The sequence below is a fragment of the Citrobacter sp. GW821-FHT07H02 genome, from assembly GCF_059418505.1.
Genome location: NZ_JBWKPZ010000007.1, coordinates 115,344 through 156,030, shown reverse-complemented (window position 1 = coordinate 156,030; position 40,687 = coordinate 115,344). Strand labels below are relative to the sequence as shown.

General features: G+C 52.2%; 37 protein-coding genes (1 of these 37 running past the window's edge). 31 read left to right on the top strand and 6 right to left on the bottom strand.

Annotation, left to right across the window (positions count from 1 at the left end; genetic code table 11):
* Positions 1-754 precede the first annotated feature (754 nt).
* Positions 755-1,024: a DUF1471 family periplasmic protein YahO gene (gene yahO, locus AC07NP_RS10535; RefSeq protein ID WP_192613689.1), complete on the bottom strand. Its 270-nt coding sequence runs from the start codon at positions 1,022-1,024 to the stop codon at positions 755-757.
* 640 nt (positions 1,025-1,664) lie between these two features.
* Between yahO and AC07NP_RS10530 the strand changes: the two genes are divergently transcribed.
* The 4 genes from AC07NP_RS10530 to AC07NP_RS10515 all read left to right on the top strand — a co-directional run bounded on the left by AC07NP_RS10530 (position 1,665) and on the right by AC07NP_RS10515 (position 5,171).
* Positions 1,665-2,039, top strand: coding sequence for a helix-turn-helix transcriptional regulator (locus AC07NP_RS10530; RefSeq protein WP_203359215.1), 375 nt, complete (start codon positions 1,665-1,667; stop codon positions 2,037-2,039).
* A 630-nt stretch (positions 2,040-2,669) separates the two neighbouring features.
* Positions 2,670-3,014, top strand: coding sequence for a DUF3302 domain-containing protein (locus AC07NP_RS10525; RefSeq protein ID WP_203359216.1), 345 nt, complete (start codon positions 2,670-2,672; stop codon positions 3,012-3,014).
* A gap of 2 nt (positions 3,015-3,016) precedes the next feature.
* Positions 3,017-4,153: an HlyD family secretion protein gene (locus AC07NP_RS10520; RefSeq protein WP_203359217.1), complete on the top strand. Its 1,137-nt coding sequence runs from the start codon at positions 3,017-3,019 to the stop codon at positions 4,151-4,153.
* 94 nt (positions 4,154-4,247) lie between these two features.
* The gene (locus tag AC07NP_RS10515; protein ID WP_494660436.1) at positions 4,248-5,171 is read left to right on the top strand and encodes a LysR family transcriptional regulator; all 924 of its coding nucleotides are present in this window, start codon (positions 4,248-4,250) and stop codon (positions 5,169-5,171) included.
* Positions 5,172-5,237: 66 nt separating this feature from the next.
* Here the strand turns inward: AC07NP_RS10515 and AC07NP_RS10510 are convergent, their stop codons facing one another.
* The gene (locus AC07NP_RS10510) at positions 5,238-5,546 is read right to left on the bottom strand and encodes a LysR family transcriptional regulator (RefSeq protein WP_203359219.1); all 309 of its coding nucleotides are present in this window, start codon (positions 5,544-5,546) and stop codon (positions 5,238-5,240) included.
* A 660-nt stretch (positions 5,547-6,206) separates the two neighbouring features.
* Here AC07NP_RS10510 and hemP point away from each other — a divergent pair.
* The 17 genes from hemP (at position 6,207) to pmrB (ending at position 27,819) form a co-directional block, all read left to right on the top strand.
* The gene (hemP, locus tag AC07NP_RS10505) at positions 6,207-6,389 is read left to right on the top strand and encodes a hemin uptake protein HemP (RefSeq protein WP_238929175.1); all 183 of its coding nucleotides are present in this window, start codon (positions 6,207-6,209) and stop codon (positions 6,387-6,389) included.
* A 74-nt stretch (positions 6,390-6,463) separates the two neighbouring features.
* Positions 6,464-8,449, top strand: a complete 1,986-nt coding sequence (locus AC07NP_RS10500) for a TonB-dependent hemoglobin/transferrin/lactoferrin family receptor (protein WP_494660435.1) — start codon at positions 6,464-6,466, stop codon at positions 8,447-8,449.
* Positions 8,450-8,496: 47 nt separating this feature from the next.
* Positions 8,497-9,525 carry a hematinate-forming heme oxygenase ChuS gene (gene chuS / locus AC07NP_RS10495; RefSeq protein ID WP_494660434.1) on the top strand — a complete coding sequence of 343 codons (1,029 nt, stop codon included), beginning with the start codon at positions 8,497-8,499 and terminating at the stop codon, positions 9,523-9,525.
* Positions 9,522-10,343, top strand: a complete 822-nt coding sequence (locus AC07NP_RS10490) for a heme/hemin ABC transporter substrate-binding protein (protein WP_494660433.1) — start codon at positions 9,522-9,524, stop codon at positions 10,341-10,343. The genes chuS and AC07NP_RS10490 overlap by 4 nt, the downstream gene beginning before the upstream one ends.
* The gene (locus tag AC07NP_RS10485) at positions 10,343-11,335 is read left to right on the top strand and encodes a FecCD family ABC transporter permease (RefSeq protein WP_276293090.1); all 993 of its coding nucleotides are present in this window, start codon (positions 10,343-10,345) and stop codon (positions 11,333-11,335) included. Before AC07NP_RS10490 ends, AC07NP_RS10485 begins: the two co-directional genes overlap by 1 nt.
* On the top strand, positions 11,328-12,107 hold the full coding sequence (locus AC07NP_RS10480; protein ID WP_494660432.1) for a heme ABC transporter ATP-binding protein: 780 nt from the start codon (positions 11,328-11,330) through the stop codon (positions 12,105-12,107). Before AC07NP_RS10485 ends, AC07NP_RS10480 begins: the two co-directional genes overlap by 8 nt.
* A gap of 152 nt (positions 12,108-12,259) precedes the next feature.
* On the top strand, positions 12,260-13,891 hold the full coding sequence (locus AC07NP_RS10475) for a sensor histidine kinase (RefSeq protein WP_494660431.1): 1,632 nt from the start codon (positions 12,260-12,262) through the stop codon (positions 13,889-13,891).
* Positions 13,888-14,607: a two-component system response regulator DcuR gene (gene dcuR / locus AC07NP_RS10470; RefSeq protein WP_494660430.1), complete on the top strand. Its 720-nt coding sequence runs from the start codon at positions 13,888-13,890 to the stop codon at positions 14,605-14,607. Before AC07NP_RS10475 ends, dcuR begins: the two co-directional genes overlap by 4 nt.
* Positions 14,608-15,352: 745 nt before the next feature.
* Positions 15,353-16,693 carry an anaerobic C4-dicarboxylate transporter DcuB gene (gene dcuB / locus AC07NP_RS10465; protein WP_203359228.1) on the top strand — a complete coding sequence of 447 codons (1,341 nt, stop codon included), beginning with the start codon at positions 15,353-15,355 and terminating at the stop codon, positions 16,691-16,693.
* A 95-nt stretch (positions 16,694-16,788) separates the two neighbouring features.
* Positions 16,789-18,435: a class I fumarate hydratase FumA gene (gene fumA / locus AC07NP_RS10460; protein ID WP_494660429.1), complete on the top strand. Its 1,647-nt coding sequence runs from the start codon at positions 16,789-16,791 to the stop codon at positions 18,433-18,435.
* 110 nt (positions 18,436-18,545) lie between these two features.
* Positions 18,546-19,178, top strand: a complete 633-nt coding sequence (locus AC07NP_RS10455; protein WP_494660428.1) for a DUF2238 domain-containing protein — start codon at positions 18,546-18,548, stop codon at positions 19,176-19,178.
* Between the two features lie 297 nt (positions 19,179-19,475).
* Positions 19,476-21,743, top strand: a complete 2,268-nt coding sequence (gene adiA, locus AC07NP_RS10450; protein ID WP_494660444.1) for an arginine decarboxylase — start codon at positions 19,476-19,478, stop codon at positions 21,741-21,743.
* Positions 21,744-22,058: 315 nt separating this feature from the next.
* Positions 22,059-22,820 (top strand): AraC family transcriptional regulator, encoded by a 762-nt coding sequence (locus AC07NP_RS10445; protein ID WP_494660443.1) that lies wholly within the window; start codon positions 22,059-22,061, stop codon positions 22,818-22,820.
* A 136-nt stretch (positions 22,821-22,956) separates the two neighbouring features.
* Positions 22,957-24,294 carry an arginine/agmatine antiporter gene (gene adiC, locus AC07NP_RS10440; RefSeq protein ID WP_490468920.1) on the top strand — a complete coding sequence of 446 codons (1,338 nt, stop codon included), beginning with the start codon at positions 22,957-22,959 and terminating at the stop codon, positions 24,292-24,294.
* Positions 24,295-24,427: 133 nt separating this feature from the next.
* Entirely contained in the window at positions 24,428-26,068 is a 1,641-nt protein-coding gene (gene eptA, locus AC07NP_RS10435; protein WP_494660427.1) for a phosphoethanolamine transferase EptA, read from the top strand.
* Positions 26,068-26,736 carry a two-component system response regulator PmrA gene (pmrA, locus tag AC07NP_RS10430; protein ID WP_494660426.1) on the top strand — a complete coding sequence of 223 codons (669 nt, stop codon included), beginning with the start codon at positions 26,068-26,070 and terminating at the stop codon, positions 26,734-26,736. Before eptA ends, pmrA begins: the two co-directional genes overlap by 1 nt.
* On the top strand, positions 26,737-27,819 hold the full coding sequence (gene pmrB, locus AC07NP_RS10425) for a two-component system sensor histidine kinase PmrB (protein ID WP_494660425.1): 1,083 nt from the start codon (positions 26,737-26,739) through the stop codon (positions 27,817-27,819). It abuts the gene before it with no gap.
* Here pmrB and pmrR read toward each other — a convergent pair.
* Positions 27,813-27,902, bottom strand: coding sequence for an LpxT activity modulator PmrR (gene pmrR / locus AC07NP_RS10420; RefSeq protein ID WP_203359234.1), 90 nt, complete (start codon positions 27,900-27,902; stop codon positions 27,813-27,815). The genes pmrB and pmrR overlap by 7 nt on opposite strands.
* Positions 27,903-27,973: 71 nt before the next feature.
* Entirely contained in the window at positions 27,974-29,476 is a 1,503-nt protein-coding gene (proP, locus tag AC07NP_RS10415) for a glycine betaine/L-proline transporter ProP (protein ID WP_203359235.1), read from the bottom strand.
* 691 nt (positions 29,477-30,167) lie between these two features.
* Between proP and kdgT the strand changes: the two genes are divergently transcribed.
* On the top strand, positions 30,168-31,163 hold the full coding sequence (kdgT, locus tag AC07NP_RS10410; RefSeq protein WP_494660424.1) for a 2-keto-3-deoxygluconate transporter: 996 nt from the start codon (positions 30,168-30,170) through the stop codon (positions 31,161-31,163).
* Here the strand turns inward: kdgT and AC07NP_RS10405 are convergent.
* On the bottom strand, positions 31,160-32,071 hold the full coding sequence (locus tag AC07NP_RS10405; RefSeq protein ID WP_494660423.1) for a diguanylate cyclase regulator RdcB family protein: 912 nt from the start codon (positions 32,069-32,071) through the stop codon (positions 31,160-31,162). The genes kdgT and AC07NP_RS10405 overlap by 4 nt on opposite strands.
* Positions 32,068-34,416: a clamp-binding protein CrfC gene (gene crfC / locus AC07NP_RS10400; protein ID WP_494660422.1), complete on the bottom strand. Its 2,349-nt coding sequence runs from the start codon at positions 34,414-34,416 to the stop codon at positions 32,068-32,070. The genes AC07NP_RS10405 and crfC overlap by 4 nt, the downstream gene beginning before the upstream one ends.
* Positions 34,417-34,977: 561 nt before the next feature.
* Between crfC and AC07NP_RS10395 the strand changes: the two genes are divergently transcribed.
* From AC07NP_RS10395 to AC07NP_RS10355, 9 genes are all read left to right on the top strand, one after another.
* Complete coding sequence (locus AC07NP_RS10395; protein WP_096758651.1) at positions 34,978-35,313, top strand: zinc ribbon domain-containing protein YjdM; 336 nt, start codon at positions 34,978-34,980, stop codon at positions 35,311-35,313.
* A gap of 120 nt (positions 35,314-35,433) precedes the next feature.
* Positions 35,434-35,880: a VOC family metalloprotein YjdN gene (gene yjdN / locus AC07NP_RS10390; RefSeq protein WP_494660421.1), complete on the top strand. Its 447-nt coding sequence runs from the start codon at positions 35,434-35,436 to the stop codon at positions 35,878-35,880.
* A gap of 132 nt (positions 35,881-36,012) precedes the next feature.
* Positions 36,013-36,801, top strand: coding sequence for a phosphonate ABC transporter ATP-binding protein (phnC, locus tag AC07NP_RS10385; protein ID WP_494660420.1), 789 nt, complete (start codon positions 36,013-36,015; stop codon positions 36,799-36,801).
* Between the two features lie 65 nt (positions 36,802-36,866).
* A complete protein-coding gene (gene phnD, locus AC07NP_RS10380; RefSeq protein ID WP_494660419.1) occupies positions 36,867-37,883 on the top strand; it encodes a phosphonate ABC transporter substrate-binding protein in 1,017 nt (338 codons plus the stop codon).
* A gap of 122 nt (positions 37,884-38,005) precedes the next feature.
* Positions 38,006-38,785 carry a phosphonate ABC transporter, permease protein PhnE gene (gene phnE, locus AC07NP_RS10375; RefSeq protein ID WP_494660418.1) on the top strand — a complete coding sequence of 260 codons (780 nt, stop codon included), beginning with the start codon at positions 38,006-38,008 and terminating at the stop codon, positions 38,783-38,785.
* Positions 38,786-38,805: 20 nt separating this feature from the next.
* The gene (gene phnF / locus AC07NP_RS10370) at positions 38,806-39,531 is read left to right on the top strand and encodes a phosphonate metabolism transcriptional regulator PhnF (protein ID WP_494660417.1); all 726 of its coding nucleotides are present in this window, start codon (positions 38,806-38,808) and stop codon (positions 39,529-39,531) included.
* Complete coding sequence (gene phnG / locus AC07NP_RS10365) at positions 39,532-39,984, top strand: phosphonate C-P lyase system protein PhnG (protein WP_494660416.1); 453 nt, start codon at positions 39,532-39,534, stop codon at positions 39,982-39,984.
* Entirely contained in the window at positions 39,981-40,577 is a 597-nt protein-coding gene (phnH, locus tag AC07NP_RS10360; protein WP_494660415.1) for a phosphonate C-P lyase system protein PhnH, read from the top strand. Before phnG ends, phnH begins: the two co-directional genes overlap by 4 nt.
* Positions 40,577-40,687, top strand: partial view of a carbon-phosphorus lyase complex subunit gene (locus tag AC07NP_RS10355; protein WP_494660414.1) — the 5' portion only. The gene runs 957 nt beyond the window's last position; only the first 111 of its 1,068 coding nucleotides appear in the window; it begins with the start codon at positions 40,577-40,579; its stop codon lies off the right edge, out of view. The genes phnH and AC07NP_RS10355 overlap by 1 nt, the downstream gene beginning before the upstream one ends.

Sequence of the window (40,687 nt, the reverse complement as noted above, 5' to 3'; positions counted from 1 at the left end):
TTCTCTTCAACCGAACCGGCTGTTTGTGTGAAGTGATTCACATCCGCCGTGTCGATGGAGGCGCATTATAGGGAGTTCTCTGGCGCCCGCAACCCTTAAATGACAGAAAAATGACTGACTGCTGCATTCCACAGCAAAATGCCGCCTTATACCCATTTACACACAGAGTTATCCACAATGATGCCGATATTTCCAGCCACAACGACTTACAGAGTCGTGTATCTATGCCGCGGGGACATGTCATTTATCTATACCTGACACACACTCTGCCTTTCCTGCATCCCTACATCTATATAGATGTTCATCACCGTAGCCCCTTTGGGAACAATCAGCTGTTCAACGACAGCAGCGTTAGCGCATCTCCAACACGACGGCTCTATTGAGCCCCCTTAATAGGCCGGTTCTTGCTTTTGGTGCAAATGGTCAATGATCTATTCCCATCACCAATCGTCCCCTGATTTTGCCGACGCGGCAGGAAGGTCGCAGTGAGTGGCAAAGGGTGACAAGAGGTGTGGTGAGAGACGGATATCGATTTGCGCTTGTCGCCCCAGGATGGGTCTCTTGATCCAACACATCTATATATAGAAGAGCCTGGTGCACTCTAAATGCAAAGAACCCGCCTACAGGGCGGGTTCTTTGCATTCATAGGTATAGGATCAGGTCGGTTTCCGGCCTCTCCCTCCCATTTATTCTGTTCCTGTCGCTGCCGGACATCGCCGGATGCGGTTTTCCCTCTGGTATGGGGCAGTCAGGCTCACCTTTTCCGATAAACGTTGGCCGTTCCGTGGATCTTGTTATTGGTGTTGCCCGAGGTCATCACGAAAATGTCTCCCCCTTTTTCATCTGCTTTTTTAGAAAGCTCAGCTTTCGCCTCAGCCGTACTGGTCGTACCTGATGTGGCGATCTCACCGACGTTGACATACTGATCGGCGACTTTCTCGAAGTCTTTTTGCAGCATCATTTCCGCAGCCTGCGCACTGAAAGAAAAAGCAGCGACTAGCGCTCCAGCAATTATCTTTTTCATATATCCCTCGTCATCACTGGCTATCACACTTAAGCACTTGTGTTTATTTTGAAGAATCAGATGGTCACTCAAAATATGTATGTCTGTTCTCTGTCATAAGTGGAAAGTCATTTACATTACATGTACCCCAAAAGACCTACATCACTCACCACACGCCAGACATCATAACTATATGAACAATTACCGTAATACTGTCAACAATAATAAAATCGCCACATCTGAAATGGATATAACGACTATGCAACTCTTGGGGATAAAAACAGAACAAACGACAACCACATTAATTATCGTTAATATAAAATCCTGCCTCATTGAGAAGAAAAAATTCTGATAAAAAGCAAAAAAGACGTCAGTACATAACGCAGAATCTCTTTCATTGCACATTTCGCCTTATATAACCCTGCACACTTTACTTAAAATAATATTAAGAATAACCCAGCTACACAAAAATATTTAATAGTTTAAAATATTTAAACACTTAACATTTCATCAAAACAGGGATGGTGAAAATATGCGAAATCCATCACAAAAAAAAGGCTGTGCCAATCTAGCTTTTCGGAAAATAAACGTTGTTATTGATATCGCATTATATGATTATTGAATACATCGACAGTGTACAGTCAGTAGGAACAGAGAATAGATGGCATGTTCAAAAAACAATTCATTTACAAAAGAAGTGTCCAACCAACTGATCGCATTGATTAATGAAAGACCAGAAGACAAGTTACAGATTGATGATCTTGTTACTATCTCTGGGTTTTCAAAGTTTTACCTGCAATCTTTTTTTAAAGCACACACGGGAATATCGCTTGGACGCTTTATAAAGGATATCTACCTTAATCATTCTGCACTTGAATTAATGAATTCACAGAATACTATTCTAAATATTGCCTTAAATGCAGGATACAGTTCACAGCAATCATTCTGTCGGGCATTCCGCAAAAAATATAAAATAACCCCAGGCGAACTCAGAAAGTCAGGCGTTAAAGCAGAAGATTTTATAACTGAAAACTAAACAGCATCATTGACTATTTTTCCAGTACGATACGCTTGTACTCTGGCCCCATCCGTTCCAATATTCTCCGCAATAATTCATGGTTCCCCTGCTCCTTGCGCAGAGAAATACCTCAAAAATAATGCATAAAAAAAGACCGCACGGGCGGCGGTCAAATGATGTGTTAAGAATAGTAATTGTTTATTTCTCTTTCAGGCACATTTACTCACATTTCATAAACATCATCAACTCAGAAAAAAGAATCCTTTCTCTTACTTGAAGCGCCTTATGAAATATTTACAAAATAGCGTTTAAAAACTCACCATGCAATTCAATTATAATTATTATATTCCATATAGTTAAATCGTTCCGTAATTCTAAACGATTAACTCTAGCGAGACATATTGAATAAGGTATCCTGCTTTCATTACCATTAAGCAAGACATTATCTAAACAAGTAAAATTAACAGAATATTCACGAAAACCGTACTGACTCAAAACAATATATCGGGATTTATCATCCCGTGAGACATAACCACGCTGTCCCCCTTAGTACTATTCCCCCTAAACCATAACTTAGGGGTGATACGTCAGCGAAAGAAGATGGGTCGAGCTTAGTTTTACCAACCCGACGGAGGGAGGAGGAATAGTATGTTCCTTAATTATTTTGCACTTGGCGTTTTAATCCTGGTGTTCCTGATAATTTTTTACGGTGTCATCATCATTCATGACATTCCTTACGAAATTGCCAAAAAACGTAACCACCCGCATGCCGATGCCATACATGTTGCCGGATGGGTAAGCCTGTTCACGTTACATGTCTTGTGGCCGTTCCTTTGGATTTGGGCCACGTTGTATCGCCCCGACCGTGGATGGGGAATGCAGACTGCACAGCAACCGCAGTATGAAAACCTGCAATTGCGTATTGCTGAGCTTGAACGGCTGGTGAAAAAGCAACAACAACACGCTGACTCTGATAACACTCAAGGCAATTAATTGTGGATTTATTAATTATTCTGACTTACGTGGCTCTGGCCTGGCTGGTCTTTAAAATATTCAAGATTCCTGTCAATAAATGGAGTATCCCAACAGCAGCTCTGGGTGGAATCTTTCTGGTTGGTGCCCTGATTCTATTAATGAACTATAACCACCCTTATACCTTTAAGGCGCAAAAAGCGGTGATATCCGTTCCGATTACGCCACAGGTGACGGGGATTGTTCGTAAGGTCACGGATAAGCCAAACGAACTGATCAAAAAAGGCGAAGTTCTTTTTGAACTGGATCCGACACGCTTCCAGGCCCGCGTTGCGAGACTGGAAGCCGATATTGTCACCGCAATTCATAATGCTGATTCGCTACAGGCGCAGATGGATGAAGCCGTCGCGAATACCGCGACAGCAGCTGCGCAACGCGATCGCTTGTACAAAGATTACCAACGCTATTTGCAAGGCAGTAAGGCGAAGGTGAATCCGTTTTCAGAAAGCGATATTGATCATGCCCGGCAAAGCTACCTCGCTCAGGATGCAGCAGTAAAGTCATCCGTTGCTGAGCAAGCGCAAATCAAAAGCCAGCTTGATAGTCTTCTCAACGGCGAACAATCGCAAGTTGCCAGCCTGCGCGCCCAGCTTGCTGAAGCTAAGTTTGATTTAGAGCAGACCGTTGTCCGTGCGCCGAGCGATGGCTACGCTACTCAGGTGTTGATCCGCCCAGGTACTTTTGCTGCGGCATTACCGCTGCGTCCGGTAATGGTGTTTATTCCCAAACAAAAACGACAGATCGTGGCGCAATTCCGCCAGAACTCATTGTTGCGTTTAAAAGCCGGTGATGAAGCCGAGATCGTGTTCAACTCTTTACCAGGCCAGGTATTCACAGGAAAACTGGCCGGCGTGCTTCCGGCGATTCCAGGCGGCTCGTATCAGGCTCAGGGGACATTGCAATCATTGACGGCCACGCCGGGTACTGAAGGTGTTCTCGCCCTCATTGATCTGAACCCAGATGAGAGTATTGATGCCTTACCGGATGGCATATACGCGCAAGTTGCCGTCTATTCAGATCATTTTTCTCATGTGGCCATTATGCGTAAAGTATTACTGCGTATGACCAGTTGGATGCATTACCTCTATCTGGACCATTAAGCAGTTCATTGTGCCTTGTTGATGTTGGGTAATTATTTCAGGTTGTAGATCATCTACACTGGAAACAAGGCACAATGTTTACAGAACAGACATAATGAAACAATTAAAAATCAGAGATTTAAAAATACTGCTGGATCTTGTTGAAACGAAAAGTTTCAGTCTGTCTGCGAAAAATGCGGGTCTGACCCAGGCCAGCATCAGTAAAAGCATTGCGGCAGTGGAAGAAACGTTAGGCATTAAAATAATTGATCGGGAGAGTCGCCCTGTCAGGCTAACCGCCTTCGGCGAAACGTTGTTACCCCGTATTAGAAAGCACATTATTGAAAATGATGAGCTCTTTGAACTGGTTGAGCATTACAAGAAAGCCCCTACTGGCGAAGTAAACATCTTTTCCCCTTCAGGTATGCAGGCTTATCTTGCAGAAAATATTCTGCCGCCCTTGTTTCAACGATTCCCTGATTTGAACGTAACAATAACAACATCCAATCACTATAAAGCCGACTACTTTAAAGGCGTAAGTTTTAATAATTCCTGCGATATGCTGATTTCGTATTCGCCACCACATAATCAGAATCTTATCGCCAGAAAAGTAAAACGCATACGGATGGATGTGTTTGCAACCCCAGAATTCCGTGAGCACCATCCCTTTACTACGCCAGAAGAGTTATCCCGGCATCCTTTCATTTTGTTAAGTTCAATGGCGAATAACAGTTATGAAAATATTTTTGAGTTTGCGAATGCAGAGACTGCAGAAGTAAAATCGGTCGCTGTTACGGGAAAGCTAAAGTTCGACAATGTTTACACCGCCATCAATTGCTGTCGGAATGGGATGGGGTACATGGTCACGTCCGATTTACTTCTGAAAGATACCAGCGGAATACAGGCCGTCCTGCCTCCAGAATGGGGCATTTATATTGATTGCTATGTCATTTATAGAAGCCGGAAGAACCTGCCGTTCCGTGTACAATCATCGTTAGATTATATTATTGAGCTAATGGCTCAGGAAAATAAGCCGTAACAGCAGCAGGTCGTAATGTCATTAGACACAGGTCTGCTGTGATGAGTGAAGAGTACACTGTCATACTCATGCAAACGCCTTTGCTTTGCGGGAGTCGTCATTCACCGCCAGAGCAAATTTCAAAAAGGTTTCCCCGATCATTTTATCCAGCTCTACCGCGTATTTAGTTGGACGCAGGCAACGCCCTTCTCTTTCAAAAAGCGGTACGGGAAAGTAGGAACAAAAGCGTTTGAGCATTATACTCACTGTGGGCGCTGAACAGTTCAACACCACACTGGCATTAAATATCGTCTTATAGCTCATAACCGCAGAAAAGTAGAGTGCAGAATTAAAGTCAATATTTTTCAGATACTCAAAGTCATGTTTTTCAAGCATATCATTATTCTCAATGTTCACTCAATTAGCCTCTCATATAACAACATAAAATATAAGTATTTTAAATGATTGAACAAACAATCATTAGCGCTATGAAGTTATAAAACAAAACTATATACAACCAGATATAGTTAAGTAACGTGGCGATTTATTGCGGAGTCAACATCGATAATAATGAATAACTCCAACACCACAGGTTAATTAAACTATTTTGTAAATTAAAATAGTTAGCGCGTTATTAAATACTGACTTGGAAAATTAATACAAATTCAACTCAGGAGTTGTCCTGATGAATGTTTAAGAGAGTACCAAAACCACAAAAAAGATAAACAATTAAAAGATGCAAAACAGTGAATACTATTATTCCAAAATTGTCATAGAGCCATCGACTTCATCACTCAGTTCCCGTTCCCTGAACCAGAAACAGAACACCAACAGCACCCCAGTGCACTCAAACGAGAGAAAACGTCATCTCCCTATGAAAAGGGGGCTTTTGACAATACGGCACCGTCCCCCCACACCGGCCCTACTTCAGGGAGTCCGACGCTCCTCCTCTGGCAAAATTGATCCAGACACAATTTTGCGAAATAACTCTTGATGCAAAACTTGATCTTTATGATAATCATTCTTGTTATCATTTTCATAACGGACGTGCCTGGTATGCTTAACACTACGGCAGCACAACACATTAAAGACACTACGCCGCTCTCCCCTTCTCGCGCGAAGCGCCAGATAGACAGCAAGATGCTGCTTGGCGAAGAGGGATGGGTGCTGATTGAACATAAAGGTCAACATTACCTGCTGCGCCAGACGCAATCCGGAAAACTGATCCTGACTAAATAAAACATTCTATTTCGCCAGCCACCCAGGTCATCCCAGGCAGCCAGCACTTTTCAATTTCCTCATGGAGAGTTGTTATGTTACGCCTGCAATCTGCCTCTTTGCGCCCATCGCTACTGGCAATCATCATCGCCAGCGCCTTGCCTGGGGCGGCTTACGCAACCACAGACGATATGACCGTCACCGCGACCGGTAATGCACGCAGCGCTTTCGAGGCGCCGATGATGGTCAGCGTTATCGATACGTCCGATCCCGAAAACCAGACCGCCAGCTCGGCCGCCGACCTGCTACGCAGTGTTCCCGGCATCACCCTGAACGGGACGGGGCGCACGAATGGTCAGGATGTTAACCTGCGTGGCTATGACCGCCGCGGTGTGTTGATTCTGGTTGACGGTGTACGTCAGGGAACCGACACCGGGCATCTCAACAGCACGTTCCTCGACCCTGCCTTGATTAAACGTATTGAAGTCGTGCGCGGGCCTTCAGCACTGCTGTACGGCAGCGGCGCGCTGGGTGGCGTCATCGCCTATGAGACGGCCGATGCCAAAGATCTACTCCAGGAAGGGCAAAACAGCGGATTCCGCGTCTTTGGCACAGGCGGCACCGGCGATCACAGTCTGGGAATGGGCGCCAGCGCCTTTGGCCGCACCGATAATCTGGACGGTCTGGTGGCATGGTCCAGCCGCGATCGCGGTGATTTGCGTCAGGGTGATGGTTCTACCGCGCCCAACGATGAGTCCATCAATAATATGCTGGCAAAAGGCGCCTGGCAGATTAACGATGCGCAGTCGCTGAGCGGCTCACTGCGCTATTACAATAATGCTGCGCAGGAACCGAAAAACCCGCAGACCATTGAAGCCTCAAGCGGCAGTAATCCGATGGTGGACCGTTCGACGATCCAGCGTGATATGCAGATGTCTTATAAACTCGCCCCACAAGGCAATGACTGGCTGAACGCCGATGTCAGCGCGTACTGGTCTGAAGCCCGTATTAACACGCAGAATATCGACAGCACGGGTGAATTCCGCAAACAGACGACCAAAGGTGGCAAAGTCGAAAACCGCAGCCGTCTTTTCAGCGACTCTTTTGCCTCTCACCTGCTGACATATGGCGGGGAATACTATCGTCAGGAACAACACCCCGGCGGTGCCACGACCGGTTTCCCGGAAGCGAAAATCGACTTCAGCTCTGGCTGGTTACAGGATGAAATCACCCTGCGCGACCTGCCCGTTACGCTGCTAGGCGGCACGCGTTATGACAACTACCGTGGCAGCAGCGACGGTTATGATGATGTCGACGCAGACAAATGGTCATCGCGTGCCGGAATGACCGTCAGCCCCACCGACTGGCTGATGCTGTTTGGTTCTTATGCTCAGGCATTCCGCGCGCCGACAATGGGTGAAATGTATAACGACTCCAAACACTTCTCTATCGGCAACTTCTACACTAACTACTGGATACCGAATCCGAATCTGCGCCCGGAAACGAACGAAACGCAGGAATATGGTTTTGGGCTGCGCTTTAACGACCTAATGTTGTCCAACGATGCTCTGGAGTTTAAGGCCAGCTACTTTGATACCAACGCGAAGGATTATATCTCCACATCCGTCGACTTCGCCGCAGCCACCACCATGTCTTATAACGTTCCGAACGCCAAAATCTGGGGCTGGGATGTGATGACAAAATACGCGACTGACCTGTTCAGCCTTGATGTCGCGTACAACCGCACGCGTGGCAAAGATACGGACACCGGCGAATATATCTCCAGCATTAACCCGGACACCGTCACCAGCAAGCTCAACGTACCGGTGGCGCAAAGCGGTTTCTCCGTCGGCTGGGTCGGCACCTTTGCCGATCGCTCAACGCATATCAGCAACGAATACAGTAAACAGCCGGGTTATGCCGTGAACGATTTTTACGTCAGCTACCAGGGACAACAAGCGCTGAAAGGCATGACCACCACGCTGGTGCTGGGCAACGCCTTCGATAAAGAGTACTGGTCGCCGCAGGGTATTCCGCAGGACGGTCGTAACGGCAAGATTTTCGTGAGCTATCAATGGTAATCATCGCACCCCGGTTCGCCGGGGCTATTATCTGGAAGGAAGAGACAATGAATCACTACACTCGCTGGCTTGAGCTAAAAGAACAGAACCCGGGGAAATACGCACGTGATATCGCGGGTCTGATGAATATCAGCGAAGCCGAACTGACGTTTGCCCGCGTCGGCCATGACGCCCGAAGACTGCACGGCGACATCCGCGAACTCCTCGCCGCGCTGGAAGCCGTTGGCGAAACAAAAAGTATTTGCCGCAACGAGTACGCAGTGCATGAACAGGTTGGCACCTTCACCAACCAGCATCTGAGCGGCCACGCCGGACTGGTGCTTAACCCGCGCGCGCTCGATCTGCGCCTGTTTCTGAATCAGTGGGCCTGGGTGTTCCATGTCAAGGAAACAAGCGCCCGTGGCGAGCGTCAAAGCATTCAATTCTTTGACTATCAGGGGGATGCCGTACTGAAAGTGTACGCGACCGACAACACGGAAATCCCGGCCTGGAATGACGTTCTGCAGCGTTTTATCACCGAAGAGAACCCGCCGCTGGCGTTGAAAGCGACCGACGCCCCCACCAGCGCGCTACAGACTGAGGCTGGCGCTATTGAAAAAGAGTGGCGCGCGATGACCGACGTTCACCAGTTCTTCACCCTGCTAAAACGCCATAACCTGACCCGTCAGCAGGCGTTTGAACAGGTTGCTGACGATCTGGCCTGTAAGGTGCCGAACAGCGCGCTGGCTGAAATCCTGAACGCTGCTCGCCAGGACGGCAACGAAATCATGGTCTTCGTCGGCAACAAAGGATGCGTGCAAATCTTCACTGGCGCCGTTGAAAAAGTGGTGCCGATGAAGGGCTGGCTGAACATATTTAATCCGACCTTTACGCTGCATCTGCTGGAAGAGAAGATTGCCGAAACCTGGGTAACGCGAAAACCGACCGCTGATGGCCACGTCACCAGCCTTGAGCTTTTTGCGCACGACGGCACGCAAATTGCCCAACTCTACGGTCAACGGAGTGAAGGCGAGCCGGAGCAATCGCAATGGCGCAAGCAGATCGATGCCCTTGCGCCTAAAGGACTGGCGGCATGAAAAAATGGCTCGCCCTGATTGTCGCACTGCCGCTGAGCGCGTTTGCTGCCACGGCAGATAAGATCGTCGCCCTCGGAGGGGATGTGACCGAGATCGTCTATGCGCTCGGGGCGCAGTCCTCGCTTGTCGCCCGCGACAGCACCAGCCAGTGGCCTCCGGAGGCCACTGCCCTGCCGAATGTGGGTTATCTGCGCCAGCTTAATGCCGAGGGACTGCTCGCTATGCGCCCCACGCTTGTGCTGGTCAGCAGCCAGGCGCAGCCTTCGCTGGTGCTCAAACAGCTTGAGCAAAGCAAGGTTCAGGTGATTACCCTACCAGGTCGCAACGATCTCAGCGTCATTGATGAGAAAGTCCAGATCATCGCGAAAGCCACCCACCGGGTTGCGCAAGGCGAGGCTCTGCGAAAAACGTTGCATCAGGAAATCACTGCCCTGCCAACGACACCGCTCAATAAACGCGTGCTGTTTATTCTGAATCACGGCGGGATGAGTGCGATGGCGGCCGGACAGCAAACGGGGGCTGACGCCGCCATTCGCGCGGCGGGATTACAGAACGCCATGCAGGGATTCTCTCGCTACCAGCCGCTTTCTCAGGAAGGGGTTATCGCCAGTCAGCCTGACCTTGTGGTGATACCCCAGGAAGGTCTGGCGGCCCTGGGTGGTGAAGAAAACTTGTGGAAACTGCCCGGACTGGCGCAAACGCCTGCGGGTCGCCATAAGCAGGTGCTGGCTGTCGATGATATGGCGCTGCTCGGCTTTAGCGTGCGTACTCCGCAGGCTATCCAGCAACTACGCAGCAAAGCGGAGTCATTGCCCTGATGCCACGGCATATCACGTTCTCCCTGTATACGCTGGCGCTGATACTGGCGCTGGCGACGGTTCTGGCGAGCGGCTTCGGCGCGCTGCGCCTGCCGGTGAACCTGCTCTGGCGTGAAGGCGATGATGCCTTACGCCAGATTTGGTTGACCATCCGTTTGCCCAGAGTGCTGCTCGCGCTGGTTATCGGCGGTTCGCTGGCGCTGGCAGGCTGCGTCATGCAGGGGCTTTTCCGCAATCCTCTTGCCGACCCCGGCCTGCTTGGGATCAGCAGCGGCGCGGCTCTCGCCGTTGCGCTGTGGGTGGTGCTGCCGTTCACCTTATCTCCGCTGTTGATGCTTTACGCCCCGATGCTGGCGGCGTTCGTTGGAGCATTAGTGGCGACGATCGTTATTTTTCTGCTCAGCCGACAGCATCATGGCTCGCTTTCGCGGCTCCTGCTCGTCGGCATCGCCATCAACGCCTTGTGCGGCGCGGCGGTAGGCGTTCTGTCATGGCTCAGTAACGATGCGCAACTCCGCCAGCTTTCGCTGTGGGGAATGGGGAGTCTCGGTCAGGCGCAGTGGTCAACACTGCTGGCAGTGACCTCTCTGATGCTCCCCACGGTAGTGATCATCTGGCGTCTTGCGGCCACGCTTAATCTCCTGCAACTGGGTGAAGAAGAGGCCCATTATCTGGGGGTCGATGTCCGCACTGTTCAGCGTATTTTACTGGTTTGCAGCGCGTTGCTGGTCGCAGCGGCGGTCGCCATCAGCGGGGTCATTGGGTTTATCGGTCTGGTCGTTCCGCATGTGATTCGCATGTGGTTAAGCGCGGACCACCGGGCGGTGATCCCAGGATCTGTGCTGGCCGGTGCGTTCTTGTTACTCGTTGCCGATACGCTCGCCCGCACGCTGGTTGCCCCGGCAGAAATGCCGGTCGGACTCCTGACCAGCATGTTGGGCGCGCCCTGGTTCCTGTGGCTTATTTTTCGCCGGGGAGGACAGCATGACTGAACGCCTCATTGCCGAAGGGATAAGCTACACAGTCGCCAACAGACCTGTGATTCGTGACGTGTCTCTTAGCCTTGCGCAGGGGGAATTACTGGCGCTTATTGGCCCCAACGGCGCGGGAAAATCAACGCTGCTACGGCTGCTCACAGGCTATATTCCTCCCGCGCGCGGTTGCTGTTTGTTAGCGGACAAACCGCTGGCGCAATGGTCAGCGCAAACCCTTGCGCGCTACCGCGCCGTAATGCTCCAGCAAACGCAGGTGGGTTTCGACTGGCCAGTCGAAACCGTGATTGGGATGGGGCGAATGCCCTGGACGCCACAGCCCGAACCGTCGGTGATTCATCAGGTGATGCAGTTGACCGAATGCCTGTCGCTGGCGGGAAGGCGTTATGCCGCGCTGTCCGGCGGCGAGCAACAGCGCGTACAGCTAGCGCGCGCGCTGGCGCAACTGTGGCGCGAAGGCTCACCACGCGGCTGGTTGTTTCTTGATGAACCGACCTCTGCGCTGGATCTGTTTCATCAGCAGCATTTGCTCCGGCTGCTTAAATCGCTCACCCAGCAGGGGCTGCTTCACGTTTGCGTGGTGTTGCACGATCTCAATCTGGCCGCACTGTGGGCGGATCGCATTCTATTGCTACATGAAGGCCGGATCGTTTCTGAAGGTACGCCCATCGACGTTCTGCAACGCGAAACGTTATCCCGCTGGTACGGTGCCGACGTTCAGGTTGGCCCACATCCCAGCGCCCCAACGCCCCATGTCTTCCTGACGCCTTAATATGCCCTCCGGGTTCAGGCGGTCGGCCAGCAAATCACGAGGTTTTACAGACCGTTAATTATGTTACTCCGGCGCCAGAAAAAACCTGGCGCCTTTGAATTACGCAGCCCATCAGGGATAATACCCTTACGATTCGTGAAATCAGGACTGCGATGAGACATTCCCTGCAACGCCTCGCTGTGCGTAAACGGCCAATGAAACTCGGTACGACGGTGATACTGATGGTCAGCGCCGTGCTGTTCTCCGTGCTGTTGGTTGTCCATCTGATTTACTTCTCACAAATCAGTCAGATGACCCGCGACGCGCTGGCGAATAAAGCGCTGGCGGTGGCGCGGACGTTAGCGGACTCCCCGGAAGTTCGCCACGGCCTCGAGAAAAAACCCGAAGAAAGCGGTCTTCAGGCGATTGCCGAAGCCGTCAGTAAGCGCAACGATTTGTTGTTTGTCGTGATCACCAATATGCAGAGCATCCGCTACTCGCACCCCGAAGCGCAACGCATCGGCAAACCGTTTAAAGGCGACGACATCCTTTTGGCCCTGCAGGGAAAAGAAAACGTTGCCATCAATCGCGGCTTTCTGGCGAAAGCGCTGCGGGTCTTCACCCCCATCTATGACGAAAACCATAAACAGATCGGCGTCGTCGCCATTGGCCTCGAACTCAGTCGGGTTACCGAGCAAATCAACAACAGCCGCTGGAGCATCATCTGGTCGATTCTGTTTGGCGCACTGGTCGGTCTGTTAGGTGCTTACGTGCTGGTCAGGGTGCTAAAACGCATTCTGTTTGGCCTGGAACCCTACGAAATCTCCACGCTTTTTGAACAGCGTCAGGCCATGTTGCAATCCATGAAAGAGGGGGTGATTGCCGTCGACGGCAATGGCGAAGTGACGCTGATTAACCATGCGGCGCAAGAACTGCTCGCTTACCGCAAATCCCAGGACGATGCGCAGCTCTCCACCCTCAGCCACGCCTGGTCGCAGGTCGTGGATCTCAGCGAAGTGCTTCGCGACGGTAAACCGCGCCGCGACGAAGAGATCACCATCAAAGACAGGTTGCTGTTAATCAACACCGTCCCGGTCCGCAGCAATGGAAAAATCATCGGCGCCATCTCAACCTTCAGGGATAAAACCGAAGTTCGCCAGCTCATGCAACGACTGGACGGTATGGTCAACTACGCGGATGCACTCCGTGAACGATCCCACGAATTTATGAACAAATTGCATGTGATTCTGGGATTATTGCATCTGAAGAGTTATAAGCAGCTGGAAGATTATATTCTTAAGACCGCGAATAACTATCAGGAAGAGATCGGCTCACTGCTTGGGAAAATAAAATCACCCGTCATCGCAGGTTTTTTACTCAGTAAGATGAATCGCACATCCGATTTAGGCCACAGTCTGGTGATCAGTAATGAAAGCCAGTTGCCGGAATGCAGCAATGAAGATCAAGTCACTGTGTTGATTACCGTTTTGGGTAATTTGATTGATAACGCGTTGGAGGCGTTCGATCAAACGCCCGGCGGCGAAATCAGCGTATCCTTACATTATCGGCATGGTTTTCTACACTGCGAAGTGAATGATGATGGCCCGGGCATCGAACCCGAGCGGATAGCACACATTTTTGAGAAAGGCGTCTCGTCAAAGGGAACCGAACGTGGTGTCGGTTTATCTTTAGTAAAACAACAGGTTGAAAGTATTGGCGGTCACATTTCCGTCGAGTCAGAACCTGGGATCTTTACACAATTTTATGTACAGTTACCCTGGGATGGGGAAAGGAACCGCGTATGATTAATGTCTTAATTGTCGATGACGACGCAATGGTAGCGGAGCTAAATCGTCGCTATGTTGCGCAAATCCCTGGCTTTCATTGTTGCGGAACCGCCTCTACGCTGGAGAAAGCAAAAGAGATCATCTTCGATGGTGAAGAACCTATTGACCTGATTTTGCTTGATATTTATATGCAAAAGGAAAATGGATTGGATCTGTTGCCGATCCTGCACAGCGCGGGCTACAAATGCGATGTCATTGTTATCTCCTCAGCAGCCGATGCCACGACCATCAAAGACTCCCTCCACTACGGCGTGGTCGATTATCTGATCAAACCGTTTCAGGCTTCCCGCTTTGAAGAGGCGCTGACAGGCTGGCGGCAAAGAAAAGCGGCAATGGAAAAGCATCAGTACTATGAACAGTCAGAACTCGACCAACTCATTCACGGCAGCGCCTCCAGTGAGCAGGATAGCCGACGCCTGCCGAAAGGTCTGACGCCGCAAACCCTGCGCACGCTGTGCCAGTGGATAGACGCCCACCAGGAAATGGAATTTTCCACTGATGAACTGGCAAACGAGGTTAATATATCTCGTGTTTCCTGCCGAAAGTACCTTATTTGGCTGGTCAACTGCCATATTTTGTTTACCAGCATTCATTATGGTGTCACCGGCAGACCGGTTTACCGTTATCGAATTCAGGCTGAGCATTACTCGTTGCTTAAGCAATATTGCCAGTAAAAATAAAAATCAGGCCTGGGATTATTCGTTATATAATCGTAAAAATTATTACAATAATGAAAAATTACCAGGTCTCAGATTTAATTGTCACAATACAAAGCTTGTGCCAGATCAAACCGGGCTGCAATACAGCTTTTAATTCAATATCTTATAATTGATTAACGCCATGTTGTTTTTAATTTCATAAGCGCTAACAAAAGTTATTTAAGTATTATCTAACTTACAGAGTGTGTATTTTTATTAAAAAAGGATTTACCTGAATTAGCTAAACACTTCAGGTAATTTAAAATAAGTAGCAATGGAGAACATGCTACATCTTATGAATACCGTATCGTTTTGTGAGCAGACGACTGATTCTACATTCCCGGATAATAACTCCATACCCCGGAGTGATTGCGATCACATAAATAAAATCCCTTTCTCTTTTAGCTGTGATTTACGTAATAGCGGAAGAGATAACGCGGATGATATGTTATTGAATAACTGGAATAACATACAAAAACGACAACACCAGTCACTGCTCGTCATTAAAAGCCCTGCGCCCCATCGCCAGAGAGTGCTCATCTCTGAAAAGAACTATAATAACTTAAACATTTTTAATAAGTTCCTAAAGGATCCGGCATTGCATTAATCGCAAATGCAGAGGTAACGAATATTTGTCAATTTTTGATATGTGTACAGGAAATCAAAAATTGTCAGTGAGCCATTTAACAAAATTGACTGGTTTTTTCGCGAGGGTAAATAAATGTTATTTAGTATACAACTTCTTATTATATTAGTGTGTCTGTTTTATGGCGCCAGAAAGGGCGGTATCGCGCTGGGTTTGTTAGGCGGTATCGGTCTTGTCATTCTGGTTTTTGTTTTCCATCTTCAGCCGGGTAAACCGCCGGTCGACGTAATGCTGGTTATCATCGCGGTGGTGGCGGCATCGGCGACCTTGCAGGCTTCCGGCGGTCTGGACGTCATGTTGCAGATTGCGGAGAAATTACTGCGCCGCAACCCGAAATATGTCTCCATCCTGGCTCCCTTTGTAACCTGTACGCTGACTATTCTCTGCGGTACGGGCCACGTGGTGTACACCATTCTGCCTATCATTTACGACGTTGCGATTAAGAACAATATTCGCCCGGAACGTCCAATGGCCGCGAGTTCCATCGGTGCGCAGATGGGGATCATTGCCAGCCCGGTTTCCGTTGCGGTGGTATCACTGGTGGCGATGCTGGGTAATGTGACCTTCGAAGGCAAGCATCTGGAATTCCTTGACCTGCTCTCTATCACTATCCCTTCAACGCTGTTGGGTATACTGGCTATCGGTATCTTCAGCTGGTTCCGTGGTAAAGATCTGGATAAAGACGAAGATTTTCAGAAGTTTATTTCCGTTCCGGAAAACCATCATTACGTGTACGGCGATACCGCAACGCTGTTAGACAAAAAACTGCCGAAGAGCAACTGGCTGGCGATGTGGATCTTCCTGGCCTCTATCGCAATCGTGGCTGTACTGGGTGCCTTCTCTGATCTGCGTCCGTCCTTTGGCGGCAAACCGCTGTCCATGGTGCTGGTCATTCAGATGTTTATGCTGCTGACCGGTGCACTCATTATTATCCTGACCAAAACCAATCCTGCTTCCATCTCAAAAAACGAAGTGTTCCGTTCAGGTATGATCGCCATTGTGGCGGTGTACGGTATTGCCTGGATGGCGGAAACCATGTTCGGCGCGCATATGGATGAAATCCAGGGCGTACTGGGTGAGATGGTGAAAGAGTATCCATGGGCCTATGCGATTGTTCTGCTGCTGGTTTCCAAGTTTGTAAACTCTCAGGCAGCAGCGCTGGCGGCTATCGTTCCGGTGGCACTGGCTATCGGCGTCGATCCGGCATATATCGTGGCTTCTGCTCCGGCGTGCTACGGCTATTACATTCTGCCGACCTACCCGAGCGATCTGGCGGCCATTCAATTTGACCGTTCCGGCACCACCCGCATTGGTCGCTTCGTGATCAACCACAGCTTCATTTTACCTGGTTTGATCGGCGTGAGCGTCTCCTGCGTATTTGGCTGGGTCTTCGCTGCCATGTACGGGTTCCTGTAACCACACCTCGCGTGCCGCACCGTTAAGCGCGGCACGCACCTCGAAATAGACAGTGAATGTTACATTCCTGATAAAAACGAACAGGCTGGAAGCAAATGTCAAAAATTGAATTCACTTACCAGGCGCCTTTCCCGATGGGGAAAGACAAAACAGAGTACTATCTGCTGACCTCCGAGCACGTTAGCGTTAGCGACTTCGAAGGAGAGTCGATTCTGAAGGTCGAGCCGCAAGCCCTTACGCTGCTGGCCCAGCAAGCCTTCCATGACGCCTCCTTTATGCTCCGCCCAGCACACCAGCAGCAAGTCGCCTCTATTCTTCACGACCCCGAAGCCAGCGAAAACGATAAATACGTCGCGCTGCAATTCTTAAGAAACTCTGAAATCGCGGCGAAAGGCGTGTTGCCTACCTGCCAGGATACCGGCACCGCGATCATCATGGGTAAAAAAGGCCAGCGTGTCTGGACCGGCGGCGGTGACGAAGCCGCGCTGTCAAAAGGCGTGTATAACACCTATATCGAAGACAACCTGCGCTATTCGCAAAACGCCGCGTTAGATATGTACAAAGAGGTTAATACCGGCAGCAACCTGCCCGCGCAAATCGACCTCTACGCCGTTGACGGCGACGAATACAAATTTCTCTGCATCGCCAAAGGCGGTGGTTCCGCGAACAAAACGTATCTGTATCAGGAAACCAAAGCCCTGCTGACCCCGGGTAAACTGAAAAACTACCTCGTCGACAAAATGCGTACGCTGGGAACTGCGGCCTGCCCGCCATACCATATCGCGTTTGTCATTGGCGGCACCTCTGCGGAAAGCACCCTGAAAACGGTGAAACTCGCCAGCACGCACTACTACGACGAACTGCCGACCGAAGGCAATGCGCACGGCCAGGCGTTCCGCGACATTCAACTGGAGCAGGAACTGTTGGATGAGGCGCAAAAACTCGGCCTCGGCGCCCAGTTTGGCGGTAAATATTTCGCGCACGATATCCGCGTGATCCGTCTGCCGCGTCATGGCGCATCCTGTCCGGTGGGGATGGGCGTCTCCTGTTCCGCAGACCGTAACATCAAAGCCAAAATCAACCGCGACGGTATCTGGATCGAAAAACTGGAACAGAATCCGGGCCAGTATATTCCGGAATCCCTGCGTCAGGCAGGTGAAGGTGAAGTGGTTAACGTTGACCTCAACCGCCCGATGAAAGAGATCCTTGCCCAGCTATCACAGTATCCGGTCTCTACTCGCCTTTCACTGACGGGCACCATCATCGTAGGGCGCGACATTGCCCATGCGAAGCTGAAAGAGCGCATTGACTCAGGAGAAGGTCTGCCGCAGTACATTAAAGATCACCCGATCTACTACGCAGGCCCGGCCAAAACACCTGCTGGCTACCCGTCGGGTTCCCTCGGCCCAACCACCGCTGGCCGTATGGACTCCTACGTCGATCTGCTGCAATCGCACGGCGGCAGCATGATCATGCTGGCGAAAGGTAACCGTAGCCAGCAGGTGACCGACGCCTGCCACAAACACGGCGGCTTCTATCTGGGCAGTATCGGTGGCCCGGCGGCAGTTCTGGCGCAACAGAGCATCAAGCATCTGGAATGCGTCGAATATCCGGAACTGGGTATGGAAGCAATCTGGAAAATCGAAGTAGAAGATTTCCCGGCCTTCATCCTCGTGGATGACAAAGGCAACGATTTCTTCCAGCAGATCGTCAGCAAGCAGTGCGCTAACTGCGCGAAATAACCGTCCCGGCCCGGTTTCCCATCGGGCCGTTTTTTCCTGTGAAATACAGGCGTTGAATTTTTCCTCTTAGCGGTGAATAGTGACCTTTTCCTTTGAGTCACAAAATCATCATGACCCGCACGCTTAATCCCTTGATGTTACAAGCTGGCGCTCTCATTTTAGGGCTGATTCTCCTCTATACCGGCCTCTCTGCCGGGGAGAAACTCACCTGGTTAATGGAAGTCACGCCGGTCATTATTGTCGTCCCGCTGCTGCTGGCAACGGCGAAACGCTACCCGCTGACGCCCCTGCTCTATACGCTCATTTTCTTACACGCCATCATTTTGATGGTCGGCGGTATGTACACCTATGCCAAAGTCCCGATTGGGTTCGACGTTCAGGAGTGGCTGGGGCTCAACCGCAATCCGTACGACAAATTAGGCCATTTCTTCCAGGGGTTAGTCCCTGCGCTAACGGCGCGCGAGATTTTGCTGCGCGGGCAAATTGTCCGTGGCCGTAAGATGCTGGCCTTTCTGGTGTGCTGCGTAGCGCTGGCTATCAGCGCGACCTATGAATTTATCGAATGGTGGGCGGCACTGGCGATGGGTCAGGGGGCAGATGATTTCCTCGGCACCCAGGGCGATCCGTGGGATACCCAGTCAGATATGTTCTGCGCCCTGCTCGGCGCATTAACCACGGTGATACTGCTGGCCGGTTTTCATTGTCGCCAACTACAACGATACGCACTGCTGCCGGACACCTGATCCCGGAATGACATCGCGCTTATCCGGCCTGTACACCGAGGCCGGATAACACGTTCGCACAGCCCTGGCGCAATATCACTATCAGCCAAAAAAATAGTTCACCTGTCGATAAACCACGTAACAAAAACGTTATCATCTCAATTTAATACGTTGTTTATTAAAGTAAAAAAATAAAAGTTGCGCGTTTTTCACTCACTTTACACCCTCGCTTTCTCAGGATAATACTTGCCCGCGTCACATTCATACGGTGTGTCTGCAATCCGCAAATTGCATTACCTCCACAACGGGTAAGAGATGATGAGAGTATTAATTGTTGAAAGTGAGTTTCTGCACCAGGACACCTGGGTCGGCAGCGCCGTCGAACGTCTGGCGGATGCCTTAAGTCAGCAAAATGTCACCGTCATTAAGTCCACGTCTTTCGATGACGGTTACGCCATCCTGTCCGCCAATGAAGCCATTGACTGTCTGATGTTCAGCTACCAAATGGAACAGCAGGATGAACACCAGAATGTCAGGCAATTGATCGGCAAGCTTCACGAACGCCAGCAAAACGTCCCGGTTTTCCTGTTAGGTGACAGGGAAAAAGCGACGGCATCGCTGGGCCGCGACCTGCTGGAGCTTGTCGATGAATTCGCCTGGATTCTGGAAGACACCGCAGACTTTATTGCCGGGCGCGCCATCGCCGCAATGACCCGTTATCGGCAGCAACTCCTGCCGCCGCTGTTCAACGCGCTGATGAACTACAGCGACATCCACGAATACTCCTGGGCAGCGCCTGGCCACCAGGGCGGCGTCGGTTTTACCAAAACGCCGGCAGGCCGTTTTTACCATGATTACTATGGCGAAAATCTGTTCCGTAGCGACATGGGGATCGAACGAACCACACTGGGTTCCTTACTCGACCATACTGGCGCCTTTGGCGAGAGTGAGAAAAATGCAGCTCGCGTCTTTGGCGCCGATCGTTCCTGGTCCGTGGTGGTGGGAACCTCCGGTTCTAACCGCACCATCATGCAGGCCTGCATGACCGACAAGGATGTGGTCGTGCTGGATCGTAACTGCCACAAATCCATCGAACAAGGGCTGATCCTGACCGGCGCAAAACCGGTCTATATGGTGCCGAGTCGCAACCGTTACGGCATTATCGGGCCGATCTATCCGCAAGAAATGCAGCCGGAAACGTTGCAGAAAAAAATCAGCGAAAGCCCGCTGACCAAAGACAAAGCGGGGCAAAAACCGTCCTACAGCGTGGTAACCAACTGCACCTATGACGGTGTGTGCTACAACGCCAAAGAGGCGCAGGAACTGCTGGCGCAAACCACTGACCGCCTGCACTTCGACGAAGCCTGGTACGGTTATGCCCGTTTCAACCCGATTTACGCCGACCACTACGCCATGCGTGGTCAACCGGGCGATCACAGCGGCCCGACCGTTTTCGCCACCCACTCCACCCACAAACTGCTGAATGCGCTCTCTCAGGCCTCTTATATCCACGTACGTGAAGGTCGTGGCGCGATAAACTTCTCCCGCTTTAACCAGGCGTACATGATGCACGCCACCACCTCGCCGCTGTATGCGATTTGCGCCTCCAACGATGTGGCGGTTTCCATGATGGATGGGAACAGCGGCCTGTCGCTGACCCAGGAAGTGATAGAAGAAGCGATCGACTTCCGCCAGGCCATGGCGCGGTTGTACAACGAATTCGCCGCAGACGGGGAGTGGTTCTTTAAACCGTGGAACAAAGAGGTCGTTACCGACCCGACAACCGGAAAAACCTACGACTTTGCTGATGCCCCGAGACAACTGTTAGCCACTGAGCAGGACTGCTGGGTAATGCGACCCGGCGAATCCTGGCACGGCTTTAAGGATCTGCCGGATAACTGGAGCATGCTCGACCCGATAAAAGTCAGCATTCTGGCACCAGGAATGGGCGATGACGGCGAACTGGAAGAGACAGGGGTGCCTGCCGCGCTGGTGACCGCCTGGCTTGGCCGCCATGGGATTGTGCCGACCCGAACCACCGACTTCCAGATTATGTTCCTGTTCTCTATGGGGGTCACCCGTGGCAAATGGGGGACGCTGATCAACACCTTATGCTCTTTCAAACATCATTATGACGCCAACACGCCGCTGGCGCAGGTAATGCCGGAACTGGCACAGAACTATCCTGACACTTACGCGAACATGGGCATTCACGACCTCGGTGACACCATGTTTAGCTGGCTACGTGAAAATAATCCCGGCGCGCGCCTCAATGCCGCTTACTCCGGTCTGCCGGCTGCTGAGATAACGCCGCGCGATGCCTGGGACGCCATCGTCAACAACAACGTTGAAATGGTGGACATTGAAAACCTGCCGGGTCGTATTGCGGCGAACGCCGTCATTCCTTACCCGCCAGGAATCCCGATGCTGCTGTCAGGAGAAAACTTTGGTGATGAAAACAGCCCGCAGGTGAGCTATTTACGCTCGCTGCAATCCTGGGATCATCACTTCCCTGGCTTTGAGCATGAAACCGAAGGAACGGAAATTATTGATGGTGTGTATCACGTCATGTGCGTGAAGGCGTAATGCCACGACACTACCGTCTCTGTTTTGACGTTTGAGGATGACGTGTCTCTGTGGTTCCTGAGTAATGCTGCAAAACAATAACACTGTCATACCTTTTGCGCGGGCCCACCCCGCGCTTTTTTTTGCGCGAAAATCGCCGGGCGCGATGCGTAAAAAATTATGTACACACTAATAATCACCCTGGGTATTGTAATTCTATTCAGGCACGCTATTTTATTGCAGCAATTGATTCATCATACAATTGAAATTATCTCCCGGTATCTCTCTCCTTTGGCGAGATCCGGTATTTTATGTTCATATTCCAGGAGTTCGGGTATGAGAATTTGCAGCAACAAACCTTGCATAGTGGTATTAACTGAGAAAGATGTCTGGCTGAGAGTCAATGGCAAAGAGGCAGTGAATTTAAAGGCAAACCATATGGCGTTGCTTGCCTGCGAAAATAACATTATCGATATTTCGTCTCTCAATAATTCTCTGGTGGTGCACATCAGTCGTGACATCATTAAGGACTATCTGCGTTTTTTAAATAAAGATCTTTCACAGGTCCCGGTCTGGCAACGCTCCGCAACGCCTTTACTGACTGCCGTGTGCCTGACGCCGGACGTGTTCCGCGTCGCAGCCGCACACAGTCTGGAGGAATCACACAATGAGAGTGAGAAAGAACGCACGCGCTCGCTGCTGTTCACCGTGTTATCACGCTTTCTCGATAGCAAAAAATTTATTTCGTTATTGATGCATATGCTGCGCAGCCGCATCAGCGACAGTGTTTATCACCTCATTCAGAGCGATATCCATAAAGACTGGAACCTGAGTATGGTCGCCAGTTGTTTATGTTTAAGCCCGAGTTTGTTAAAGAAAAAGCTCAAAAATGAAAACACAAGTTATAGCCAAATTATCACAACCTGTCGTATGCGTTACGCTTTGAATCAATTACTCATGGACGGAAAAAATATCTCACAGGTTTCTCAACTGTGCGGATATAGCAGTACATCGTACTTTATTTCGGTGTTTAAAGAGTTCTATGGGATGACGCCGCTACATTATGTCAGCCAGCACCGGGAGCGCCAGATTATTTAATCATCCCCTGATTTACGATGAGCCACAATAATATCAGCATTGGCGATAACCCCGCCCCGTAATAAATACGCGGTCTCCTGAGGGCGTATCATACGTCGTACTTTAACGTAGCGATTCACCTTTCCAGGAGATAAACATGTCGACGGATGCTGATGCTCACAAAGTGGGCTTAATCCCCGTCACCCTTATGGTGTCGGGGAACATTATGGGTTCAGGCGTATTCCTGCTTCCCGCAAACCTTGCTTCAACCGGCGGGATTGCAATCTACGGATGGTTGGTCACGATTATCGGCGCACTGGCGCTGTCGATGGTCTACGCCAAAATGTCGTCCTTAGACTCCAGTCCCGGTGGTTCCTACGCTTACGCACGCCGCTGCTTCGGCCCTTTTTTGGGATATCAAACCAACGTTTTGTACTGGCTAGCCTGCTGGATCGGTAACATTGCCATGGTGGTCATTGGCGTTGGTTATCTAAGCTACTTCTTCCCGATCCTGAAAGATCCGCTGGTACTGACGCTCACCTGCGTCGTGGTTCTGTGGATCTTCGTTCTGCTGAACATTGTCGGGCCAAAAATGATCACCCGCGTGCAGGCTGTTGCAACCGTCCTGGCGCTGGTGCCGATCGTAGGCATCGCGGTCTTTGGCTGGTTCTGGTTCCGGGGTGAAACCTATATGGCCGCCTGGAACGTCAGCGGCATGAACACCTTTGGCGCAATTCAAAGTACGTTGAGCGTCACGCTGTGGTCGTTTATTGGGGTAGAAAGCGCCTCCGTTGCGGCAGGTGTAGTGAAAAATCCAAAACGCAATGTCCCCATTGCCACCATTGGCGGGGTGCTGATTGCCGCCGTGTGTTACGTCCTCTCCACCACGGCCATTATGGGGATGATCCCCAACGCCGCCCTGCGTGTTTCAGCCTCGCCTTTCGGTGACGCCGCACGAATGGCGCTGGGGAATACCGCTGGCGCCATTGTCTCCTTCTGCGCGGCGGCGGGCTGTTTAGGCTCTCTGGGCGGCTGGACGCTGCTTGCCGGTCAGACGGCAAAAGCGGCCGCCGACGACGGACTCTTTCCGCCTATTTTCGCCCGCGTGAACAAAGCGGGGACCCCGGTCGCCGGGCTGATTATTGTCGGTATTCTGATGACGATTTTCCAGTTCAGCAGCATGTCCCCCAACGCGGCAAAAGAGTTTGGTCTGGTCTCTTCGGTGTCGGTCATCTTTACGCTGGTGCCGTACCTGTATACCTGCGCCGCCCTGCTGCTGCTGGGCCACGGCCACTTTGGTAAAGCGCGCCCATTCTACCTGCTGGTGACGTTTGTGGCGTTTGTCTACTGCGTCTGGGCGGTGGTCGGTTCCGGCGCGAAAGAGGTGATGTGGTCGTTCGTGACGCTGATGATCATCACCGCGCTGTACGCGCTGAACTACAACCGGATCCACAAAAACCCGTATCCGCTGGATGCACCGGTTAGCCGTAATTAACCTTCGTCGTTCGTTATTGCCCGATGAGGCGTTCATGCCTCATCGGCCACGCAATCACCAACCTTAAATTCTTAAGGTTGGCTTAACTTTACTTTGCGAGGATCTGCGCCACTTAGTTGATGGAACTTCCCTAATGTTAAAGCGCCTTTTTAGAAGACCGACTCTCGGACAAATTTCCTGGCTCCTGCTGTTCTCATTCTATATTTCCATCTGCCTGAACATTGCCTTCTATAAGCAAGTATTGCAGGACTTACCGCTGGACTCCCTGCGCAACGTGCTGGTGTTTTTATCCATGCCGGTGGTTTCCTTCAGCGTGATGAATATTGTGCTGACGCTGGCCTCTTTCCTGTGGCTGAATCGCCCGTTGGCCTGCCTGTTCATTGTGGTTGGCGCGGCGGCGCAATACTTCATCATGACCTACGGCATCATCATCGACCGCTCGATGATTGCCAACATGATGGATACCACTCCGGCGGAAACATTCGCCCTGATCACGCCGCAAATGGTGCTCATGGTGGGCGTATGCGGCATCCTGGCGGCGGTGATAGCCTGCTGGATCAAAATCAAACCAACCACGCCGGCATTGCGCGGTGCGGTGTATCGCGCCGTCAGCGTGTTGATTTCCGTGTTGCTGATTCTGCTGGTCGCCCTCTTTTTCTACAAAGACTACGCATCGCTGTTTCGCAATAATAAGCAACTCATCAAAGCACTCAGCCCATCGAGTAGCATTGTCGCAACTTCATCCTGGTATTCACACCAGCGTCTTGCCAACCTGCCGCTGGTGCGTATTGGCGAGGATGCCCATCGCAACCCGCTCATGCTCAAACAACCGCGTAAAAACCTGACCATCCTGATCGTCGGTGAAACGTCGCGCGCCGATAACTTCTCGCTGTCGGGTTATTCGCGCCAGACCAATCCGCGCCTGGAAAAAGACAACGTGGTCTATTTCCCCCACACCACCTCCTGCGGTACTGCGACGGCGATTTCCGTACCGTGTATGTTCTCCGGCATGCCGCGAAAACACTATGACGAAGAGCTGGCACATCATCAGGAAGGGTTGCTGGATATCCTCCAACGTGCGGGCATTAACGTGTTGTGGAACGACAACGACGGCGGCTGTAAGGGCGCGTGTGATCGTGTTCCGCATCAGGATATGACGGTGCTGAATTTGCCGGGGCAGTGTATTGAGGGGGAATGCTATGACGAAGTCCTCTTCCACGGTCTGGAAGAATACATCGACAAACTCCAGGGGGATGGCGTTATTGTTCTGCATACCATTGGCAGCCACGGCCCGACCTATTACCACCGTTATCCGCCGCAGTTCCGGAAATTTACCCCCACCTGCGACACCAACGAAATTCAGACCTGTTCACAGCAACAGTTGGTGAACACCTACGATAATACCATCCTGTACATTGACTATATTGTTGATAAAGCGATCAATCTATTGAAATCACATCAGGATAATTTCACCACCAGTCTGGTTTATCTTTCCGACCACGGCGAGTCCCTGGGAGAAAACGGTGTTTATCTCCACGGTCTGCCTTACGCCATTGCCCCGGATACCCAAAAACATGTGCCGATGCTGTTCTGGCTTTCTGATGATTATCAAAAGCGTTATCAGGTTGACCAGACGTGTTTACAAAAACAGGCAAGCTCGCAAGATTTCTCGCAGGACAATCTTTTCTCGACCATGCTGGGATTAACGGGCGTGCAGACGAAGTATTACCAGGCTGCAGATGATATTCTGCACCCCTGCAGGAGGCTAACTTAATGAAAATTCTGATTGTTGAAGACGATACGTTGTTATTGCAGGGACTGATTCTTGCCGCGCAAACAGAAGGATACGCCTGTGACGGCGTCTCTACTGCGCGTGCCGCACAGCATTGTCTGGAGACAGGTCATTACAGTCTGGTGGTTCTGGACCTGGGGTTGCCTGACGAAGACGGACTGCATTTTCTGGCCCGCATCCGGCAGAAGAAATGCACCCTCCCGGTGCTGATCCTCACCGCCCGCGACACGCTCAACGATCGTGTCTCCGGGCTGGATGTCGGCGCCGATGACTACCTGGTCAAACCGTTCGCGCTGGAAGAGTTGCATGCACGTATTCGGGCTTTGCTGCGTCGCCACAATAATCAGGGTGAGAGTGAACTGGTTGTCGGCAATCTGACGCTGAATTTAGGGCGTCGCCAGGTCTGGTTAAGCGGACAAGAACTGATCTTAACGCCGAAAGAGTATGCGTTGCTGTCACGGTTGATGCTCAAAGCAGGCAGCCCGGTGCATCGCGAAATTTTGTACAACGACATTTACAACTGGGACAACGAGCCGTCGACCAATACGCTGGAGGTGCATATTCACAACCTGCGCGACAAAGTGGGGAAATCGCGTATCCGCACCGTTCGGGGATTTGGTTACATGCTGGTTGTCGCTGAGGAAAACTAAGTGAACCTGACGCGTTTTCTGCACAGACCCATGACCCTTCGTCAGCGTCTGATGCTAACCATCGGCCTGATTCTGCTGGTATTTCAGTTGATCAGCACCTTCTGGCTCTGGCACGAAAGCATTGAGCAGATTCAGCTTTTCGAGCAGGCGCTACGCGAGAATCGAAACAATGACCGCCACATCTTGCATGAGATCCGTGAAGCGGTAGCCAGCCTGATCGTCCCCGCCGTGTTTATGGTCAGTCTGGCACTCATCATCTGTTATCAGGCGGTCCGGCGCATTACCCGCCCACTTGCCGACCTGCAAAAAGAGTTGGAAACGCGTACGGCAGATAATCTGACCCCCATCGACATTCACAGCAGCACGATTGAGATCGATGCAGTGGTCACAGCGCTGAATCAGCTGGTCACCCGCTTAACGACCACACTGGAGAATGAACGCCTGTTCACCGCCGATGTCGCCCACGAATTACGAACCCCGCTTTCCGGGGTGCGTCTGCATCTGGAATTGCTCTCCAAAGCGCATAACGTGGATGTCGCACCGTTGGTGGCCCGCCTTGACCAAATGATGGATAGCGTGTCGCAATTGCTGCAACTCGCCCGTGTTGGCCAGTCATTCTCATTGGGAAATTATCAGCATGTGAAGCTGCTGGATGACGTGATCCTGCCCTCTTATGACGAGCTGAGCACCATGCTGGATCAGCGCCAGCAAACGCTGCTGCTGCCAGACAGCGCAGAGGATGTCACGGTACGCGGCGACGCCACGCTGCTGCGTATGTTGCTGCGCAATCTGGTCGAAAACGCACACCGTTATAGCCCGAAAGGGACAGCCATCACCATCAGTCTCAACACCGATAACGATGCGATTATGGCCGTTGAAGACGAAGGTCCGGGGATTGATGAAAGTAAATGCGGGAAGCTCAGCGAAGCCTTTGTTCGCATGGACAGTCGGTACGGCGGGATTGGGTTGGGGCTCAGTATTGTCAGTCGCATTACGCAACTGCATCACGGGCAGTTCTTTCTGCAAAACCGTGAAGGCACATCCGGCACACGCGCCTGGGTCATACTGAATAAAGATCAGTAAGTAGTCACCCAGATGTAGACAAAACTGCTGACGATCATGACGCTGAACACGGTGGTTAAACTTTCGTAAACACGCTTTTTCATCACACTCTCCTCCGGAACGCTGGAGGAGAGTGTGCACAATAGAGATTAAGTGAACCTTAAGTGTTTACCTGTCACTCATCAATACGCGGATGCTGCTGTACCAGACGCGAGCGTTTCGCCTGCAACTCAGCAATTTCCTGATCGATATCTTCGATTTTATGTTCGATATTATCGTGATGCTCGCGCAAAATTTCTTTCGCTTCCTGAATATCCGACGCCGCTGGCGTCGCACCTTTCAGCGGAAGATTGGCGGTCTCTTTCATGGTGATACCGGTCGCAAAGCCAACCAGCGCAATCACCATCAGGTAATAGGCAGGCATCATCAGATTCTGCGAACTTTCTACCAGCCATGCCGCCAGCGTTGGCGTCAGACCAGCAATCAGTACCGAAATATTAAACGCCGCCGCCAGCGCACTGTAACGAATGTGCGTCGGGAACATCGCCGGTAACGTCGCGGCCATCACCCCAATGAAACAGTTAAGGATCACCGCCAGCATCAGCAAACCGGCAAAAATCAGACCGATAACATTACTGTTGATCAGCATAAAGGCCGGGATCGCCAGGGCAAACAGCGCCACACTCCCCAGGATGATAAACGGACGGCGGCCATAACGGTCACTCAGCAGCCCCATAATCGGCTGGACAAACAGCATCCCGACCATAATGGCGATGATAATCAGCACGCCGTGATCTTCGGAATAGTGCAGGTTATGCGAGAGATAGCTCGGCATGTACGTCAGCAGCATGTAGTAAGTGACGTTGGTTGCAATCACCAGACCAATACAGGTCAGCAGGCTGCGCCAGTGCTTAGTGGCAATCTCTTTAAACGACACTTTCGGGCCGTCCTGCAATCCTTCACGGTCGCCCTGCTCCAGCTTTTCAACGTGCTGCTGAAACGCCGGGGTCTCTTCCAGCGCATGACGCAAATAGAGACCAATAATCCCTAACGGCAGCGCAATAAAGAACGGAATACGCCAGCCCCAATCCAGGAAGTTTTCCTCGCCGACCACGGTCGAAATCAGAACGACGACCCCCGCGCCAAGCACAAATCCCGCAATGGAACCAAAATCCAGCCAACTGCCCATAAACCCGCGTTTACGGTCGGGCGAATACTCGGCGACAAAAATCGACGCGCCGGTATATTCCCCCCCTACCGAGAACCCCTGCGCCATCTTACACAACAACAGCAGGATGGGTGCCCAGATGCCAATAGAGGCATACGAGGGAATCAACCCGATACAGAAGGTACTGATCGACATAATCACAATGGTGATAGCGAGGATCTTCTGGCGACCGTATTTATCGCCCAACATACCGAAGAACAATCCGCCAAGCGGTCGAATCAGGAAGGGAACGGAGAAGGTGGCAAGCGCGGCAATCATCTGCACGCTGGGGTCAGCCCCTGGAAAGAATACTTTACCTAACGCATAGGCAACAAAGCCATAAACACCAAAATCAAACCATTCCATCGCGTTACCCAGCGACGCTGCGGTAATCGCTTTACGCAATTTACCGTCATCAATGATGGTTACGTCGCGAAGTGTGATCGGTTTTATTTTTTTCCTTTTCAGCATAGCTGTCCTCGTAGACTAAGCCCGTCTCGCTACATATCGAATTCATTGGCGCAATGCGCGCTAACGTCACCGTAGAGCGTGGGTCTGCAGGGATGCAGACGTTGTAACAAGCGTAGCAGGTTTACTTCCACTGACCGTTTGAGGCCTGTACAACCGAACCTGTTGACGCCTGATTGGGCGGTTAATGACTTCTTTACCCTACCAGCGTTTAAATGTGTGATCAACTTCACACATATATGTTCTCTTCGTCATCAACTGTAAATACGGCCATTCTCAGTCTATTTTTTGCTTACGCAAAATAGCGTTTATTGACACTCTAACGCGTCGATCACTTGCTTATTAAAATGAAATATCACTGCCGTGATTATTAAGCTGCCAGGCAAAAAACAATCATCTCTTTTCACAAAGCATTCACAGTATTTTTAATATTCCATGGTTTTCGGAAAGGTTTCCATAAAATATGTGATACGGGTAACTAAAACACCGTTTTATTTTGATTGAATCGTAATTCCAGAGAATGCAAGATGACAGCAGACACAACATCTCTGGGGATCGCGACACACAGTTAAAAACCGCATCCGATTTGTGCACGCAAAGAGAAAGAGGCGATCCTTCGCTTCCTTAGCAATATAAGATTTTGAAATTAATATAATTTACTGACTTGTCCGCGCGACAAGTTGTGAGGACGCTTATGAAAATTAAAGCCGCGATTGAACGTATCCCTGGCGGGATGATGCTGGTTCCTCTGGTACTGGGTGCCATCCTGAATACTCTGGCACCCAATACTGGTGCTTATTTCGGTGGTTTTACCAAAGGGATGATTACCGGTACCGTGCCGATTCTGGCGGTATGGTTCTTCTGTATTGGCGCCTCTATTAACTTGCGTGCCACGGGTACCGTGTTACGTAAATCCGGGACGCTGGTGATCACCAAAATCGCCGTAGCATGGGCTGTGGCAATGGTTTGCGCCATGTTTATTCCGGAAAACGGTATTCAAACCGGTTTCTTCGCCGGTCTGTCCGTTCTGGCGATTGTCTCTGCGATGGACATGACCAACGGCGGTCTGTATGCCAGCCTGATGAACCAGTACGGCACCAAAGAAGAGTCTGGTGCCTTCGTTCTGATGTCTCTGGAATCCGGTCCGTTGATGACCATGCTTATCCTGGGTTCTGCGGGTCTGGCATCATTTGAACCCCACCATTTTGTGGGTGCGATCCTGCCGTTCCTGATCGGTTTTGCGCTGGGCAACCTTGATAAAGACTTCCGTGATTTCTTCAGCAAAGCCACGCCAGTACTGATTCCGTTCTTCGGCTTCGCGCTCGGTAACACCATTAACCTGGGCGTCATTATGGACACCGGTCTGCTGGGTATCGTGCTGGGTGTAGCGGTCATTATCATCACCGGTATTCCGCTGATTATCGCTGACCGTGTTATCGGTGGCGGGAACGGTACAGCGGGCGTCGCGGCCTCTTCCGCAGCCGGCGCCGCCGTCGCTAACCCGGTGATTATCGCGCAAATTAACCCGGCATTTGAACCGGTTGCCGCATCGGCCACCGCCCTGGTCGCCGCCAGCGTGATTGTGACCGCGATTCTGGTGCCGATTATCACTGCCCTGTACGCCAAACGCTTCGGTAACGTCCCGGCACAAAGCGTTGCAGAGCAACCGGCTGACTCCTTAAATCACTAAAACCTTCCCGTCCCCTCTGGGCTTACCAGAGGGGACGGCGCAAATATCTCCTCCACCATCGCATGCGCCAGCCGCTGCGCCGAACAGAGTCTCGGCATCCCTAACGCCACATTTTTCCAGCGCTGCGTCACGGACCAGCACACCGGATGTTTATCAGCGTCACACCAGTCTCCAAGCCAGTTCAACAGATCATTATTGTCGTTTGTTCCCTGGGTATTGGGCGTATTGAGCCACTGCGAATAGTAGTGGCGGGTTGTCGGCGCGGCGTGAATGCTGTGCGCCAGTGCGTGACTGGCCATCGCGCGCAAATTATCTTTCAGCATCGATACGACGTCGGCATTAGCCAAACGGCAGGCATCGCCGAAAGCCCCCCACCGTAGCTCCTCAAGCGCCACAAAACAGCGCCCCGGCAATGACCAGCCGTCGTACACTCCGGCTCGCCAGCGGGTAAAAACCTGCTCGCTATGCTCTCCTGCCTGTACCGTCAGCCCGCGTTGGGTCAGCGCTTTTTCTTTGTACGCGCAGCGTCGGGTAAACTCGTCGGACAACGCGTCGAGTTGCTGTCGGATGCCAGGAGTCGCGTATACACGGGGAAGTTCGCTGTGTCGCATCTGCATCAGATGCTGAGCAATACGGGTCAGCGCCAGATGGCCGTGATCAAGCATCCCCGCCAGTTTTTCCACCAGCGTGAAGCGCATCATCAAGTGCTCGCTGCCTCTCCCCGCCATCGCCCACGTACGAAGCTGTGCGTAGGTCAACATCTCTTTCAACAGGCGCTCGCGAAACGACTGCTCTTGCAGCGTGCCACCAGACCGTTTGAGTTCTTCTCCCTGAACCAGAGAGACCATAAACTTCGGGTGAATGCATTCCAGCATCCGCCCCGGGCCTTCCCGTAACGTATTTGTCATGTCTGCTCAGTCGCAAAAAGGGTTTGGATATCGTCACGCAACAGACGGGAGTCCTCATATATCCACGCCACGGTAGAAAGACTGTGCTGCAATTGCAGGCTCTGCGCCGTCACCGCAGATTCATTCTGTTGTCGCATCGCCAGGCTTTCCCGCAAGCTCTCCTGCAACCCCGACAGACACTGTGAAAAATCAGCAAAGAACGTTGTCATACCTGCCGTGACAGAAGCATCAACCTGAGCCGCCAACACTTTACGGATTTGCTGGCTAAAGTGGCGGACATACTCCTCAAGACTGGAATGCAATGTCGTAAAATGAATGAGGTAACGCACTTTTGTTTCCACATAATCTCTCCCCCCCCAGTTAGGCTGGTTCAGCCAGCGTGAGAAGGTTTCGCGTACGCTTGCGCAAGGCGGATTCTGCGCGTCTTGCAGGTTCTCCTGGCTCATCGCCTCCCTGAACAAAGGTTGGGTATTGAAATTAAGCAGCGCAGCATGAAATGCCGGAAAGCTGATCCGCGCCCGAAAACCGGTATGACTCAGCGCCTCTTTAACCCGCGCTTCAATCGGGCGCATCGCATCCGTAAACACCCGCGCCAGCGTCGATTCGAGTTGCTCAAAGCGTAACGCCAGTTCGCGGCTGACATTCTCCTGCGCCCTTAATAACACGACCTCACAGGACGCCCGGATTTTGCTTAAGACGACCTGCGCCTGACTTTCGTCGTATAACACCAGCGTTTCGCCGACGATTTCGGCTTCGGGTATCGGTGAAAGCGTGTCGCGTTTTGACATCGCCACGATGTTTTCTTCACTGAATAAACGGCTGATGTCGCGTAAAATGACGGCATCCTGCTGGTTCAGCAATGCGTTAGCCGCATCCATCGCCAATGCGACTTCGTGGCGCACTTCATCGCCTACAGACGCCTCGCTCGCCCGTAACTGCTGTAAATCCGCTTCGACCTGGGCGATATTCACCTGCAGCTTTTCCTGCGCAACCGTCAGACCGTTAAAGCGAAAATCGAGATAATCGCGTGTGCTCTGGGCATAATTTAATAACTTATGCGACGCCGAGCGCAGGGCATACAACGAGGCATTGGCATACGCCGCCTGCATCAGCGTTTGCATGGGAAGTGCAAACAGCGAATCCTCCCACAGCAAATCAGCCGCATGGCGAATGTGTTCAGTATCGTCAAGATCGGCCAGCCGCCAGCGCCGACCGAGCGCGGCTTGCGCAAAATCCTGAACCCAGCGTTGTTCCTGAGGATCAGGCAACCGACCGTGTACCGACAGTTCGTGACGCGCCCGATTCGCCAGATATCCCCACATTGAAGAAACCGGATAAATGTGCCCCGGCGTTATACAGCCCTTCATCAACGTGCCGGAAATCATCGCCCGGACTTGTTCTGCATCGTCACTGTTGCGGTCTTTTTGATCGAACTTGTTCACCAGCGCATACAGCGGGACGGATTTGCCCACCGCGGCGATAGCCTGGCGCACCTCTTCATCGGAGATCGACTTCAGTTGGGTGTAGTCCACCACCGCCAGCACCGCAGAAGCGCGGGCCAGTTGTTCGTTGAGCATCGTTTGCAGGTGCGGTTGTCCGGCTTCGTTTGGCCCAGGCGTATCCAGTAAAGTCAGTTGCCCCAGCGCATTCTCCAGCCCCGCCAGATGCACAAACTCAACCTCAATCACCGGGATATGTTCAATGGCGGCGTAGGCGGAAAACGGAAAATCAACCTCCAGCGCTTTCGACAAACGCACCAGATCGTTCAGGCTCTTCAGGCAGTGGAAAATTGGCTGCGCGCCCAGGTAATGACGCTCGAACGCCTCGCCTTGTTCAATGCGCTGGATGAGGTCATCCATGTCTTTGTCGATTTCCAGCGCCAGTGTCAGATGCTGGCGATCGCACGCTTGCAGTCGTTGTTGCAACGTGTGCATCAGGGTATCAATCGGGGCGACATGGGAAAAAAGTAGCACCGGTTCCTGCTGACCCGGGGTGTGACGGATCAACGTCGGCAGCGCGGTCATCGGGCGATTGCGGTTGGGCAACACTTCCGTTCCGACAATCGCGTTAATCGTCGTCGATTTTCCCGCTTTCATGGTGCCAACGATAGCCAGAACCATTTCCAGCCGCGTAATTTTACGCAACTCATTGTTCAGCATAGCGTGTTGGGCAGCAATGCCACGGGCGCTAAAATGTGGGGGAAGAATACTCTCCCCACTTTTGTCGTTTCCCTCACTCTCCAGCATCGTAGGCGAAAATGCGGCTATTTGCCTCAGATGCGAGAGCGCGAGTAATAACAAACGCTCGGCTTCCTGACTTAATTCATAGATTGTCTGTGTGTGCATAAAAAATCTTTCCTTAACGCAAATTTATATTACTTTTATTTAGCCGTGATTTTTATTATGAATTTTCGGCATATTTAATTACGTATAGAAAATATTAAAAAAATAAACCCCTGAGGGTTATAAGGAATGTATCAACACTTGCTGACCGCTTCTTGCTGACCGTTAACCATAAGAAAGATAAAGAAAGGCGTTCAGTACATGTCACTTAAATTATGATGAACATATAAATTTTCAGACTCAATAGCGTCATTCTTACCTACCTGAATTAGGGGGTAAGATTGCGCTCACTAACAAAAACCGAGGATGTGTTAGTGCCGCTGGATCATTATTATAAGAAGGTTTGCCTCACCTTATCTTAAATAGCAAAACGTAGCAATTTCCCTTAAAAAATCGTCATGACATTTTTTTGCCCTCACCGCGACCTTCAGTCGCGGGGTGGCATATTCTTAAGTTGGGAATAGTCCCGACAACGTTAAGGATTTTATGTATAATTGCGGCCTTTTTCGGCAATCTGCCATTTTTGGGCGCTTTTGCCCCTGCTGACCTTTTGAGGAAATCCACATGTCATTACCCCATTGCCCACAATGCAACTCCGAATACACCTACGAAGATAACGGCATGTTCATCTGCCCGGAATGTGCTCACGAATGGAACGATGCCGAACCGGCTCACGACAGCGATGAGCTGATCGTGAAAGATGCCAACGGCAATCTGCTGGCAGACGGCGACAGCGTCACCGTGGTTAAAGATCTGAAAGTGAAAGGCAGTTCTTCAATGCTGAAGATCGGTACCAAAGTGAAGAACATCCGCCTGGTCGAAGGCGACCATAACATCGATTGCAAAATTGACGGTTTTGGCCCCATGAAGCTGAAATCCGAGTTCGTGAAAAAGAACTGATTTTTGTAAGCCGGATTAGGCGTTTACGCCACCATCCGGCATTTATTGCCCGGTGGCGCTTCGCTTACCGGGCCTACGATAACTACACTTAACTGGCTTCTTTTACCTGAGGTAAACATTATGCCGTTAAGTCCCTACATCTCTTTTGCCGGCAATTGCGCCGACGCCATCGCGTACTACCAACAGACACTGGGCGCAGAACTGCTCTACAAAATCAGCTTCGGTGAAATGCCCAAATCGGCGCAGGACAGCGAGGACGGTTGCCCGTCCGGAATGAAATTCCCCGATAACGCCATTGCCCACGCCAACGTGCGCATTGCGGGTAGCGATATCATGATGAGTGATGCCGTTACATCAGGCAAAGCACACTACTCCGGCTTCACGCTGGTGCTTGATACGCAAAATGTCGAAGAAGGGAAGCGCTGGTTTGACAACCTTGCCGCCAAAGGTCAAATCGAAATGGACTGGCAGGAAACCTTCTGGGCGCACGGATTCGGTAAAGTCACCGATCAGTACGGCGTGCCGTGGATGATTAACGTTGTGAAACAGCAGCAGCCGACCGAGTAACCTGACGGGAGGCTCGCCCTCCCGTTCTGTCATCAATCTCGCCTCAACTCTTCATCATCAAGTCACCAACGCTTAACAAAATTGTCACATTAATCCGCCACGATGGGGCCACTTTTTTAGTGAGGCCGCACCATGCAAACGATGATTCGTGTCGAGAAACTCTCCAAAACGTTCAATCAGCAGCAGGCGCTACACGCCGTTGATATGGACATCGCTTCCGGTGAGATGGTGGCTCTGCTTGGCCCGTCCGGTTCCGGCAAATCCACCCTTTTACGTCACTTAAGCGGTTTGATTACTGGCGATAAATCGCCAGGCAGTCATGTGGAGCTAATGGGGCGTACCGTCCAGCGCGAAGGCCGTCTGGCACGCGACATCCGCAAAAGCCGCGCCCACACGGGTTACATCTTCCAGCAGTTCAATCTGGTGAACCGTCTGACCGTACTCGAGAACGTGCTGATCGGTGCACTCGGCAGCACGCCGTTCTGGCGTACCTGTTTTAGCTGGTTCAGCCTGGAGCAGAAACAGCACGCATTGCAGGCGCTGACCCGCGTCGGGATGGCGCACTTTGCATATCAACGCGTTTCAACACTCTCTGGCGGCCAGCAGCAGCGCGTGGCCATCGCCCGCGCTCTGATGCAGCAGGCGAAGGTCATTCTGGCCGATGAGCCGATCGCCTCGCTGGACCCGGAATCCGCGCGCATCGTGATGGACACCCTGCGCGATATCAATCAGACCGACGGCATCACCGTGGTCGTCACGCTGCATCAGGTGGATTACGCCCTGCGCTACTGCGAACGCATTGTCGCACTGCGCCAGGGACACGTGTTCTATGACGGCAGCAGCCAGCACTTTGATAACGAAAGATTTGACCATCTCTACCGCAGCATGAACCGCGTCGAACAGAGCGCGCAGGCTGCTTAATTTAACTGAAAAGACCAGGCGGATAAGTGAAATAGCCTGGAACAATGTCTAAGTGAGGAACATAGATGAGCTATAAAGCCGTTGCCGCGCTGGCCTTCACCAGCATGTTCAGCATCAGCACCTTGTTAAGCCCGGCGCATGCCGAAGAACAGGAAAAAGCGCTGAACTTTGGCATTATTTCGACCGAATCACAGCAAAACCTGAAGCCCCAGTGGGAACCGTTCCTGAAGGATATGGAAAAGTCGCTGGGCATAAAAGTGAACGCCTTCTTCGCCCCGGACTACGCCGGGATCATCCAGGGGATGCGCTTTAACAAAGTCGATATCGCCTGGTACGGCAACCTTTCGGCGATGGAAGCGGTGGATCGCGCCAACGGTCAGGTCTTTGCCCAGACGGTCGCGGCCGATGGATCGCCCGGCTACTGGAGCGTGCTGATCGTCAACAAAGACAGTCCGATCAATAACCTGAACGATCTGATCGCCAAACGTAAGGATCTGACCTTCGGTAACGGCGATCCCAATTCCACGTCAGGCTTCCTCGTCCCCGGTTATTACGTCTTCGCCAAAAACAACATCGCCGCCAGCGACTTCAAACGCACCGTCAACGCCGGACACGAAACCAACGCGCTGGCCGTCGCCAATAAGCAGGTGGATGTCGCCACCAACAACACCGAAAACCTCGACAAGCTGAAAACCTCCGCGCCGGAAAAGCTGAAAGCGCTGAAGGTGATTTGGAAGTCGCCGCTGATCCCCGGCGATCCGATCGTCTGGCGTAAGAATCTCTCCGAAACCACCAAGGACAAGGTGTACGACTTCTTCATGAATTACGGCAAAACACCGGAAGAGAAAACCACCCTGGAACGTCTGGGCTGGGCACCGTTCCGCGCCTCCAGCGATCTGCAACTGGTGCCGATTCGCCAGCTGGCGCTGTTTAAAGAGATGCAGGGCGTGAAAGACAACAAGGGGCTGAACGAGGAAGAGAAAACCAGCAAAACGTCGGCGCTGAAGGCGCAGCTGGATGACCTCGACCGTCTGACCGCCGCAATGGGTGCGATGACCAGCGTGAATAAAGTGGTGCAGTAATACGTAGGCGGTTGTAGGCCGGATAAGGCAAAGCCGCCATCCGGCAAAGGCGTGAATGCCGGATGGCGACGCAAACGCGTCTTATCCGGCCTACCGCCAACACACATTTATAGGAAGCAACTATGCAAACCATCACCGTCGCCCCACCCAGGCGTAGCTGGTTCTCGCTGCTGAGCTGGGCCATCCTGCTCGCCGTGCTGGTTGTCTCGTGGAAGGGCGCTGAAATGGCCCCGCTCACGCTGATCGAAGATTCCGGCAATATGGCGACCTTCGCCGCCGACTTCTTCCCGCCGGACTTCAGCCAGTGGCAGGACTATCTCGGCGAAATGGCCGTCACCCTGCAAATCGCCGTCTGGGGAACCGCCCTCGCCGTCGTTCTCTCCATTCCTTTCGGCCTGATGTGCGCCGACAACCTCGTGCCGTGGTGGATTTACCAGCCGATGCGCCGCCTGATGGACGCCTGTCGCGCCATTAACGAAATGGTCTTCGCCATGCTGTTTGTGGTCGCCGTCGGTCTTGGCCCCTTTGCAGGCGTCATGGCGCTGTTTATCCACACCACCGGGGTCCTCTCCAAGCTGCTTTCCGAAGCGGTAGAAGCCATTGAGCCGGGACCGGTAGAAGGCATTCGCGCCACCGGCGCCAACAAGATTGAAGAGATCCTCTACGGCGTGCTGCCCCAGGTGATGCCGCTGCTCATCTCCTATTCGCTGTACCGTTTTGAGTCCAACGTCCGCTCCGCCACGGTGGTCGGAATGGTCGGCGCAGGCGGTATCGGCGTCACGCTGTGGGAGGTGATTCGCGGTTTTCAGTTTCAGCAAACCTGCGCCCTGATGGTGTTGATCATCGTTACCGTCAGCCTGCTGGATTTCCTCTCCCAGCGCTTGCGTAAGCACTTCATCTGATCAGCGAGGCATTGATTGCTATGCACTTGTCTACACATCCGACCAGCTATCCGACGCGTTATCAGGAAATTGCTGCCAGACTTGAGCAGGAGCTTCGTCAACATTACCGCTGCGGCGACTACCTTCCGGCGGAGCATCAGCTTGCCGCCCGCTTTGAGGTGAACCGCCACACCCTGCGCCGCGCTATCGACCAACTGGTGGAGAAGGGCTGGGTACAGCGTCGTCAGGGTGTCGGCGTGCTGGTGCTGATGCGCCCGTTCGATTACCCACTCAACGCCCAGGCACGCTTCAGCCAGAATCTGCTGGATCAGGGCAGCCATCCCACCAGCGAAAAACTGCTGGCGGTGCTGCGCCCGGCCTCCAGCCCGATTGCCGACGCACTGAGCGTCAACGAGGGCGACAACGTCATCCACCTGCGCACCCTGCGCCGGGTGAACGGCATCGCCCTGTGTCTGATTGACCATTACTTTTCCGACCTCACTCTCTGGCCGCTATTGCAGGATTTTAGCAGCGGTTCGCTGCACGACTATCTGCGCGAGCACGCGGGTCTGGCGCTGCAACGCACGCAAACGCGTATCAGCGCCCGCCGCGCGCAGGCCAAAGAGAGTCGGTGGCTTGAAATCCCCAATATGGCGCCGCTGCTGTGCGTGCGCACCCTGAACCACCGTGAAGGCGAAGAACAGGCAACGGAATACTCCGTCAGCCTGACCCGCGCCGACATGATCGAATTCATCATGGAGCACTGAATGCATTTTGATACTTCTACCCGCCAGCGCTGGATGCGTGCGCTGGCTTACAGCCACGCCGAGGCACTGAACGCGCGCATCAAGGTGCTGGCGCTGACGCCGGAATATGAACTGATTCGCGCCCCGGAAACCGGACTGATGCAGATTCAGGCGCGGATGGGCGGCACCGGTAACCGCTTCTTCGCCGGAGACACCACCCTTACCCGCGCGGTGGTGCGCCTGAAAAGCGGCACGCTGGGCTACAGCTATCTGCTGGGACGCAACAAACACCATGCCGAGCAGTGCGCCGTCATCGACGCGCTGCTCCAGGAACAGACGCATTTCCAGAACCTAATGGAAACCTTAATTGCCCCGCTGGAAGCGGAACGCGACGCACAAATCAACGCTCGCCGTGCCGAGATTAACGCCAGCCGGGTCGACTTCTTCACGCTGGTACGCGGAGATAACGCATGACACGATCGACAGTACTACTGACCGCCTTTCACTCACCGGTTCAGGACGCCCAGCAGAGCTTTCGCCGCCTGCTAAAAGCCATGAGTGAACCCGGCGTCATTGTTGCCCTGCATCAACTGAAACACGGCTGGCAGCCGCTGAATCTCGCCACCACCAGCGTGCTGCTGACGCTGGTTGACGGCGACACGCCGGTCTGGTTGTCGCCCGCCGTGAACAACGACATCGCCAGTCAGAATCTGCGCTTTCACACCAGTGCAACCCTGGTGGAACAACCGCAACAAGCGACCTTTGCCGTCGCCGACGAGCGCATCAGCAGCGAGCAGCTTAACGCCCTCTCAGCCGGTTCTGCCGTGGCGCCGGAAACCAGCGCCACCCTTATTGTGCAGGTCGCCAGCTTGAGTGGCGGACGTATGCTGCGCCTTACCGGCGCGGGCATTGCAGAGGAGCGCATGATCGCGCCACAGCTGCCGGACTGCCTGATCCACGAGCTTACTGAGCGCCCGCATCCTTTCCCGCTGGGGGTCGATCTGCTCCTCACCTGCGGCGACCGGCTGTTGGCTATTCCACGAACCACCCATGTGGAGGTGTGCTGATGTACGTCGCCGTTAAAGGGGGCGAAAAGGCGATAGCCAACGCCCACGCGCTGCAGGAGAACCGACGCCGGGGCGACAGCACGATTGCCGAACTGAGCGTGGCGCAAATC

Excerpts from the sequence above, each read along its gene's own strand:
- AC07NP_RS10395 (WP_096758651.1), top strand. The coding sequence starts at position 34,978 with ATGTCATTACCCCATTGCCCACAATGCAACTCCGAATACACCTACGAA.
- chuS (WP_494660434.1), top strand. The coding sequence starts at position 8,497 with ATGAATCACTACACTCGCTGGCTTGAGCTAAAAGAACAGAACCCGGGG.
- yjdN (WP_494660421.1), top strand. The coding sequence starts at position 35,434 with ATGCCGTTAAGTCCCTACATCTCTTTTGCCGGCAATTGCGCCGACGCC.
- pmrR (WP_203359234.1), bottom strand. The coding sequence starts at position 27,902 with ATGAAAAAGCGTGTTTACGAAAGTTTAACCACCGTGTTCAGCGTCATG.
- phnE (WP_494660418.1), top strand. The coding sequence starts at position 38,006 with ATGCAAACCATCACCGTCGCCCCACCCAGGCGTAGCTGGTTCTCGCTG.
- proP (WP_203359235.1), bottom strand. The coding sequence starts at position 29,476 with ATGCTGAAAAGGAAAAAAATAAAACCGATCACACTTCGCGACGTAACC.
- phnD (WP_494660419.1), top strand. The coding sequence starts at position 36,867 with ATGAGCTATAAAGCCGTTGCCGCGCTGGCCTTCACCAGCATGTTCAGC.
- AC07NP_RS10500 (WP_494660435.1), top strand. The coding sequence starts at position 6,464 with ATGTTACGCCTGCAATCTGCCTCTTTGCGCCCATCGCTACTGGCAATC.
- AC07NP_RS10490 (WP_494660433.1), top strand. The coding sequence starts at position 9,522 with ATGAAAAAATGGCTCGCCCTGATTGTCGCACTGCCGCTGAGCGCGTTT.
- hemP (WP_238929175.1), top strand. The coding sequence starts at position 6,207 with ATGCTTAACACTACGGCAGCACAACACATTAAAGACACTACGCCGCTC.
- yahO (WP_192613689.1), bottom strand. The coding sequence starts at position 1,024 with ATGAAAAAGATAATTGCTGGAGCGCTAGTCGCTGCTTTTTCTTTCAGT.
- AC07NP_RS10455 (WP_494660428.1), top strand. The coding sequence starts at position 18,546 with ATGACCCGCACGCTTAATCCCTTGATGTTACAAGCTGGCGCTCTCATT.
- AC07NP_RS10530 (WP_203359215.1), top strand. The coding sequence starts at position 1,665 with ATGGCATGTTCAAAAAACAATTCATTTACAAAAGAAGTGTCCAACCAA.
- phnH (WP_494660415.1), top strand. The coding sequence starts at position 39,981 with ATGACACGATCGACAGTACTACTGACCGCCTTTCACTCACCGGTTCAG.
- phnF (WP_494660417.1), top strand. The coding sequence starts at position 38,806 with ATGCACTTGTCTACACATCCGACCAGCTATCCGACGCGTTATCAGGAA.
- AC07NP_RS10405 (WP_494660423.1), bottom strand. The coding sequence starts at position 32,071 with ATGACAAATACGTTACGGGAAGGCCCGGGGCGGATGCTGGAATGCATT.
- dcuR (WP_494660430.1), top strand. The coding sequence starts at position 13,888 with ATGATTAATGTCTTAATTGTCGATGACGACGCAATGGTAGCGGAGCTA.
- AC07NP_RS10475 (WP_494660431.1), top strand. The coding sequence starts at position 12,260 with ATGAGACATTCCCTGCAACGCCTCGCTGTGCGTAAACGGCCAATGAAA.
- AC07NP_RS10485 (WP_276293090.1), top strand. The coding sequence starts at position 10,343 with ATGCCACGGCATATCACGTTCTCCCTGTATACGCTGGCGCTGATACTG.
- adiC (WP_490468920.1), top strand. The coding sequence starts at position 22,957 with ATGTCGACGGATGCTGATGCTCACAAAGTGGGCTTAATCCCCGTCACC.
- AC07NP_RS10525 (WP_203359216.1), top strand. The coding sequence starts at position 2,670 with ATGTTCCTTAATTATTTTGCACTTGGCGTTTTAATCCTGGTGTTCCTG.
- adiA (WP_494660444.1), top strand. The coding sequence starts at position 19,476 with ATGAGAGTATTAATTGTTGAAAGTGAGTTTCTGCACCAGGACACCTGG.
- AC07NP_RS10515 (WP_494660436.1), top strand. The coding sequence starts at position 4,248 with ATGAAACAATTAAAAATCAGAGATTTAAAAATACTGCTGGATCTTGTT.
- dcuB (WP_203359228.1), top strand. The coding sequence starts at position 15,353 with ATGTTATTTAGTATACAACTTCTTATTATATTAGTGTGTCTGTTTTAT.
- AC07NP_RS10480 (WP_494660432.1), top strand. The coding sequence starts at position 11,328 with ATGACTGAACGCCTCATTGCCGAAGGGATAAGCTACACAGTCGCCAAC.
- AC07NP_RS10510 (WP_203359219.1), bottom strand. The coding sequence starts at position 5,546 with ATGCTTGAAAAACATGACTTTGAGTATCTGAAAAATATTGACTTTAAT.
- kdgT (WP_494660424.1), top strand. The coding sequence starts at position 30,168 with ATGAAAATTAAAGCCGCGATTGAACGTATCCCTGGCGGGATGATGCTG.
- eptA (WP_494660427.1), top strand. The coding sequence starts at position 24,428 with ATGTTAAAGCGCCTTTTTAGAAGACCGACTCTCGGACAAATTTCCTGG.
- AC07NP_RS10445 (WP_494660443.1), top strand. The coding sequence starts at position 22,059 with ATGAGAATTTGCAGCAACAAACCTTGCATAGTGGTATTAACTGAGAAA.
- pmrA (WP_494660426.1), top strand. The coding sequence starts at position 26,068 with ATGAAAATTCTGATTGTTGAAGACGATACGTTGTTATTGCAGGGACTG.
- fumA (WP_494660429.1), top strand. The coding sequence starts at position 16,789 with ATGTCAAAAATTGAATTCACTTACCAGGCGCCTTTCCCGATGGGGAAA.
- phnG (WP_494660416.1), top strand. The coding sequence starts at position 39,532 with ATGCATTTTGATACTTCTACCCGCCAGCGCTGGATGCGTGCGCTGGCT.
- crfC (WP_494660422.1), bottom strand. The coding sequence starts at position 34,416 with ATGCACACACAGACAATCTATGAATTAAGTCAGGAAGCCGAGCGTTTG.
- phnC (WP_494660420.1), top strand. The coding sequence starts at position 36,013 with ATGCAAACGATGATTCGTGTCGAGAAACTCTCCAAAACGTTCAATCAG.